Here is a 57,093-nt window from a genome sequence, read left to right as displayed (position 1 = left end):
CGGCAAGGGCTACATCGAGGACCGCCGTCCGAACGCGAACGTGGACCCGTACACGGTGACCCGCCTCATGGTGGACACCTGCTGCGAGGCCCTGGAGCGGGCCGGTCAGGTCTGATCCGCCGCCATCCTCGAAAAGGGGCGTCCGCCGTTCGTACGGTGGGCGCCCCTTCCGGTATGTGGGAAGCACATGTGGGCAGCGCGACACGGGTTTTGGCCGACCGAGGGCTGCCCACCACACTTCCCTCCTGGTTTAATAGGGATATGGCCAGCATCGAGAACGACACCGCGAAAGGTCGCCACGACCTTGAGCCGTTCTGGCCTTCCCGTCAGCACCATGACTTCGACCGGTGCTGTCGACGCGTGAGGAACGCGTCGGCCCTCTAAAGCCCCCGACCGGTAGGTCCGGTCCTCCGGCCTTCGGCCGACGCGCATGACGTACGACGCCTGTCCGTCCGTAACTCGCGCGAAAGAGTTGAGCTTTCATGGCCATTTCCCAGGCTGCCGCCACCCTCACCCCGCTCCATCCCCGCGCCGACCGGCACCGACTCCGGTCCGTCGCCCCCGACGAGGTCGCCGGTCTCGCGCAGGTCGCCGACTTCCTGCCGCCGGGCGCCACGCTCCTTCCGGCGCCCCAGCACACCCTGCCGACGCTGCCCGGCCGGCCGCCGATGGTCGGCTATCTGGTGCTGCTCCCCGCCGACCAGCAGCCGCCCGCCCCGGTGGCGGCGGAGCCGGCCGGCGAGCAGGGGCCCGTGGCCATCGACGGCGTCCAGCGGGTCGCCGTCGTGGACGGCCGGGCGCTGGACCTGACGTATCTGGAGTTCGAACTGCTCGCCCACCTCGTGGCCCACCCGCACCGGGTGCACACCCGCGACCAGCTGGTCACCACGGTGTGGGGGTACGGGCACGTCGGCGACGGCCGGACCGTCGACGTCCATGTGGCCCGGCTGCGCCGCAAGCTGGGCGCCGAGCACCGCCACACGATCCAGACCGTGCGGCGGGTCGGCTACAAGTACACCCCCTGATCAGGGAGTCGTGGCGGGGTTCCGGCGCCGGAGCCTCGTCACGAGTCCGGCCGTCGCGTCGACGGCCACGAACAGCAGCAGGCTGAGCCCGAGCAGCGGCACGAACCAGGCCACCAGGGCCGTCCCCGCGAGCAGCGGCAGCAGCATCGTCGGCGGCACCTTGCGCCAGGCGCCGCGGGCGACCGGGCGGCCCGGGCGGCGCAGCCACCACATGCGGTAGCCCCACAGGACCAGCAGGACGAGCGCGAGTCCGAGGGCGGCGAGCGCCAGTTGGTTGAACAGGCCCAGGAAGACACCCATGTGGGCGTCGATGCCGATCCGGGTGAGCTGGGCGAGCAGCGGGTAGTCGGCGAAGCGGAGCTCGTCGAGGACGGTGCCGTCGGCCGGGTTCACGGCCACCGAGTCCAGCTCGACCGGGAACTGCTTGTCGGTCTCCTTGACCACGTATCCGGCGCCCTCCGCCGGGAGCACGACGGAGATCTCGGGACTGTCGATGCCGGCCGCGCGGGCCGCGGCGACCGCCTTGTCGATGCCGATGTCCGTGCCCTTGGGCGCGGCGGGTGCCGGGTGGTGGCCGGCGCCGTGGCCCGCGTGCTCCCCCGCTCCGGCCGCGCCGCCGGGCGTGACGGCGGCGGAGAGGGCCGGGGTCGCGCCGCCGAGCCGGTCCTGGACGGAGCCGATGTTCTCGCCCGCGTACCGCGACCAGGTCAGACCGGTGGCGGAGAGCGCCACCAGACCGGCCACCGTCCACAGGCCGACCGTGCCGTGCCAGGAGAGCGTGCGGCGGCGGGACTTCGGACCGCGCTCGGGCAGGAAGAGCGCCCGCCGGTTCTTGCGGCGGCGGCCGATCCACAGCAGCAGGCCGCCGAGCGCGACCACCCACAGCCAGCTGGCGGCCAGCTCGCTGTAGTTGCGGCCGAGTTCGCCGAGGTGCAGGTCGACGTGGAGCCCGGAGATCCAGGTGCGCAGCGGGAGCGCGCCGGAGCTGCCGTAGCTGGGCAGCTGTCCGCGTATCTCGCCGGTGTACGGGTCGACGAAGACGCCCATGGAGGTGCCCTCGGGGGCCTCCGGGTCGGCCATCAGGACCCGGGTGGTGGCGCCGGGCTCGGCGCCGGGCCAGACGGCGGTGACGGTGCCGTCGGGGTTGGCCGCGCGGGCCAGCTCGACCTGGCGGGAGAGCGGCAGAGCGGTGGCGTCGGCGGGGACCGGGACCTCCAGCTCGTGCGCGTACACCAGCTTCTCGGCCGGTACGGAGAGCGCGTAGAGCACGCCGCTGACGGCGGCGACGAGGAGGAACGGGGCGACGAGGACGCCCGCGTAGAAGTGCAGGCGCAGCACGAGCGGGCGCAGGGCCGCCCAGCCGCTCGGCCGGGCGGGGGGTTCGGGGGTGCGCGGCTCGGCGGATTCCGGGCGCGCGAGGTCGTCGATGGTCATGACGGTCCTAGGAGTGTGTGTCGGCAGGGGGATGCGACCCCCGGGCCGATTCACGTCAGACGTGTGCTCCGAGGGCCGTGGCGCGGGGTACGGCCCGGCCGGGCGGGCCGCGCCGGGAGACCGCGTGCGCGAGGACGACACCGCGCAGCCTGCGGGTGTACGGGGCGGTGCGCGCGGGACGGAGGGCCGGAGGTACGGGGGCGAGGACGCGTACGGCGGCGAGCGCGAGGCGCAGCGGCGTGAACGCGGTCGCGGCGACGGCCCGGGCCAGCACGAACAGCGCGGCCTCGCCCCGGGCGAGCCAGAGCCCACAGGCCAGGGCGGCGAGCAGGTGCGCGAGGAGCATGCCGGTGGCGGAGCCGGGGGCGGCGCCCATGGTCATGGTGTGGGCGGTGTGGGCGGTGGCCGCCATGGAGGCCATGGGGTCCATGGCGGACATGGCGGACATGGGGTCGGTCGTGCCCATGTGGTGCAGGGCGGCCATGGCGGCCATGGGGTCGGTGGAGCCCATGTGGTCCATGGCAGCCATGGGGGCGGTGGAGCCCTTCCCACCCATGGCGCCCATCGCGCCCATGGAGCCCTGTTCCCCCGCCCCGAAGATCAGGTGGAGCGCCCCCTGCACGGCGGTCAGGCCGGTCGCGATGGCGAGGGGGCCGCGGCGGTGGCCTGCGGCGGTCCAGGCGAGGGTGGCCGTCGCGGCGAAGGCCAGGAGGAGCGAGTGCCACGGGATGGCGTGGGCAGACATGGACGAATGCCCCACCGCGGCCAAAGTGACGCACACCGCCGCGAAAAGTGCGGCCCGGAGGGCGCGCAGCGGCGACCTGGGGTGCGTCATGGTGCGGCCATGCTGTCATCCCCGCGCCCGGCGCGGCAGACCGCCCCCGACGCCCATCGGCTACGGTGAGCGGGGAACTGCTTTTGTACCGGTTTCGTAGGAGTCGACGTATGCCCGCCATCCCCGCCTCCACCGTCGCCAACCTCCGCGGCCTCGGCACCATCCCGCTGGGCGGGGGCCGCAGTGTCCGCGAGGGCCTGGTCTTCCGTTCCGGGCAGCTCGACCGGCTCGATCCGGCCGACCCGGTGGTGGCCGCGCTCGGCATCCGTACCGTCGTCGACTTCCGCACCGCCGCCGAGCGGGCCGAGCGGCCCGACCACCTGCCGCCGGGCGGGCGGCTGCTCGTCGCGGACGTGCTCGCGGACTTCCTGGCGACCAGCGGGCTGCCGCCGGCCGCCCGGCTGAAGACCCTGCTCTCCGATCCGGCGCTCGCCGAGGAGCATCTGGGCGGGGGCCGGGCGCGGGCCGCGTTCCAGCGGACGTACCGGGCCTTCGTGAACACCGAGTCGGCGCGCGCCTCGTACCGGGCCTTCCTCACCGAGCTGGGCGATCCGTACGCCGGGCCGCTGATCTTCCACTGCACGGCCGGCAAGGACCGTACGGGCTGGGCGACGGCGGTCGTGCTCTCGCTGCTCGGCGCGGACGAGGAGACGGTCATGACGGAGTTCCTCGCGGTCAACCCGGCGGTCCGGCAGGCCTTCGCGCCGCTCATCGAGGGCTTCACCGCCCAGGGCGGGGACCCCGAGCTGGCGCTCGCGCTGATCGGGGTCGTACCGGAGTACCTGGAGGCGGCGCTCGACGAGGTGGCGGTGCGGCACGGGTCGATGGAGAAGTACGTACGGGAGGGGCTCGGCGTCCCGGACGAGGTGACCGCGCTGATCCGGGAGCGGCTCACGGTGTACGCGGCCTGACCCGCGCCGGGCCGGGCCGTACGGGGGGCCTCCCTGACCCGTACGGGGGACCCGGCCGGGGTGACCATCGCAAGATTCGCTCGTTCTGCTGAACGTGAGCACCCAGGAACTCGCCCCCTCCGCAGGCCCCTCCCCCGACTCCCCCGGCCCCGTCGACGTGGAGCAGGCCGAGGCCGCGCTCGTCGAGCACTATCCGCGGCTCGTCCGGATCGCCTACCTCGTCCTCCCGCCGTCGCTGGGCCGCAACCGCCGGGGGCTGACCGCGCACGCGCTGGTGCAGCGCTCGCTGCCGCGCCGCAGGACCGCGGGCGCGGCGGTGCCGGGGGCGCGGCGGGCGGAGGACGCGGTCGATCCCGGGTACGCGTACGTGCGGGGCGAGGTGCTGCGGCAGGCGCTGGTGGCCGGGCTGCCGCTGCGGCGCCGGGCGCTGCCGCGACGGGCGCAGTTCCCGCCGCTGCTGCCGCAGGTGTGGGGGCTGCGGCTGTTCCCCCGGGCGGGCGGCGCCGACGAACTGGCCCTGGACCAGCGGCTCTCGGCGCTCTCCGGGCCGGGGCGTGCCGCGTACGTGCTGCGCGGCCTGGAGCGGCAGGGCGACCCGGAGGTGCTGCGGGTCCTGGCGGCGGCCGGGGCCGGGGACCCCGAGGCGGCGCTCGCGGAGGCGGACGGGGTGGAGACGCAGAGCGCGCTTCTGGAGTCGGCGGAGTTCGACCCCTGCTCGCTCCAGGCGCGGCCGCCGGACCTGATGCGGCGGCGCCAGCACGGCCGGGCGGCGCTGGCGGCGGCGGCCGCGGTGGTGGTGTGCGGGACGCTGCTCGGGCTGCCCGGGGACGGCTGGGGCAGGAACGGCGCCGCCGCCCCCTCGTACGCCCGCAATCCGGCGGCGGAGGCCGCGCTGGACCCGGGCGGCGTGAAGCGGGTCGAGCCGGCCGCCTGGCGGACGTCCTCGCGGACGGACTTCTCGGTGTGGCCGGCCAGGGGCGAGCTCACCGGCGACACGGCGCTGCTGCGGCGGGCGCTGGCGGTGTGGGCGCGGCCCGGTCCCGACGTGCACGCCTCGGCGACGCCGGGGACACCGGCGGGGCCGCCGATGGGGTCGCCGCAGTTGCTGTACGCGGGGCGGGTGGACGCGGTGCGCGTGGTGCTGTTCCACGACGGCCTGCGGGTGGTGCGGTACGCGGAGCCGGTCGGTGACACGAGCGGGGCGGCGCTGGACTTCGCGCGGACGGACGGGGCGGACGCGGTCGGCTCGGCGGCGCTCGTGGTGTCGCGGGCCGCGGGCAACGTGCGCTATCTGACGGCCCCTTGGGTGACGGGGACGGCGGTCGCCGACCTGCTGGCGCCCACGAAGGCGGCGTGGCCGCTGGCCCGGGACGCGTCCGGGGTGACCGAGCCGATGCCGAGTCCGGCGACGGCGCGGACCTGTGAGCGCTGGAACGCCCTCCAGGTGCGGGACGGCTCGGGTACGCGGCTCCTCGGCGACCTGGGCGAGCTGGCCCCGGCCCGGCTGACCTTCGGACCGCCGTCCGCGCCCGTGGACGCGACGGCGCCGGCGGCGCGGGACGCGTGGGCGCGGACGGCCTGCCAGCTCGGGGCGGTCCGCTCGCACGGGGTGCGGGCGGTCAACTCGTGGACGTACGCCGGGCAGGAGCTGCCGGAGGGCGGCGGTCGGGCCGAGTGGCTGTGCGCGCGGGCGGAGACCTGGCGGGGCACCGGGAGCCGGGCGCTCGCCCTGTTCCGCGCGCCGGGCGCGACCGGGACCGCCGCCCTCGCGGCCCGCTCCGAGGGCACCCCGGCGTGCGGGGCGCGCGAGCCCCGCGTGCTCGCGGGCGTGGTCTGGCAGGCCCCGAGCAGGCAGTGGTACGTGGTGGCGGCGGGCACCGGCGACTTCGCCTCGCTGACCGTGTCGGGCGGCGTGAAGGGGCGGACCGAGGGGCATCTGCTGGCGGTACGGGCGGCGCCGGGGAGCCGGGCGGACCTGACGGGGACGCTGGCGGACGGGACGCGGGTGAGCGCGCTGCGGTGAGGTCCCGGCCCGCCCCGCGAAAAGCCGTGCGCGACCCCTGGTCCTCTCGTCTACCCCTCAGTACATTGACGCCATGTCTAATACGCAGCCCGCACCGGTGGCGTCGGAGCACATCGAGCTCAAGGCACGCAAGGTCTCCTTCGACTGGGAGGAGACCCCGCTGCACTGGGTTCCCGGCGACCCGTTCACCACCCACACCATCAACGTGCTGCACCTGCTGCTCCCGGCCGGCGAACGCTGGTTCGTGCACGTCTACAAGCAGGTCCTCCCGTACATCACCGACGACCGGCTGCGTGCGGACGTCATCGGGTTCATAGGCCAGGAGGCCGTCCACTCCCAGGCCCATGACGACGTGCTGCCGCACCTCAAGCGGCTGGGGCTCGACCCCACCCCGTACACCGCGCAGGTCGACTGGTTCTTCGAGAAGCTGCTCGGCGACCGGACGCTGCCGCCGGGCCGACCGCGCCGCTGGTGGCTGATGGAGCGGGTCGCGCTCATCGCCGCCATCGAGCACTACACCGCCTTCCTCGGCAACTGGGTGCTCAACGCCGAGGAGCTCGACCGGGTCGGGGCCGACCCCGTCATGCTGGACCTGCTGCGCTGGCACGGCGCCGAGGAGGTCGAGCACCGCTCGGTCGCCTTCGAGCTCTTCCTGCACCTGGACGGCGGCTACCGGCGGCGCGCCCGCACCTGGGCGGCGGCCTTCTCCGCGCTCGCCTTCCTCTGGCAGCGCGGGGTCCGCTTCTTCATGGAGAACGACCCCAGCGTGCTCGACGCCAAGCCGAGCGTGGCCCAGTTCGTCCGCAAGGGCCGCGAGGGCGTGCTGCCCTCCACGCCCGCCATGCTGCGCTCCATACCCCGCTATCTGAGCCGGAGTTACCACCCCACCCAGGAGGGCAGCACCGCTCAGGCCGCCGCCTACCTGGCGAGCTCCCCCGGCGCCAACGGAGGCCGTCACTGATGCCCCGCCTGCGTACCGTCGTCCTGCTCGCCGGGGCCGCGCTGCTCGCCAAGCGGGCCCTGCGGCGCCGGATCGACGCCTCCCCGCTCTGGCCCATGCCCGCCCTCGACGAGCCGGTCTCCGGCCGGGGCCGCGGCTCCACCGTCACCCTGCGCGTGGTCGTCGCCGACCGCCGCGAGCCCGCCGCCGGGGTCGTCCAACTGCGCCTGGAGGGCACCGGACTGCCCGCCTGGCAGCCGGGCGCCCACATCGACCTCGTGCTGCCGTCAGGGGCCGTGCGCCAGTACTCGCTCTGCGGCGACCCGGAGGAGAAGGACGTCTACACGGTCGCCACCCGGCTCATCGGGGCCGAGCAGGGCGGCCGGGGCGGCTCCCGCGAGGTGCACGAGCAACTGCACGTGGGCACCGAGATCGAGATCCGCGGGCCGCGCAACCGCTTCCCGCTGGCCCCCGCCCCCTCGTACGTCTTCGTCGCGGGCGGCATCGGGATCACCCCGATCCTGCCGATGGTGCGCGCCGCCGAGGCGGCCGGGGCGGACTGGCGGCTGCTGTACTGCGGGCGCCACCGCGCCACCATGCCGTACGTGTACGAGGCGGAGAAGCTGGGGCGCGGCCGGACGACCGTGGTCACCGAGCACGAGAGCGGGCTCCCCGACCTCTCCTTCGTCGGCGGGCTGCCCGCCGAGACCGCGGTCTACTGCTGCGGGCCCGAGGGGCTGATGGAGGCGGTCGGGGCCGCGCTGCCGGAGGGCCGGACGCCATTCCTGGAGCGTTTCAGCGCCGCCCGGGCCACGGACGGCACGCCCTTCGAGATCGAACTGCGCCGGTCCGGGCGTACGGTGACGGTGGCGGGCGACCGGTCGGTGCTGTCGGCCGTGCGTGAGGCCGTGCCGGGGGTGCTCTACTCCTGCGAGCAGGGCTTCTGCGGGACCTGCCGGCAGACCGTCCTGGAAGGCGAGGTCGAGCACCGGGACGAGCTCCTCACCGACGAGGAGCGGACCGACTCGATGCTGATCTGTGTGTCGCGGTGCGCGGGCGAACGGCTGGTCCTGGACCTGTAGTCGGTCAGGGCAGGACCAGCCAGTCCAGGGCGAACGCCGTCAGCAGGCCGCCGGTGAGCAGCCAAGTGGCGAGCCGGGTGCGCCCGTTGCGGGAGAGTTCGATGACGACCCCGCACAGGATCATGGCGAGGCCGTACACGCCGACGACCAGGACGGAGGTGTGGTTCGCCAGGCGGACCACCAGCACCGCGGCCGTCACGACGAGCAGGACCGAGCCGGCGACGACCCGGAGCAGGCGTGCCTGCTTCGGGGTGAGGCCGCCTGCCTCGTCCAGCTCCGCCTCGGTGTCCGGGGTGTCCTGCTCAGAAGCGCTCATGTGCCGGGAGCGTAACGGACTCCCGTTAGGCTGTTCGCATGACGACCGGGGTACGCCGCAGGATGGGCGTCGAGGAGCGCAAACAGCAACTGATCGGGGTGGCCCTGGAGCTGTTCAGCCACCGCTCCCCCGACGACGTCTCCATCGACGAGATCGCCGCCGCCGCGGGCATCTCGCGGCCGCTGGTCTACCACTACTTCCCCGGCAAGCAGTCGCTGTACGAGGCGGCGCTGCGGCGGGCGGCCGACGACCTGGCCGGGCGGTTCGTGGAGCCGCCGCAGGGTCCGCTCGGGGCGCGGCTGCTGCGGGTGATGGGCCGCTTCTTCGACTTCGTCGAGGACCACGGCCCGGGTTTCGCCGCGCTCATGCGGGGCGGTCCCGCGGTCGGCTCCTCGACCGCCCACGCGATGATCGACGAGGTGCGGCAGGCCGCGTACGAGCAGATCCTGGCGCATCTGGACGTGACCGGGCCCTCCGCGCGGCTCGAACTGGTCGTGCGCTCCTGGGTGTCGCTCGCCGAGTCGACGGCGCTGCTGTGGCTGGACGGGCGCCGGGTGCCGCGCGCGGAGCTGGAGCGCCAGCTCGTGCACGACTTCGCGGCGCTCGCGGCGGTGAGCGCGGCCTACGACGAGGGGATGGCGGAGATCCTGGTCCGGATCCTCGCCGACGAGCCGGCGGACGGGCCGTTCGGTGAACTGGTGGGCCGGCTGATCGCGCTGGCGCCGCCGCAGCAGCAGGTGCCGGGGCAGCGCTCGACCTAGCAGGCACCTGCGGCCGGAGCGGCCACAGGTGCCTCCTGCGGGATCAGTCGGTGTAGTAACCCGTCACGTCGGCGATGAGGTCGACGGTGCCGGTGTGGTTGTAGAAGGTGATCTTGCCGTCCTTGACCGGGACGATCACTCCGTTGGGGACGGTCTGGCCCGCGACGAAGTTCAGGTTCGACGCCGACGAGCGGGGCGTCCCGTACGGGTACACGGAGACGAAGCCGGTCGCCGTCGGATTCGTGGCGGTGACGTTGAGGACGACCGCCTTGTACGTGGTGCCGACGGTGAGGCTCACCGTCCCGCCCGCGCCGACCTTGGCCTTGGCGACGCCGGTGCCGTCGCGGGTGTCCATCAGGCGCTTCGGCTGCATGCCGGTGAAGACCGCGCCGGTGCCCTCCTTGAAGTAACCGGCGACGTCGGCGATCACGTCGACCGATCCGGCCCGGTTGTAGAAGGTGATCTTGCCGTCCTTGACCGGCACGACGGCCATGTTCGGAACGGTCTGCCCGGCGCCGAAGTTGACGTTCGAGACGTTGGGGCGGGTGGTCCCGTACGGGTAGGCCGAGATGAAGCTCGCCGAGGTCGCGTTGGTCGCCGTCACGTTGAGGGCCACCGCGGTGACGCCCGGCTCGGTCACCGCGAGGGTCACCGTGCCGCCGCCCTGGATCTTCGCCTTCGGCACGCCGGTGCCGACGCGGGTGTCCATCAGGCGCTGCGGCGCGACCGGCTGGTACGTGGAGCCGGAGCCCGCGCCGTCGGTGTAGTAGCCGGCGACGTCGGCGATCAGGTCGGTGTTGCCGAGGTGGTTGTAGAAGCTGACCTCACCCGCGTTTACCGGGACGGTGACGAGGTTGGAAACCGTCTGGCCCGCCTTGAAGTTGAGGGTCGAGGCGCTGGTGCGCTTCGTCTCCCCCGGGAACACGGACACGAAGCCGCCCTTGGTCGGCTTCGTCGCGGTCACGTTGAGGACGACGGCGGTGACACCGGTCTTCGGCACACCGCCGAGACCGGCGACGCCCAGCGAGTAGGTCATGCCGGGGGTGAGCGTCACGCCGCCCTGCCCGACGCGGGTGTCCATGACCCGGGTGGGGGTCAGCGGGACGAACCTGGCGGGCGGCGTGGTGAGCGAGCTGCCCTGGACGGACAGGTTCTCCCCGGAGAACTCCGAGGTGGCGCCGGTGTCCTTCGCCCGGACCGTCAGCTTCCAGCGGTACGTGCCGGACTCGATGCCGCGGCCCTGGGCGTCCTTGCCGTCCCAGACGGGCCGCACGGCCGCACCGGCGGTGCCGCTGCCGTCGATCGTGCGGACGGGATGGCCGTTGGACGTCTCGATGCGCAGCTGCCAGGTGGAGGCCACCGGCTTGGAGAAGCGGAAGACGGGCGACCAGGAGGCGGCGGGCTCGACGCCCGCGCCGGGGAAGGTGACCGGTCCGACGGTGTGCGCGAGCTGGGTCAGGTCCTGGGTGGCCACGCCGGCCTTCTTGACGTGGAGGTTCTTCTCCGCGTCGACGAAGGCGACGCCGCCGCCGAACTTGTCCACGGTCCAGGTCGACCGGCGGCCCGAGCCCATCCCGGCGGGGAGGTCCGCCAGGTCGGTGGTCTGACCGGAGACCGCGTTCGTGAGCTTCAGCTTGTCGCCGTCGTGGCGGACCACGAAGCCGTCGCCGAGCAGGGCCTCTCCGGCCGGGACGGGCACGCTCTTCTTCGCGGTCCGGTCGTAGACACCGGCCTTGTCGGCCCCGCAGGCCCAGTAGAGCCAGCGCTCGACGGCCTGGAGCTCGGTGGGGGCGCAGCCGGAGCCCAGGTCGACCGGGGCCGAGGTGAGGCGCGCCTCCAGGTCGTACGCGACGACCTGGCCGGCGGTGGCGGCCGGCTTCCAGACCTTGGTGCCCCACAGCGCGGCGGCGGCGCCGGTCACGGTGTGCCGTACGTCCTGGGCGGTAGTGCCGTCGTTGTCCAGGTCGGCGACGTACAGGGTGGTGCCCCGCTGGGCCAGCGCGTAGCGCCCCGCGCCGTCGATCACCGTGGCGTCGGCGACCGGGAGGTCGGCGGTGCGGGCGGTGGCTCCGTCGGTGCGGGAGTAGAGGCGCTTGCCGTCGCTGTAGACAGACTCGCCGTCGCCGAGTGCCGTGAGACCGGGAGTGGTCGGCGCGACGATCTTGGCGCGCAGGCTCGGGGCGCCCGCGGTCGGCGGGGTGGTGGTCAGGTCGGTGTCGACGTCGTGCAGGCCCAGCGCGTCGATGCCCGACACGTCGTCGCTGAGGAAGTTCAGCCGGCCGCCGCCCAGGGCGAGGCCGCCGATACGGGCCGGGGCGACCGGGATCGCGGACACCTTGGTGAGCTTCGGCTCGCCGTCCTCGCCGGTCGTGACGCGGTGCACGGCCCAGTCGGCCGCGCCGGTCCCGCCGACGGCGAGGACGCTGCCGTCCGGGGCGGTGGCGAACTGGGCGGCGGCGTGCGGCAGCAGGTCGATGACGTCGTTGGTGCCGATGCGGATCGCCTTCAGGGCGTGTCCGACGTCGGTGGCCTCGGTGTTCTGCGAGGGCCGCTCGGTGACCAGGACCCATTCGCCGGTGATCGCCACCGCGGCTTCCCAGGTGTCCAGGAGCGAGGGCATCGGCGTCGCGTGGGTCTGCTTCGGGTTGTCGCGCGGGGCGGTCAGGACCCGGTTGTTGAAGGTGTCGTAGGACGCGACTCGGTCGGCGCCGAGCACCGTGTACACGCCCTCGCCGCCCAGCGCCGTCGGCTTGAGCGTCGCGGTCGCGTAGTCGAGGACGTAGTCGACGGGCGACTGGCCCGGCTCGCGGAAGAAGCGGAGCAGGGCGCCGCGCGCGTCCTGCTGGAGGACGTCCACCTCTGCGAAGGCCTCGGTGAGCGGCGTCACGGCGCGCTCGGTGGGCGTGCCGTCGACGACCTGGAGCAGTTGGAGCGCGTCGAGGTAGGTCCCGTCGGCGCGCGGGGTGGACGTCACCACGGTGTCGGCGGCGAAGGCGCCGGTGAACTTCCGGCCCTGCGGCAGCACCAGGTCCAGGCGCTCCTGCCCGGTGGCCACGTCCGTGACCTTGACGCGGTCGGCGGTGACCGCCGGGTCCGCCTCGACCGTCGCGGACAGGCCGGAGTGGCCCTTGGTGGCCTGGTCCTGGGTGATCTGGCGGTCGGTGCCGGTCCGGGTGTCGGTCCAGAGCCAGCCGTCGCCGCCGCCCTGCCGGTGGGCGTAGCCCTCGGGTCCGGCCTGGCCCAACTGCTCGCTGCGGGGCAGGAATCGGCCCGGGTTCGGGATGACGACCTCGTCGGCCGTGCCGGTGCCGGCGGCGAGGGCCGGGGTGGCGAGCGCGGTGCAGAGACCGGCGGAGACGGCCACCGCGGTGGCCAGCGCCAGTGCGTTGCGGGTACGTGCGTTGCGAGTACGTGCGTGCAAGGAATTCCCCTCCATGAGCCTGGCAGGCAGGGACGGGTGGCCCTTGGTGCGCGGTACTCGCCCGCGCCTCCCCCCTCAGGCGTCCCCCGTCCGAAAAGACGTGATCGTAAACAGGGGACGCCGAGCCTCAAGAGATGGTTCCGAACACGTTCAGGTGGATCAGCCCGTCGTGAAGACGGCCACCGTGCGGGCCGGGACGGTGAAGGTGCCCGAGCTCCGCTCGTACGCCGCGGACTTCACGCCCGCGTCGGAGCCGTTCGCCTGGACCGGGTGGAGGCGGTAGGCCTGGCCGGTCAGGGCGGTGACGGTCTGCCGCTGTTCCCTCGGGGTCGCGTTGAAGACGACGACCAGGCCGCCCAGGCGCATGGTGATCACGCCCGGGGTCTCGTCGCGGCCCGAGAGCGGGAAGGAGAGGGCGGACTGGACCTGGTCCGTCGAGGACAGGGAGAAGACCGGCTCGGTCGTGCGGATGCGCTGGAGGTCGCGGTAGGCGGCCGAGGCGCCGTCGATCTCGGCGCAGCCGGGGGTCAGGGTCGGGGCGGTCAGGAGCGGCTTCCCGTACGACCACTTGGACTTGTTGTCGGCGGCCGGCGGGAGGCCCCGCCCGAAGCCGTTGCCGTCGCGGCAGTCCCAGTGGATCGCGTTGAACCAGTCGCCGCTGTCGTACGAGTTGCGGTCCAGGGACTTGGAGCGCAGCAGGTCGCTGCCCGCCTGGGAGAGCGACGGGCCCTGCGAGAGGGTGGCCGTCGCCATGGCGAGGACCTGCATACGGGCCCGGTCGGCCGCGGAGGTGCCGGCCGGCAGCTTGAAGGCGAGGGCGTCGTACAGGGTCTCGTTGTCGTGGGCGTCGGCGTAGGCGAGGGCGTCGCCGGGGGCGGCGGCGTAGCCGGCCGGGGCGCCGTTGTAGTCGACCTCGGAGCCCTTGACCGTACGCCCGGAGGTGTCGGTGAAGCGGTAGGAGGCGAGGCTGCCGCTGAGGCCGACCTTGATCAGGTCCTGGTAGTGCAGGAGGCGGGCCTTCTGCTGCTCCGGAGTTACGTTGGCGGCCGCCGGGTTGGGGTCGGTGAAGAGGCCGCTGGCGAAGCCCTGGACGCCCGGGTCCTCGTCGAAGGGGCCGCCGCCGCGGACGGCGTCGCGGGCCCGGTCGGAGAAGGTCGCGACGCCCGTGCCCGCCATGTTCTTCTGGGTGGCCTGGACGAAGCGGGCGTCGTCGGCGATCTCGCCGAAGTTCCAGCCCTCGCCGTAGAGGACGATCGCCTTGCCGTCCACGCCGTCCTTGGCGACGGTCAGCTCGTCGAGGGCCTTGCGGACGGCGACGATGTTGGCCTTCGGGTGGTGGCCCATGAGGTCGAAGCGGAAGCCGTCGACCTTGTAGTCGCGCGCCCAGGTGACGACCGAGTCGACGACCAGCTTGCCCATCATCGCGTTCTCGGGCGCGGTGTTGGCGCAGCAGGTGGAGGTGGCGACGCTGCCGTCGGCCTGGAGGCGCTGGTAGTAGCCGGGCACGATGCGGTCGAGGACGGACTTGTCGGACTGCCCGGCGGCGACGGTGTGGTTGTAGACGACGTCCATGACGGTGCGCAGGCCCTCGCCGTTGAGCGCCTGGACCATCCGCCGGAACTCGACCGTGCGGCGGGTGCCTTCGGGGTCGGTGGCGTACGAGCCTTCCGGCACGGTGTAGTGCAGCGGGTCGTAGCCCCAGTTGTAGGCGTCCTTGGCCGCGGTGGCCGCGACGCAGGCCTGCTGCTCCTCGGAGTCGGGGGCGTAGACCTTCAGGTCGCAGGCGGGCGTGGTCTGCGCGGACTTCTTCTCGGGGATGGTGCCGATGTCGAAGGCCGGGAGGAGGTGGACGTAGGAGGTGCCGGAGGCGGCCAGCTCGCGCAGGTGCCGGGCGCCCTTGCTCCCGCTGTCGCCGAAGGCGAGGTAGGTGCCGCGGTGGGCGGCGGGCACGGTCGGGTCGGCGACGGAGTAGTCGCGGATGTGGAGTTCCTGGATCTGGGCGTCGCGCAGCGGCACGGCGGCCGGCTTCCTCAGGCTCTGCCAGCCCTTGGGCGCGAGGGCCGGGGCGGTGAGGTCGACGACGAGGCTGCGGGCGGAGTCGGCGGTGAGGGCGGTCGAGTAGGGGTCGGTGACCTTGTTCTCGACGAGCCGCTGGACGCTGGGGGCCCAGACCTTCACGACGTACCGGTACGGCTTGCCGGTCCAGGTCCTCGGGCCGGTGACGGACCAGACGCCGCTGGTGTCGTCGCGGCGCATGGGGACGGTCCTGCCGTCGAGTTCGAGGGCGACGGACTGGGCCGTGGGGGCCCAGACGGAGAGGGTGGGGCGGCCGGAGCGGAAGACCGGGCCGAGGGCGGCGCCGGTGGCCTTCGGCGCATACAGGTCGTCGAGGACGCCGGGCGTCTGGACGCCGGTGGCGGCGAGCAGGGCGCCGTTGGCGGCGCGCTGGGTGGCGATCAACTGGCCGCGCAGGGAGGCGCGGACGCGGTCGGCGTCGCGCGGGTCGACGGTAAAGGCCGGGTAGTCCTTGAGGTGCGGGAACTTCGCCTTCTGGGCGTCGGTGAGGCTGCCCGGGTTCAGGCGGAGCCACTGGCCCTCGGCGCTGAGGGCGCCGTCGGTGACGGTGAGGCCGCCCTCGGGCGCGTACACCAGCTGCTGGCTGGTGGCGTCGGTGGTCTTGACCTTCCAGACGACGGTGGTGCGGTCGATCCACTGCGCCTCGGCCTTGCCGACGTCGAGGGCCGGGGTGCCGCCGACGGTCGGCAGCAGGTACTTCGGCTGTCCGGCGAGCAGCCAGACCTCGTTGCCGTAGGTGCCGAGGTCGAGGGACTGGTCGGTGGGCAGGTCCTTCTGGTCACCCTTGTGGAGGATGTACGAGAGGGAGCTCGCGCCCGCGGTGAGCGGCACCTCGTAGACCGCGCCGTACGCGTCGAAGCGGGCCGGCATCAGCGGCCGGGACCAGTCGGTGGGCTGGGCGGCGCCGGTCCAGGTGTGCAGGCCCCAGCCGGTGTAGTCGCCGTCGGCCCGCTGGTAGTGGACGACGGCCTTCGCCTTGTCCTGCGGCGGGGCGGCGGGGGCGGTGTCGGACTGGGCGTCGGAGCCCTGCGTGATCCAGACCTCGCCGGTGCGGGCGAGGGTGATGCCGCGCTGCGGCCCGTCGGCCGTTCCGGCCTTCTCGACGGTGTACGGGATGGTGGCGGCGCCTTCGGGGACGCGGACCCAGGCGAAGGCGCCGTGGGCGTCGCGGCCGGTGAAGGCGGCCTCCTGTCCTGCGGCCTTCAGCGTCCAGCCGTCGTAGTCGGCTTCCTGGCGCTTGTAGTGCACGACGGCCCAGGTGCGCTCGACGGCGACGGGCTTCTCGGGCGCCGGGGCCTGTCCGGCCGTGGAGGCGGCCAGGGCGCTCGCGGTGCGGCCGGCGGAGTCGACGGCGACGGCCTTGTAGCGCAGGGCGGTGCCGGCGGGGGCGGTCACGTGCTGGGTGACCTTGTAGGGGGCGTGGTCGGCGGTGCCGAGGGTCTGCCAGCGCCCGTCGCCGACCTGGGCGGCGAAGACGACCCGGTTGAGGCCGCCGCCGGTGACGTCGGCGGTGAGCTCGACGGTGCCGGTGGCGCCGGTGGCGGGGGCCTTGAGCGTGACGGCCGGGGCGGTCGCCGGGGCGGGCAGCGGCCGGTCCGCCTTCAGGACGAGGGAGGACAGGGCCGGGACGGTGACGGTGACCGCGCCGTTCTCGGCGGTGACGGCGCCCTTCCCCCCGTACAGGAGGTGGAAGGCGGCGGAGTCGGCGGGGACGGTGACGGTCCTGGCGGTGGTGGCGCTGTTGGTGGCGACCAGGTACTCGGTCTTCTCCTGGGCGTCGGTGCGGGAGAAGGCGTAGACGGAGCCCTCGGCGTACCGCTCCCGCTGGACGCCGTCGCGCAGCGCGGGGTGCGCCTTGGTGAGCTTCGACAGGGCGGCTATCGAGCGGTAGACCGGGTGCCCGGTGTCGTACGCGTCGGAGGCGTGGGTGCGGTCGGTGCCGAGCTGGTCGTCGTCGAGGTAGTCGGCGGTCTTCGAGGCGAAGAGGGTCTGGCGGGCGTCCTTGTCGCCGCCTGCCCCGGTGAAGCCCTGCTCGTCGCCGTAGTAGATCACCGGGTTGCCCCGGCCGAGGAACATCAGCTCGTTGGCGAGGCGGGCCCGCTGGAGGAGTTCGGCGTCGGAGGCGTCGGGGTGGTCCTGCTTGAGGAAGGTCCCGATGCGGCCCATGTCGTGGTTGCCGAGGAAGGTGACCTGCTCGTAGGCGTTGGCCTTGTCGGTGGTGTAGCGGTAGTCCTCGGCGAAGACCTTGGCGAGCCGGTCGGCTCCGGCGCCCTGGGAGGCGTAGGCGCGGGCGGCGTCCTGGAAGGGGAAGTCGAGGGTGGCGTCGAGGCGTCCCCGGGTGACGTACGGGGAGGTGACGGTGGTGTCGGCGGAGTAGACCTCGCCGAACATGAAGAAGTCCTCGCGGCCGCGCTTCTTGGCGTAGGCGTCGAGCGCGGTGGCCCACTGGGTCCAGAAGTCGAGGTCGACGTGTTTGACGGTGTCGATGCGGAAGCCGTCGATGTCGAAGTCGCGGACCCACTTCTCGTAGATCTTCTTCATGCCCTCGACGACCTCGGGGCGTTCGGTCCACAGGTCGTCGAGGCCGACGAAGTCGCCGTACTCGGCGGACTCGCCGGCCCAGGTGGAGTCGCCCCGGTTGTGGTACATCGTGGGGTCGTTGAGCCAGGCGGGGACCTTGGCGTCCGGCTCCGCGACGGGGGTGTACGGGAAGGAGTCCGGGTCCACCTTGCCGATCGCGGTCCGGTCGTCGAAGGGGCGCCCCTGCTTGTCGAGGTAGGGGTAGGCGCCCTTGGGGCGGTAGCCGTACTTCTTCTCGGCGTAGTCGACGGTGTCGGCGGTGTGGTTGGTGATGACGTCGAAGAAGACCTTCATGCCCTTGGCGTGGGCGGCGGCGATGAGCCGCTTGAGGTCCTCGTTGGTGCCGAAGTGCGGGTCGACCTGGGTGAAGTCGGTGATCCAGTAGCCGTGGTAGCCGGCGCTCGCGTCCTTGCCGGTGCCCTGCACGGGGCGGTTCTTGAAGATGGGCGCCATCCAGATGGCGGTGGTGCCCAGGCCCTTGATGTAGTCGAGCCGCTCGGTGAGGCCCTTGAGGTCGCCGCCCTGGTAGAAGCCCTTGTCGGTGGGGTCGAAGCCGGTGCGGTCGCGGCTGCCGGTGAGACCGCCGCGGTCGTTGGAGGGGTCGCCGTTGGCGAAACGGTCCGGGAGCACGAAGTAGAACTGCTCGCGGGTCAGGTCGTGGCGCGCCGGGGTGGCGGCGAGCGCCCGGTCGGAGGGCGGCGCGGGCGGGCGCGGCGCGGCGGCCGCGGGCAGGGCGGGCACGAGGGCCGCGCACAGGGCGGCGGCCACGACGACCGCCGTTCTCTTGCGTGTCACGAGGGTGCTCCCAGGGGTACGGGAAAGTGGGGCCGCCCCGGTCGGGGCGGCCCTGGGTCGCGGGGACGCGGGGACGCGTCAGGGACGGAAGGTGTCGTTCAGGACGATCCGGCCGGAGGCGGGCACGGTCGCGGTGCGGTTGGCGCCGGACTCCCAGGTCACGTTCCCGGCGGCGTCCTTGCGGAGGTACTTGTACTCGAAGGCCGTCCCGGCGGGCAGATTGACGGCCAGCTTCCAGACGGGGTACGCGGCCGGGTCCAGCTTGAGGGCGGCGGCGGGGGCCCAGTTGCCGAGCTCGGCGCGGTTGCCGGTGACGTAGATGTTCTGGCCGGTGACGGTGGTGGCGTTGGCGTTGAAGTCGGCGCCGGCCGTGGCGGGCTGCGTCGTTCCGCAGGAGGTGGCGCCGGTGTGCAGGGCCAGCGCGGTGTTCGCGCCGAGGGTGGCGGTGAACTGGCCGGCGGAGTTGACGCTCACCGGGGTGTTGGACTGCACGTCGCAGTAGGAGCCGGCGGGCAGCGAGGTCTGGAAGGTGCGGGTGAGGGCCGTGGTCTCGTGGTTGATCGCCACATAGGCCTTGGTGCCCCGGCCGAACGCGATGGCGTTGTTGCCGTTGTCCCACCAGTCGGTGACGGCCTGGCCGCGCGCGGTGTTGCGGAAGCCGACCATGGAGGCTATCTCGCGCCAGGCGTGCTGGCACTTCCAGCCGTCGCTGTAACAGGCGTTGACCTGGTGCCCGTTGGGGGCGCCGGCGTCCTTGTCGGTCCACTCGTAGCCGGAGTGGACGTCCGGGGAGCCGTAGGGCCAGGCCAGCATGAAGACGGAGCCGAGGGTGTAGTCGGCGCCGTTCTTGTAGTTCAGGGTGTCGCCGCCGCGCTCGGTGTCGTGGTTGTCGACGAAGACGGCGGACTGACCGGAGGGCATATAGCCCCAGGCCTCGCCGAAGTTCTTGAGGTAGGCCAGCTTCTCGCCCTGGAGGACCCGCTTGAGGTCGCGGGCGTAGCGGAACTCCTGGACGTCGCCGTTGCCGAGGTACTCGCTGGGCTGGACGGCCTCGCCCGCGCCGTAGATGGCCTCCTGCTTCCAGTAGGCGGAAGGATTCGTCAGCCGGGACTTGATGTTGGCGAGGTCGGCGGCCGGCATGTGCTTGGCGGCGTCGATGCGGAAGCCGTCGACGCCGAGCGAGGGCAGGTCGTTGAGGTATCCGGCGATGCGGCCGCGGACGTACTCCTCGCTGGTGTCCAGGTCGGCGAGGTTGACCAGCTCGCAGTTCTGGACGTTCGCGCGGTCCTGGTAGTTCGAGATGGTGGCGCGGCAGTCGTCCATGTCGGCGCCGGAGTAGACGCCGGGGTAGTTGTACTTGCTGTAGGTGGATCCGCCGGTGCCGGTGTAGGTGGCGTTGGGGTCCGAGGGGCCTGCCATGTGGTTGATCACCGAGTCGGCGACGACCTTCACCCCGGCGGCGTGGCAGGTGTCGACCATGTTCTTGAAGGCGGTGCGGTCGCCGAGCGGGCCGGCGATCTTGTAGCTGACCGGCTGGTAGGCGGTCCACCAGGCGGAGCCCTGGATGCGTTCCTGGGGCGGGGAGACCTGCACGTAGCCGTAGCCCGCGGGGCCCAGCTGGGTGGTGCAGGCCTTGGCCACCGAGGCGAAGTTCCACTCGAACATCACCGCGGTGACGTCCTTGGTGCCCGGGGCCGAGGCCTGTGCGGCGGGGGTTCCCGTGACGGCCACAGCGGCTCCTGCCACAAGGGCGAGGGCAGCGGCCACGGTCTTTCTTGCCATGTTTCCTCCTGTACGACGTCCCTGTCACAGAAGCAGTGTTCGCAAGAAGTTGCCGAAACTGACAGCAACTGTTTTCAGCCGCGACCGTAGGGGCGTACAGGCGTGCGGTCAACCCTTCCGGCCACCGCAATGCAAGGGATTGCGCAAGGAGTTACGCGACCGGCTGCGGCGCCTGCGCGGTCGAGCCGCGCACGACGAGCTCCGGCTGGAACACGAACTCCGTGCGCTGGACCGGGTTTCCCTCGATCTCCTCCAGGAGCGCGCCGACCGCCGCCGTCGCCATCGCCTGCACCGGCTGGCGCACGGTGGTCAGCGGTGGGTCGGTGAACGCGATCAGCGGGGAGTCGTCGAAGCCCACCACGGAGACGTCACGGGGCACGTCGAGGCCCCGCGCGCGGGCCGCCCTGACCACCCCGAGGGCCATCAGGTCCGAGCCGCACACGATGCCCGTGCACCCCTCGGCGAGCAGCAGGTCGGCGGCGGCGTGCCCGCCCTCCACCCCGAACAGCGTGGGTCGTACGAAGCGTTCGGCCTCGGCCCGCTCGATGCCCAGCTGCTCGCGCAGCTCGGCCGCGAAGCCCTCCGCCTTGCGCCGCGAGGGCACGTAACGGGTCGGCCCGATGGCCAGCCCGATCCGCTCGTGGCCGAGTTCGACCAGGTGCCGTACGGCCATCCGGGCCGCGGCCCGGTCGTCGGGCGATACGAAGTTGGCGTCGATGTGCTCGTTGAAGCCGTTGATGAGGACGAACGGCACCCCCCGGGCGGCCAGCCGCGTGTAGCGGGCCGGGTCGGCGCTGGCGTCCGCGTGCAGCCCGGACAGGAAGACGATGCCCGCCACCCCGCGCTCCACCAGCTGCTCGACCAGCTCGTCCTCGGTGGCCCCGCCCGGCATCTGGGTGCAGAGCACCGGCGTGTAGCCGTGTCCGGCGAGGACCTGCTCCACGACCTGCGCGAACGCCGGGAAGATGGGGTTGGTCAGCTCGGGCACGACCAGGCCGATCAGGCCCGCGCTGCGCCGTCGGAGCCGTACCGGACGCTCGTAGCCCAGCACGTCGAGCGCGGCCAGCACCTTGTGCCGGGTCGCGCCGGCCACCCCCGCCTTGCCGTTGAGGACCCGGCTGACGGTGGCCTCGCTCACCCCCGACTGGGCCGCGATGTCCGCGAGCCGCGGGGCGCCGTTCCCGGCACCCCGCGGCGGGGGGATCGTCACACCGCCCACCAGACGGTGGTGTCGGCGGGCAGCTCCACCATGCCCTCGCCGTGCGCGACGGGCTCGTTGGAGAGGAGGAACCGGCCGGGCAGCGGGACGGAGATGGCCCGGCCGGTGGTGTTGGCGGTGCAGACGAACCCGTCGCGACGGAAGGCCAGGACGCCCTCGGGGGCCTCCAGCCACTCGATGGCGTTGTGGGGTTCGCCCGCGCCGAGTCCGGGCTGCGCGCGGCGCGCGGCGAGCGCGGTGCGGTACAGCTCCAGGGTGGAGGCGGGGTCGCCGGCCTGCGCCTCGACGCTGAGCCCGCCCCAGGTGGCGGGCTGCGGCAGCCAGGAGCCGCCGGCCCCGAAGCCGTACGAGGAGCCCTCGACGGTCCACGGGATCGGCACCCGGCAGCCGTCGCGGAAGCCGTCCTGGCCGGTGGCCCGGAAGAACGACGGGTCCTGGCGGACCTCGTCGGGCAGGTCGGTGACGTCCGGCAGGCCGAGCTCCTCGCCCTGGTAGACGTAGGCGGAGCCGGGCAGCGCCAGCATCAGCAGGGTCGCCGCGCGGGCCCGGCGCAGCCCGAGCTCGCGGTCGCCGGGGGTGCGCAGCTGGGTGCCGAGGCCCGGCGGGTTGGCGAAGCGGGTGGCGTGCCGGGTGACGTCGTGGTTGGACAGCACCCAGGTGGTGGGGGCGCCGACGGGCTCCATCGCGTCCAGCGAGGCGTCGATGACCTGGCGCAGCTCGGCCGCGTCCCAGGAGGTGCCCAGGTACTGGAAGTTGAAGGCCTGGTGCATCTCGTCGGGGCGCACGTAGTTCGCGGTGCGCTCGACGGTCGGGGTCCAGGCCTCGGCGACGAGGACGCGCTCCCCGTCGTACTCGGCGAGCACCGTGCGCCAGGAGCGGTAGATCTCGTGGACGCCGTCCTGGTCGAAGAAGGGCATGACGTCGTTGCCGAGCAGCTTCAGCTGGTCGTGGCTGCCGACGTCGGGCAGGCCGGGGGCCTTGACCAGGCCGTGGGCGACGTCCACGCGGAAGCCGTCGACGCCCATGTCGAGCCAGAAGCGCAGGATCGAGCGGAACTCGTCGCGGACGGCCGGGTGGTCCCAGTCGAAGTCGGGCTGCTCGGAGGCGAAGAGGTGGAGGTACCAGTCGCCAGGGGTGCCGTCGGGGTTCTCCGTACGGGTCCAGGCGGGGCCACCGAAGATGGACTCCCAGTCGTTGGGCGGCAGTTCGCCGTTCTCGCCCTTGCCGGGGCGGAAGTGGTAGCGCTCGCGCAGCGGGGAGCCGGGGCCCTCGCGCAGGGCGCGCTGGAACCACTCGTGCTGGTCGGAGGAGTGGTTGGGGACCAGGTCGACGATGATCCGCAGGCCCAGGTCGTGGGCCTCGCGGATGAGGGCGTCGGCGTCGTGCAGGGTGCCGAACATGGGGTCGATGGCCCGGTAGTCGGCGACGTCGTATCCGGCGTCGGCCTGCGGGGAGGCGTAGAACGGCGAGAGCCAGACGGCGTCGACGCCGAGCTCCTTCAGATACGGCAGCCGGCTGCGAACGCCCTCCAGGTCGCCCATGCCGTCGCCGTTGCCGTCGGCGAAGCTGCGCGGATAGACCTGGTAGATCACCGCGTCTCTCCACCAGCCCGAGTGCGTGCCGGTGGTCGGAGCGGCGGCGGCGGGAGTGGCGAGGTGCTGGGTCATGTCTTCCTTGAGTCGTAAGGAGATTACGGACACGGGTTCGGGCACGGGTGCGGGCCCCGGCGCGGGGTGCGGCGCCGGTGTGCGGCTCAGCCCTTGACGGCGCCGGCGGACATGCCGGTCACCAGGTGGCGCTGGGCGAAGAGGAACACCAGGGCGGCGGGGACGGCGATGAGCACGGAGGCCGCGGACATCGGGCCCCACTGGGCGCCGTACTGGTTGACGAACTTCTGGAGTCCGCCGGCGAGGGTCAGGTTCTCGTCGCCGACCATGAAAGCGGAGGCGTAGGCGACCTCGCTCCAGGCGGTGATGAAGGAGTAGAAGGCGGTGACCGCGATGCCCGGCTTGGCGAGCGGCAGGATCAGCCGCCAGAAGGTGCCGAAGGGGGTGAGGCCGTCGACGTATCCCGACTCGTCGATCTCGCGCGGGATGGTGTCGAAGAAGCCCTTCATCATCCAGGCGCAGAACGGCACGGCGATCGTCAGATACGTGATGACCAGGCCGGCCGGGCTGTTGAGCAGGCCCATGCCCGCCATGATGTTGTAGATCGGCACGATGAGGACGGCGACCGGGAACATCTGGGTGATCAGCAGCGTCCACATCAGCCCGCGCTTGCCGGGGAAGCGGAAGCGGCTGACGGCGTAGCCGGTGGTGGACGAGACGAAGACGCCGAGGACCGTGGTGAGGGCGGCGACGAGCAGCGAGTTGCCGAACCAGGTGAGGAACGGGGTGTCGCTCAGCAGGTTCGTGTAGTTCTCGAACGTCGTCTGCTTGAAGAAGTCGGTGGTGGTCGCGAACTTCGCGGGCTTGAGCGAGGTCAGCAGGACCCACAGCACCGGGAAGACGGCGATCACGGAGGCGACGATCAGGGTGAGGTGCAGCACCGTCGAGGTGAGCGGCGAACGGCGGCCGCGGCGGGGCGCGTTGGCGGGGGCCTGCACGGCGGGGGCGGGGGTGGTCGTGGTCACCAGACTTCTCCCTGCTTGCGGAGGACGCGCCGGTAGACCGCGGCGAAGACCATCAGGAGGATCAGGATCAGCACGCCCCACGTGGAGGACTGCGCGTAGTCGCGCGGGCTGATCTCGAAGGAGAACTTGTACGCCTGGGTCACCAGGATCTGGGTGGCCTCGCCGGGTCCGCCGCGGGTGAGCAGGAAGATCACCGGGAACATGTTGAAGGTCCAGATGGTGGAGAGCAGGATCACCGTCGTGGAGACCGAGCGCAGGCCGGGCAGGGTGATGTGCCGGAAGCGCTGGAAGGCGCCCGCGCCGTCCATCTCGGCGGCCTCGTAGAGCTCGCCGGGGATGGACTGGAGCCCGCCGAGCAGGGCGACCATCATGAAGGGGACGCCGAGCCAGACGTTGACGGCGATGACCGAGAACTTGGCCCAGCTGGGGTCGTTCAGCCACGGCACGGCGTCGATGCCGCCGCCGGCGAGCAGCTTGTTGAGCAGACCGTTGTCCTCGTTGTAGAGGAAGCGCCAGGCGAAGACGGAGACGAAGCCGGGCACGGCCCAGGGCAGGATCAGCAGCATCCGGTAGGCGGAGCGGCCGGCGATCCTGCGGTTGAGGAGGTTGGCGAGACCGAGGCCGAGGCTAAAGGTCACGGCGACGCAGGACACCGTCCACACCAGGGTCCAGCCCAGGGTGGCGAGGAACTGGCTCCCGGTGAGCGCGTCGACGTAGTTGTCCACGCCCACGAACTCGTACGTCGCGGGGATGTGGTTGACGCCGATGGAGCGCTCGACGTTGCGCTCGTTGGCGTCCGTGAGCGACAGCCAGATGCCGCGGACCAGCGGATAGCCGATGATCACGCCGATCACGATCACCACCGGGGCGACCATCGCCCAGGCGTACCAGTGGGTGGAGAGAGAGCGCTTGACCGCTCCCTGCCGGTTGCCAGTTCCGCGGCTCCGGCCGCGGGCGACGTTCTCGCCCGCGGCCTTCGCCACCGACTGGCTGCTGGTGTCCACAGCCATCAGCCGGTCTGCCTTCCTTCCCGCTTCCTTGTTACTTCCAGTCCTTCAGCAGCTTGCGGTAGGACTCGCCCGCCGTCTTGGCTCCCTGCTCCGGGGTGGTCTGGTTGGTGAGGACCTTGGTGTACTCGGTGACGAGCGGGGCGAAGAGGCTGCCGGTCTCCGGGATCCAGGGGCGCTCGACGGCCTTGTCGACGACCGGCTTGAAGAACTTGATCTGCTCGTTCATCGCCACCTCGGACTTGCCGTAGACCGAGGAGCGGGTCGGGAGCAGGCTGAGCTCCTTGGCGACCTGGGTCTGCACCTCGGGCGAGCTCATGTACTCGACGAAGGCGTAGGAGGCGTCCATGTTCTTGGAGCCCGCGTAGACGGCGAGGTTGTGGCCGCCCTGCGGGGCGCCCTGACCGGCGGAGCCGGCCGGGACCGGGGCGATGCCCAGGTTGGCCTTGTCGGCGAACTCCTTGCCGGCGTAGGTGTCGGCGACGGCCCACGGGCCGTTGATCATCATGGCGACCTTGCCGTCCTTGAAGGCCGTCTGCATGTTGTTCCAGCCGTCGGTGGCGTCCGTCTTGGCGGCGCCCGACTCGACCAGGTCCTTGACCGTCTTGAAGGCCTTGACGCCGGCCGGCTGGTCGATGGTGACGGTCTTGGTGTCGGCGTTGACCAGGTCGCCGCCCTCGCCGTACAGGAAGGAGAGGAACCAGTAGGCGTCGTCGCCGCGCAGGTAGAGGCCGGTCTTGCCGGTCTTCTGCTTGATCTTGGCGGAGACGGCCTTCAGCTCGTCGACGGTCTTGGGGACCTCGACACCGGCGTCCTTGAAGATCTTCTTGTTGTAGAAGATGCCCATGGAGTCGATGACCTGCGGCACGGCGTAGGTCTTGCCGTTGTACTTGGTGGACGCGGCGGCCTGCTTGAGGAAGTCGTCCTGGTCCTTCAGGGCCGGGGTGCCGTCCAGCGCGGCGAGGTAGCCGAGGTTGGCGAAGTCCGGGGTCCAGGCGACCTCGGAGCGGATCACGTCGGGGGCGCCGGAGCCGGACTGTGCGGCGTTCTTGAACTTGTTCTGGGCGTCGCCGAAGGGCACGTTCACGTACTTGACGGTGACCTTGGGGTGCTTCTTCGTGAAGTCCTCGGCGATCTTCTTGAAGACCTTGTCCTCGGAACCGACGGTGGAGGTGTCCCACCAGGTGACGGTGCCGGACAGCTCACCCGAGCTCTTCGAGCCGCCGGTGGAACCGTCGCCGCTTCCGCACGCCGCCAGGGACACACCCAGGGCCGCGACCAGCGCGGTGGCCGCTATGCCACGCCGCATGTGAACTCCTTCAACTGATCCCGGATTGGACGAGGGTGTCGAACAGCTTCCTCATGCGACCGCTCCCTCGCGGCGCCCCGGGTTGCCAGGAACGTAACAGGGATGAAAACGAGCCGAAAGACCTTGCGGGAACTTTCTGCAAGACCCGGCGATCGTTACATCCGCGTGTCCTGAAGGTTGCGAACGGGCCGCTTGACAGCCCCGACAGGCCCTCCCGGGCCGTCCGCGGCTTGCAAGAACTTGCGAAAGACGAGCACCAGAACCGCGGTGGCGGCCGGAACCCGTGTTCGGTGGGCAATCCGACGGGCGACCGGTACAGTCCACTCCCATGACCGCGCGGCTCGCCGACATCGCAGCCCAGGCGGGGGTCAGTGAAGCCACAGTCAGCCGCGTGCTCAACGGCAAGCCCGGTGTGGCCGCGGCCACCCGTGAATCCGTGCTCGCCGCACTCGACGTGCTGGGCTACGAGCGTCCCGTACGCCTGCGCCAGCGCAGTGCCGGGCTCGTCGGTCTCATAACCCCCGAACTGGACAACCCGATCTTCCCCGCGCTCGCGCAGGTGATCGGGCAGGCCCTCACCCGGCAGGGGTACACCCCGGTGCTCGCCACCCAGACCCCCGGCGGGTCCACGGAGGACGAGCTCACCGACATGCTGGTGGAGCGCGGGGTGTCCGGCATCATCTTCGTCTCCGGGCTGCACGCCGACACCACGGCCGACACCACCCGCTACGACCAGCTGCGTGGCAAGGGCGTCCCGTACGTCCTGATCAACGGCTTCTCGCCCAAGGTGCAGGCCCCCTTCGTCTCCCCCGACGACCGGGCCGCGATGGTCCTCGCCGTGACGCATCTGGCCGCGCTCGGGCACACCCGGATCGGGCTCGCCGTCGGGCCCAAGCGGTTCGTGCCGGTGCTGCGCAAGATCGAGGGCTTCCGCAAGGGCATGCAGGAGCGGTTCGGGCTGACCCCCGAGGAGTCCGAGGAGCTGATCCAGCACTCGCTCTACACCCTGGAGGGCGGCCAGGCCGCGGCCTCCGCGCTGATCGCCAAGGGGTGCACCGCCGTCGTCTGCGCCAGCGACATGATGGCGCTCGGTGCCATCCGGGCCGCGCGGCAGCAGGGGCTCCAGGTCCCCAAGGACGTGTCGGTGGTCGGCTTCGACGACTCCCCGCTCATAGCGTTCACCGATCCGCCGCTGACCACCATCCGCCAGCCCGTGCAGGCGATGGGGCAGGCGGCGGTCCGGGCCCTCCTGGAGGAGGTCGGCGGTACGCCGGCCCCGCACAGCGAGTTCGTCTTCATGCCCGAACTGGTCGTTCGCGGTTCAACCGCCTCCGCACCCCTACGGGCCGCGACTCCCTCCTGAGTCGGAGCGGGTGCGCCCTGTCTCCGACCGAGGGATGATCGGTCGGAGGAATGGGATCTGGCAGACTCTCCTCCTATGGGTGAAACGACCGTGAAGAGTTTGGAAAACCGGACGACCCCGTCGTCACCCATCGTGACCGGCGGCGGATTCGCGCGCCTGCGGTCCCGGATGCCCCGGCGCCCGACGATCTGGTTCGAGATCGCGCTCATCGCGATCAGCTACTGGACCTACTCCCTCATCCGCAACGCGGTGCCGGAGCAGAAGGCCCAGGCGCTGAAGAACGCGGACTGGATCTGGCAGGCCGAGCACTCCCTCGGACTCGCCTTCGAGCACACCGTCAACCACGCCGTGAACTCGGTGACCTGGCTGATCGTGTCGATGAACTACTACTACGCCACCCTGCACTTCGTCGTGACCATCGGTGTGCTGGTGTGGCTGTACCGCTGGCAGCCGGGCCGTTACGCGGCGTTCCGCACGGTCCTGTTCGCCACCACCGGTGTGGCGCTCGTCGGTTACTACCTGTACCCGCTCGCGCCGCCGCGGCTGATGAACGGCCAGAACTTCATCGACACCGTGCTCGTGCACCACACCTGGGGCTCGATGGCCTCCGGCAACCTCAAGCACATGTCGAACCAGTACGCGGCGATGCCGTCGATGCACATCGGCTGGTCGCTGTGGTGCGGCGTCACCATCTTCCTGCTCGCCAAGGCGCCCTGGGCGCGCATCCTCGGCCTGCTCTACCCGACGGCGACCCTGGTCGTCATCGTGGCCACCGCCAACCACTTCTGGATGGACGCGGTGGGCGGCATGATCTGCCTGGCCTTCGGCTTCGGCGTCTCGTACCTCTGGTACGGCTCCCGCCCCCACAAGCTGCCCCGCCTGGTGGAACCGGCCGCCCCGGTCGCCCAGGGCGGCCCGCCGGCGGCCGAGACGGCGGACGTCGCCGCCGAGGAGCGCAAGGTCGGCTCCGGACAGCGGATGGGGTAGCTTCTCCCCCCTGAAGATCCGGAGCTCGTGGGGGGCCAATGAACCGTAGATCGTTGCTGAAGGGTGCCGCCGCCGCAGTCGTCGGCGCACCGCTCGCGTCCCTGGCGCTGCCGACCAGCGCGCAGGCTGTCGGGGGCTCGTACGACGTGGCCGTCTGCGAGCAGGCGGCCAACCAGATTCTCATCCATCCGGCCAACACGGACTGGACGCCGGCGAGCCGCAAGTGGGCCTGGACACCGCCGACCGTGGTCGTGAACGAATACAAGCCCTGGACCAATCTGTCCGAGGTCAGGTTCCGGGAAACCCCCACGCAGGGCTGGGTGGCCCTGGTCGCGGCGTCCTACGGCAAGGTCGGCGCGGTCAACATCGGCGACGGTGACACGCTGCTCTGGTCCGCCAGGCCCTACGGCAACCCGCACGCGATCGAACGCATCCCCGGGGTCGGTGCCGTCGTGGTCGCGTCCTCGCAGCAGGACACGGGGTTCGGTGGCCCTGGCAACCACCCCGCGGTGACCACCACGGAGGGCGGCAAGCAGGTGACCCGGCAGGGTTTCCTCACCGTCTACGCCCCCAAGTACGGGCAGGCCGACGACATCGCGAGCCTCAGCAAGGTCGACGAGTTCGAGTTCAACGGAGCGCACGGTCTCTGGTACGACGGCACCTACCTGTGGGTGCTCGGTACCGAGCTGCTCGTCCGGTACGCGTGCACCGGCACCGGCGTGAACTTCAGGCTCGCGGACAGCGGCGTGCGGATCCCCGTCTCCAACGGCCACGGCCTCGACCCCGACTACAGCGACCCCGGACACCTGCTCTTCACCGAGGGCGGCAGGGTGAAGCGACTGGACAAGTCGGGCACGACCCCGCAGCTGTGGACTCCCACCGGGGTCGGCGTGAAGTCCTACTCCAGGGCCGCCTCCGGCGAGTCGTTCTGGCTCCAGGCGATCAACGTCACGGATCCCGTGCACCACCCGGACCCGAACGAGGGCTACTGGAACACGTACGTGCAGTTCTTCGACAGCGCCGGAAGCGCGTCCTTCACGCGTTCCCTGACGGGGTACGGGTACGAGGCCAAGTTCTACAAGGCCCGGGTGTCCAGCGTCGCCTTCGGCTGAGGCCGGCTCCGGACCTCGCTCCGGACCCCGCTCCGGACCCCGCGTACTACCCCACCTCCCCGGCCCGGAACGTGATCCTTCCGCCGGCGATCGTGAGCCGGATCGGGGCCTCGGCCGTCTCGTCGGCCGGGGCCTTCGCCGGATCCACGGCGAAGGCGGTGAGGTCCGCGCGGAAGCCGGGCGCGATCCGGCCCGCCAGGCGCTCCTCGCCCGCCGCGCGCGCCGCGTGGCTGGTCATGCCCTCCAGGGCCATCGCGCCGGTCAGGCCGTGCCGGGCCGAGGCCGCGCCCTTGGGGGCCTGCGCGGTGGCGAGGACCTGCCGGGCGTCGTAGTGGGCGATGGGCCAGTCCGAACCGAGGGCCAGCTCCGCGCCGGCGTCCCTGAGGTCACGGCAGCGCCAGGCGCGGTCGGCGCGCTCGTCGCCGAGCCGCTTGGACCACTCGTCGCTGTGGTCGGCGCGGGTGTACGCGGTGTGCGGGGGCTGCATCGAGGCGACGACGCCGAGCGCGGCGAAGCGGGCCAGCTGGTCGTCGGGGACGGTCTCGATGTGCTCGATCCGGTGGCGAGGGCCGGTCCCGGCGCCGAGGGACTCGACGGTGTCCAGGACGTGCCGGACGGCCGCGTCGCCGATCGCGTGGGTGGCGGTGCCGACGCCGGCCCGGTGCAGGTGCCGTACGGCGGCGGAGTACGCGGCCGGGTCGGGCCAGAAGGCGTCGGTGCCCTGGCCGTGGCAGTCGGCGTGCTCCAGCCAGGCGGTGCCGCCCTCGACGGTGCCGTCCATGAAGAACTTGACGCCGCCGATCCGCCACAGCCGCCCGGCCAGGCCCTGGAGCCGGACCAGCTCGTCCAGTTCCTCGGTGGTGGCGCCGGGCATGCACCAGGGGGCGAGGCGCAGCCGCAGCGGCAGGTCGCCCGCGGCCTCGACGGCGGCGAGCAGGCCGGGCACGTCGTGGCCGCCGAGGTCCATGACGTGGGCGCCGGTGAGTCCGGTGGCGGCCATGGCCGTGAGCAGCTCGACGAGCCGGTCGCGGCGCTCGGCGGAGGGCCGGGCGGGCAGGACCGGGGTCATCAGGTCCATGGCGGCGTGCTCGTTCAGGTGCCCGGTGGGGCGGCCCTCGGCGTCGCAGACGATCTCGGAGCGCTGGGTGAAGGCGCGCGGCCCCTCGATGCCGGCGGCCTTGAGGGCGGCGGCGCTGGCGAGGGCTGAGTGCCCGTCGTAGAGGCGCAGGAAGGCGGGGGCGCCGTCGAGGGCGTCCTCGATCAGGTCGCGGTGGAGGGGGCGTCCGCCGAAGACGTTGTGGTCGAGGCCGTAGCCGACCACCCAGCCCTCGCGGCGCTCGGCGGCCCGCAGCGCGGCCCGTAGTCCTTCGAGGTCGGTGACGGCCGACAGGTCGGTGCCGTCGGACATCTCCAGGCCCCAGACGGGGTGGCTGTGGGCGTCGGTGAGCCCGGGGGTGAGGGTGGCGCCGCCGAGGTCGACGAGCTCGGTGCGGGGGCCGCGCCAGGCGCGGGCGTCGGTGTCGTCGCCGACGGCGGTGATCAGTCCGTCGCGGACGGCGACAGCGGTGTGGCGGGAGTCGGCGGGGGTACGGAGGCGGGCGTCGACGAGGACGAGGTCGGGCGCTGCGGGCTCTGCGGACATGAGGGGTCTCCGGTTTCCAGGGGCTCGGTGGGCGGTTCTTCGGCGAAGTGGGCGTAGACCTCGGGGCGGGTGCGGCGGAGCCGGTACGCGAGGAGGAGCCCGAGGAGGAAGACGGCGGGGACGACGGCGACGAGGACGGCGTCCACGGTGGCGGAGGCGCCGGTGAAGAGCTGGACCTTGGAGGCGACCAGGTAGAGCGCGACGGCCAGCAGGACGGCGGCGGTGCCGGGGGCGACGAGGGTGCGCAGGGCGCCCTCCCGGTGCGGGACGCGGCGGAAGTAGCGCACGACGGCGAGCGCGGCGAGCAGCATCAGCGCCATCAGGCCCAGCATGCCGGGGGTGTTGACCCAGAGCAGCAGCTGGGCGTACGGGTCGGCGCCCGCGGCGGCGAAGCCGAGGACGACGACCGCGCCGAGGACGGTCTGGACGACGCCGGCGACGTACGGGGAGCGGTGGCGGGGGTGGATCCGGCCGAGCGCGGCGGGCAGGACGCCCTCCTCGGCGAGGGCGAGGCCGTAGCGGTTGATCGCGTTGTGGAAGGCGAGCAGCGAGGCGAGGATGCTGGTGACGATGAAGACGTGCATCAGGTCGGCGGCCCAGGGTCCGACGTACGTGGTGATGGCGGCGAAGAAGAGGCCGCCGGGGTCGTCGGACGCGGCGGCGACGACCCGGTCGTCGCCGAAGGCCTGGATGACGGTCCAGACGACGAAGGCGTAGAAGAGGCCGAGGAAGGCGACCGCGATGTAGGTGGCGCGGGGGATGGTGCGGTCGGGGTCGCGGGCCTCGCGGCGGTAGATGACGGTGGACTCGAAGCCGGTGAAGGCCGAGAAGGCGAAGGCGAGCACGGCGGCGGTGCCGGGGACGAGCACGTGGCCCGGGGCGAAGGAGCCGAGGGAGAGTCCGTCCGCGCCGCCCTCGATCAGGACGCCGCCGGCCAGGAGCAGGAGTATGCCGGTCTCGGCGACGAGGAGGACGCCGAGGACCTTGGCGCCGAAGTCGATGGAGCGGTAGCCGCCGTACCAGATGAGCAGCAGTCCGGCGAGGGCGATCGGCAGCCAGGGCAGGTCGACGCCCCACAGGGCGTGGGCGGTGTCGGCGGTGGCGGAGCCGAGGAGTCCGTAGACGCCGATCTCCATGCCGTTGTAGCCGACCATGGCGATGAGCGCGGCGGCGATGCCGACGGGTTTGCCGAGTCCCTGGGCGATGTACGCGTAGAAGGCGCCGCCGCTGCGGACATGGCGGCTCATGGTGGTGAAGCCGACGGCGAAGACGGCCAGGGTGATGCCGGCCAGGAGGTAGCCGGCGGGGGCGCCGATGCCGCCGAGGACGAGGGCGATGGGGGCGACGCCGGCCATCACGGTGAGCGGGGCGGCGGCGGAGACGACGAAGAAGGAGATGTCGGCGGTGGTGAGGCTGCCGGTGCGGAGACCGGGTGGCTTGTCGGAGGCGCTGGACGACATGGGGTGGGGAGGCCCTTCTGCGGCAGGAGCAGGAAACCTAAAGCCTTTCGGTTGGCGCAATGTAGCCTCGTGTCCAACGATTCGGGAAGACCTGAACAGGGGGAAGACCTTCATGGGCCGGCCGCGCACACCCCTCCTCGACCGGGAGCGCATCACCACCACGGCGCTCGAACTCGTCGACGAGCAGGGCGACTTCAGCGTGCCGCAGATCGCCCGGCGGCTCGGCGCGCAGACGGCCTCGGTGTACCACCATGTGGACGGCCGGGACGGCATAGTCGAGCTGCTGCGGGAGCGGGTCTGCGACGCGATCGACGGCGGCGCGCTCGACCGGGAGCCCTGGGACGCGGCCATGGCGGCCTGGGCCCGCTCCTACCGCGCCGCCTTCGCGGCCCACCCGCGCGCGATCCCGCTCCTCACCACCTCACCGGTCCGCGCGCCCAAGGTCCTCCTCCAGTACGAGAAGGCCGTCGTCCGGCTCCTGGACGCGGGCTTCCCGCTCGCGGACGTGATGCCGGTGATCATCGCCCTGGAGAACCTGGTCCTCGGCTCGGCCCTCGACATGGCCGCCCCCGAGGCGATGTGGGAACTGACCGACGAGACGGCCACCCCTCAACTGGCCCGCGCACTGGGCGAGATGACCGAGGGCCGCACGGACGCGGCCTTCGAACTGGCCCTCGCGGGGTACCTGGAACACTGCCGAAGGCGGCTCGCCGCTGCCGCACCCTGACGAAGGATGCCCACAACGGGGCGGGGTGCAGCCGGACCCACTATGCACTCCACGTATACACCCTGCGTATAGTCGCGCCCATGATCACCGTCTACCGGCCCCTCAAGGCCCTGTTCGTCTCCTCGCTCGCCGTTGCCGCCTCGCATCTGATCCTGTCCGACACCCTCTATCTGGGGTTCGCCGGGCAGGCCGCCTCGACGCTCGGGGCCGGTGGGCCGGCCTACTCCGCCGATCAGGCGTTCACCACCGCGCTCATGAACACGGCGCTGGTGATGCCGCTGGTGCTGTGGATCGGGTTGCGGATCTCCGGGGAGCGGGGGGTGTGGCTGACGGTGTTGACCGGGACGGGGGCCTGGGTCGTCACCGTGTGGAACGGGATCGGGGTGCTCGACGACGGGCCCGGCGCCATACTGCCGCTGCGGTCGATGCTGCTCGTGGTGGGTCTGGCGGCGGTCGCGTCGCTGGTGCCGGTGCGGGCTACGCGCCGTAGAAGCGCTCCTCCACCACCGCCCGCGCCCGGCGCGTGATCCGGCGGTAGTCGTCGACCATCTCACCGACATGGCCCGGGGCGTAGCCCAAGTAGCGCCCGACGGCGGCCAGTTCGCGCGGCTCGGAGGGGAAGGTGTCGCCGGGGCGGCCGCGGACCAGCATCACCGCGTTGCGCACGCGGGTCGCGAGGACCCAGGCCTCGTCCAGGATCTGGGCCTCGTCCGTGGCGAGCAGGCCCGCCGCGTGGGCGGCGGCCAGGGCCTCGCGGGTCCGGGTGGTGCGCAGGCCGGGCTCGGCCCAGCCGTTCCGCATCTGGATCAGCTGCACCGTCCACTCGACGTCGCTCAGACCGCCCCGGCCCAGCTTGGCGTGGAGGGTCGGGTCGGCGCCGCGCGGCAGCCGCTCGGTCTCCATCCGGGCCTTGAGCCGCCGGATCTCGCGCACCGCGTCCTCGCCGAGCCCCTCCGTGGGATAGCGCAGGGGGTCGGCAAGGTCGATGAAGCGCGCGCCCAACTCGGCGTCGCCCGCCATCGGTTCGGCGCGCAACAGGGCCTGGCTCTCCCAGACCAGCGACCAGCGCCGGTAGTAGGCCTCGTAGGACTTGAGGGTACGGACCAGGGGGCCGCTCTTGCCCTCCGGGCGCAGGTCCGCGTCGATGAGCAACGGCGGGTCCGCCGTGGGGAGTTGGAGGAGTCGGCGCATCTCGGAGACGACTCGGTTGGCGGCTCGGGCGGCCTCCTGTTCGTCGACGCCCTCGCGCGGCTCGTGCACGAACAGGACGTCCGCGTCGGAGCCGTAGCCGAGTTCGTGGCCGCCGAAGCGGCCCATGCCGATCACGGCGAAGCGGGTCGGCAGCTCGTCGCCCCACTCGGCCCGCACGGCCGCCCGCAGCGCGCCCGCGAGGGTGGCCGCGTTGAGGTCGGTGACCGCCTGGCCGACCCGGTCCACGAGGGCGCCGGGGTCGGGCTCACGGGGGCTGTCCTCCGTACCGTACGAGCGGATGAGGTCGGCGGCGGCGGTACGGAACAGCTCGCGGCGGCGTACTCCGCGGGCCGCCGCCACCGCCTGCTCGGCGCCGTCCGCGCGGCCGACGGCGGCGAGGACCTCCTGCTCCAGGTGGTCCCGGCCACGCGGCTTGAGCCCCTCCGGGTCGCCGAGGATCGCGACCGCCTCGGGGGCGCGCAGCAGCAGGTCGGGGGCGAGGCGGCCGGCCGACAGGACCCGGGCCAGGTTCTCGGCCGCCGCGCCCTCGTCGCGCAGCAGCCGCAGGTACCAGGGGGTCTTGCCGAGCGCGTCCGAGACCTTGCGGAAGCCGAGGAGGCCCGCGTCCGGGTCGGCGGAGTCGGCGAACCAGCCGAGCAGCACCGGGAGCAGCGTGCGCTGGATGGCGGCCTTGCGGGAGACCCCGGAGGACAGCGCCTCCAGGTGGCGCAGGGCGGCCGACGGGTCGGCGTACCCGAGCGCTTCGAGGCGCTGGCCTGCCGCCTTGGGGCTGAGCCGGATCTCGCCGGGGGCGAGCTGCGCGACGGCGTCCAGGAGCGGCCGGTAGAACAGCTTCTCGTGCAGGCGGCGCACCACGGCCGCGTGCCGCTTCCACTCCTTGTTGAGCGCGGCGACCGGGTCGGTGCGCAGCCCGAGGGAGCGCCCGAGGCGGCGCAGGTCCGCCTCCCCCTCCGGGACGAGGTGGGTGCGGCGCAGCCGGTAGAGCTGGATGCGGTGCTCCATGGCCCGCAGGAAGCGGTAGGCGTCGTCGAGCTGGGCGGCGTCGGCGCGGCCCACGTAACCGCCAGCGGCGAGGGCGGCGAGCGCGTCGAGGGTGGTGCCGCTGTGCAGGGTGGCGTCGCTGCGGCCGTGCACGAGCTGGAGGAGCTGCACGGCGAACTCGACGTCCCGCAGGCCGCCGGGGCCCAGCTTCAGCTCGCGTTCGACCTGGGCGGCGGGGATGTTGTCGACCACCCGGCGGCGCATCTTCTGCACGTCGGGGACGAAGTTGTCGCGCTCGGCGGCCTGCCAGACGAGCGGCGAGACGGCGTCGATGTAGGCGGCGCCGAGCTCCGGGTCGCCGGCCACCGCGCGCGCCTTCAACAGGGCCTGGAACTCCCAGGTCTTGGCCCAGCGCTGGTAGTAGGCGAGGTGGGAGGAGAGGGTGCGGACGAGCGGGCCGTTGCGGCCCTCGGGGCGCAGGTTGGCGTCGACCGGCCAGATGGTGCCCTCGACGGTGGTCTCGGAGCAGATCCGCATGAGGTGGGAGGCGAGCCGGGTCGCGGCCTGGATCGCCTTGCCCTCGTCGGCGCCCTCGGCGGGCTCGCCGACGAAGATGACGTCGACGTCGGAGACGTAGTTGAGCTCGTGGCCGCCGCACTTGCCCATGGCGATCACGGCGAGCCGGCACTGGGCGGCGTCCTCGGGCGCGGCGGCCGAGGCCAGTGCGAGCGCGGCGCGCAGGGTGGCGGTGGCGAGGTCGGCGAGCTCGGCGGCGGTCTGGGCGACATGGGTGGTGCCGCAGACGTCGCGGGCGGCGATGGCCAGCAGGCAGCGGCGGTAGGCGACCCGCAGCGAGACCGGGTCGGTCGCCTCGGCGAGCCCGCGCTCGAAGTCGGCGACGCCCGGGTGCAGATCGGCCGCCTCGTACGTGACGAGGGCCTGCCAGTCGTGGGGGTGGCGGGCCAGGTGGTCGGCGAGCGCCTCGGAGGCGCCGAGGACGCCGAGCAGCCGGTCGCGGAAGGGCTTGGCGGAGAGCAGCGTGGTGGTGAGCGCCGGGCGCTCGGCCTCGGGCTGCGCCTCGACGAGCCGGACCAGGCCGCGCAGGGCGAGGTCGGGGTCGGCGGTGCCGCCGAGGGCGTCGAGGAGCACCGGGTCGCCGCGCAGGGCGGCCAGCTCCTCCAGGTCGAGCAGGCGTTCGGCGGCGGACGGATCGGTGAACCCGTGCCGCAGCAGCCTGCTGAACGTGCTGCTCCTGCGTCCCGGCACCGTCATGCCGCCGCTCCCTCCACCGGTCGGTCCAGCCCCCGGACGAGCCTATCCGGCGCGGGGCCCGGTTGGCGTTTCGAGGTGCGCGCCGGACGCTTTCTTTGCGAGGGTGGCGGGGCTGTCATCACACGATACGAGGAGTCTCGAACGTGAACTGGACCCTGGAAGTCGTCCCCGTCCCCGTCACCGACCTGGACCGGGCCAAGGAGTTCTACGCCGACAAGTGCGGCTTCAAGGTGGACCTGGACCAGGAGGTCGCGCCGGGCATGCGGATCGTCCAGATCACCCCGCCGGGCTCCCGCTGTTCGCTCACCCTGATCGAGGGCATGCCCCCGTTCCCGGGCAGCAAGGACATGGCCCCCGGCACGCTGCACGGCCTCCAGCTGTGCGTCACCGACATCGAGGGGGCCCGGAACCAGCTCGTCGAGGCGGGCGTGGACGTGTCGCCGGTGATGCACGTAGGTGCGACGGGCTGGGTGGAGGGCAAGGGCGAGACCTGGAACTCCTTCCTCACCTTCGAGGACCCGGACGGCAACGGCTGGGTGGTCCAGGAGGCGCCGACGGAGCTGTCGGAGCGCTAGGGCGTGGCCGCGCGGGGGAACACGATGCGGTAGTTGCGTACGGTCTCGTCCTCCCCCTCGTACGCCATCCCCGCCCGCTCCATCACCCGCTGCGAGGCGACGTTGTCGAGGTTCGCGTCGCCCCGCACGGCCGTGGCCCCGGCCTCGCGGGCGCGGCCGATGAGCCCGTGCAGGGACTCGGTGGCGTACCCCTGCCCCCGGAACGCGGGCACCAGCCCGTATCCGATGGTGACGACACCGTCGGGGCCGGGCGGCCGGTGGAAGCCGATGCCGCCGATGACGAGGTCCTCGGCGCGCAGGCGTATCGCGTACGGGCGGTAGATCCCGGGGTCGCCGCGCTCGGCGATCCCGGCGAGGAAGGCCCGCGCGCTGGCGGTGTCGCCGATCCCGGGATACTCCGCGGCCCACCGCTCCCCGGCCGCGGGCCGGGCGTCGACGATCCGCTGGGCGTCGCCGAAGGAGAGGGGGTGCAGGACCAGCCGGTCCGTCTCGATGATCTTCGTTTCAGTCATTGGCGGCAGTCTCGGGGAGCGCGGGGGCGGGCGCAACGGATTTCGGCCCGGGCGCGGGCCCGGCTCACCGGCGACGGCGCCGACCGGCCACCCATCGCCGCAGGCGGGCCTCGTTCTCCCGCTTGCGGTCGTCAGCACTGGCCGGCTCCCCCGACGCGCGGACGAGGGCCAGCACCGGGGTCCACCGGCGCCGGCCGCCCCGATCGATCCAGCGCACCGCGGGGAAGTCGGTGAGCCCGGTGATCCGGCCCCGCTCGATCCGCCGCGACCACACCAAACCGCGCACCACCAGGTGCCCCTGCTCGCACCGCACCCCCATCCGCCAGCCCCGCACCGCGAGCGGCAGGCACGCCAGGGCGGCGGCGAGGGCCCAGCCGGCCTCCGACGCCTGGAGCACGAAGGCGACGGACGGCACCACGCCCAGGGACGCGTTCGCGATCCGGTTCGGGACGGTCGGGAGAAGGTCCACGGCCCCCAAGCCCTCGCCCCCTACAGAACCGGCAGGTTCTTCCGCAGCTCGAAGGCGGTGACCTCGCTGCGGTACTCCTCCCACTCCTGCTTCTTGTTGCGCAGGAAGAAGTCGAAGACGTGCTCGCCGAGGGTCTCCGCGACCAGTTCGCTGCGCTCCATCAGGGCGATGGCCTCGCCCAGGTTCTGCGGGAGGGGCTCGATGCCCATCGCGCGGCGCTCGGCGTCGCTGAGGGCCCAGACGTCGTCGTCGGCGCCGGCGGGGAGCTCGTACCCCTCCTCGATGCCCTTGAGGCCCGCCGCGAGGAGGACGGCGTAGGTCAGGTACGGGTTGGCGCCCGAGTCGATGGAGCGGACCTCGACGCGGGAGGAGCCCATCTTGCCGGGCTTGTACATCGGGACGCGGATCAGCGCGGAGCGGTTGTTGTGGCCCCAGCAGATGTACGCGGGGGCCTCGCCGCCGGAGCCGGCGGTGCGGCCCGAGCCGCCCCAGATGCGCTTGTAGGAGTTGACCCACTGGTTGGTGACGGCCGAGATCTCGCCCGCGTGCTTCAGCAGGCCCGCGATGAAGGAGCGGCCGACCTTCGAGAGCTGGTACTCGGAGCCCGACTCGTAGAACGCGTTGCGGTCGCCCTCGAAGAGGGAGAGGTGGGTGTGCATGCCCGAGCCCGGGTAGTCCGAGAACGGCTTCGGCATGAACGTGGCCTGGACGCCCTGCTCCAGGGCGACCTGCTTCATGACCAGGCGGAAGGTCATGATGTTGTCGGCCGTGGAGAGCGCGTCCGCGTAGCGCAGGTCGATCTCCTGCTGGCCCGGCGCGCCCTCGTGGTGGGAGAACTCGACCGAGATGCCCATCGATTCGAGCATGGTGATGGCCTGGCGGCGGAAGTCCATGCCCACGTTCTGCGGGGTGTGGTCGAAGTAGCCCGAGTTGTCGGCGGGGGTGGGGCGGGTGCCGTCGAGGGGCTTGTCCTTCAGGAGGAAGAACTCGATCTCGGGGTGGGTGTAGAAGGTGAAGCCCAGGTCCGAGGTCTTGGCGAGGGCGCGCTTCAGGACATAGCGCGGGTCCGCGAAGGACGGCGAGCCGTCGGGCATCAGGATGTCGCAGAACATCCGGGCCGTGCCGGGGGCCTCCGCGCGCCAGGGCAGGATCTGGAAGGTGCCCGGGTCCGGCTTGGCGATCATGTCCGACTCGTATACGCGGGCGAAGCCCTCGATCGCGGAGCCGTCGAAGCCGATCCCCTCGTCGAAGGCCTGCTCCAGCTCGGCGGGAGCCACGGCCACCGACTTCAGGAAGCCCAGCACGTCGGTGAACCACAGACGCACGAAGCGGATGTCGCGCTCCTCGAGCGTACGGAGCACAAATTCCTGCTGCTTGTCCATTTCCACACCCATCCTCGCTGGTCAGGCCGCCTGCTCCCACCGCCTCGGGCACATCGGGGGGCACCTGAGCATCCCACCACATGGTTTCGTGCACGTTGCACACCCATAGTGCCTGCTCCGCTGTGACGGAGGTAACGGGAAAGCGGCCGGAAAGCGGCGCCGGTCAGGCATCTTTCCGGTACCCAGTGGTCCCCCGTTCGGCCCAAGGATCCCTTTCAACCACTACGATCGGCGCCCATGGGAGCCTCCCGGCTCATCGGCCCGCCGCGACACGCGCGTCCCCTGGCACTGGCGAGTGCCGTGGCGACGCTCCTCGGCGCGCTCTTCCTCTGTCTGGGCGTCGCCGACCCGGCCGCCGCCGAACAGGGCCCGGGCGGCCACACTCGGGCCGCGGGCCACCACACCTCCGTCGTCGACGAGTACGTCTGCCCGTACGACCCCGGGGGCTGCTCCCTCTTCCCGTCCCTCTCCCCCGCGGTGCTCAGCGCCCCGCCGCTGGACGCGCCGCTGCACCTGGAGGGACGGGCCCCGCGCCCCGCCGCACCGCACCACTCCGGTCCGGCACCCCGCCCCGGCGCGCAGCCCCGCGCGCCGGACCTGCACGTCCTTCAAGTCCTGCGGACGTGAGCGGCCGGGTTCTCCCCTCACGTTCGTTCGCACTTTTCTTATCTACTTCCGAACTTCCGAGAAGGACGACACCACCATGGCCGCGAACCGCTCCACCACCGCCGACCGCCGCGCCAAGATAGAGCAGGCGCGCCGCGCCGAGCAGGCCCGTGAGCGCCGCAACCGCCTCCTGACGATCGGTCTCTCCTCCGTCGTCGTGCTCAGCCTGGTCGGCTTCGGCGGCTGGGTCATCACCAAGGAGAACAAGGAGAAGGACCAGCAGGCGGCGGCCGCCAAGGCCCCCATCAAGGGCGAGAAGGACTGGGACGCCAAGAAGCTGGGCCGCAACCACGTCACCACGCCGGTGAAGTACGACATGAAGCCGCCGGTCGGCGGGGACCACAACCCGGTCTGGCAGAACTGCAACGGCGACGTCTACGACAAGGCCGTGAACGACACCAACGCGGTGCACTCCCTGGAGCACGGCGCCGTCTGGGTGACGTACAACAAGAAGGCCGCCCCCGGTGACGTGGAGAAGCTGAGCGCGAAGGTCAAGAAGACCCCGTACTCCCTGATGAGCCCGGTCGACGACCAGTCCGGCGCCATCATGCTGAGCGCCTGGGGCAAGCAGGTGACCGTGGACGGGGCGAGCGACCCGCGGGTCGACGCCTTCTTCAGCAAGTACGTCAGCGGCCCGCAGACCCCCGAGCCGGGTGCCGCCTGCACCGGCGGGGTCGGCGCGGACGGTCAGGGCGGCGCCGGGATGGGCCAGTGAAGCTGAACCGGACGCAGTGGGCGTCCGTCACCGCCGTGGTCCTGGCCCTGCTGTTCGCCGGGGGCGCCGTCACCGTCGCCTCCGCGGACCGCGACAACGGTCCCGCCACGCCCACGACGGAGTCGGCGGACGCGGGCTTCGCCCGTGACATGGCCGTCCACCACCAGCAGGCCGTCGAGATGTCCTTCATCGTCCGCGACCGCACCCAGGACGAGGCGGTGCGCCGCCTCGCGTACGACATCGCCAACACCCAGGCGAACCAGCGCGGCATGATGCTGGGCTGGCTCGACATGTGGGGGCTGCCGAAGGTGCAGTCCGGGGTGGAGCCGATGACCTGGATGGGCATGGGTGACATGGCCATGGGCGGCGAGGACGGCGCGCTCATGCCGGGCATGGCGACCCGGGCCGACCTGGACCGGCTGCGCAAGGCCTCCGGCAAGGACGCCGAGGTGCTGTACCTGAAGCTGATGACCGAGCACCACAAGGGCGGCATCCACATGGCCCAGGGCTGTGTGGAGCGCTGTGTGCCCGGCGTCGAGCGGGACCTCGCGCAGGGCATGGTCGACGCCCAGCAGTCCGAGATCAAGCTGATGGCGGACATGCTCAAGGAGCGCGGCGCGTAGACCGTGTCCGCGCCGCCGCGACGGCCCCCGTGACCCCTGCGGTCGCGGGGGCCGCGTCGTGCCCGGACAATTGAGGGTGGCTCGGGACCGGACCTCCGCACGGCGCACGGCGCACGGACGGCGTCGTGCGAAGTTCTACGAAAGGTACGCACCCCATGACCACGGCGAAGGACATCATGCACGCGGGGGCCCAGTGGATCCCCGCACACGAGACGCTCGACCGTGCCGCCCAGTTGATGCGTGACCTGAACGTGGGCGCGCTGCCCATCGCCGACCAGCAGGAACGGCTGTGCGGCATCCTCACGGACCGCGACATCGTCGTCGGCTGTGTGGCCATGGGCCACGACCCCGCCAAGATCACCTGCGGTGACATGGCGAAGGGCACCCCGCGCTGGATCGACGCGGGCGCCGACGTGGGCGCGGTCCTTGAGGAGATGCAGAGCCACCAGATCCGGCGGCTGCCGGTCGTCGAGAACAAGAAGCTGGTCGGCATGATCAGCGAGGCGGACCTGGCCAAGGGCCTGACGGACGAGCAGCTGAAGGCGTTCTGCGAGAGCGTCTACGCGCCTTCCTGACCCGGGCTCAGCCGCCGTCGGCCGCCGCTGCCCAGCACGGCCCGGGCCACGGCGTCCGGGCGGTCCAGCATGACCAGATGGCCCGACGGCTCGGCCGCCTCGTAGCGGGCGCCGAGCCGCCGGGCCAGCGCGCGTTGGCGCCGCTCCCAGCGGGCGGAGCCGTCGGGCGCGGCGAGCACGGTGACGGGCAGGCCCGGCGGCAGCGGGACGCGGTCGCGCAGGGCGAGGAGTTCGGCGGCGACGGCGCCGTAGCGGGCGTTCTCGTCGAGGGTGCCGCGCAGCACGCGCGAGGTGCGGTAGACGCGGCGGACGAGGGCGGGCGGCGCGGGGTCGTGCCGTACGGACAGCGCGCGGGCGGCCGGCCCGAGCGCGGCCGGGACGCCGAGGGCGGACAGCAGCGCGCCGGTCAACCGGGCGCGGGCGGGCGCCGTACGGGAGACGCGGGGCCGCTCCTCCACGGAGGAGTCGACGAGGACGAGCGCGGCGGTACGGGCGGGGTGCAGCCGCGCGAAAGCCTCGGCGTGGAACCCGGCGAGCGAGTGGCCGACGACGGTGACGGGCCCGGCCAGGCGCAGCGCGTCGAGCACACCGGCGATCCGGTCCGCCTCGCCCGCGGCGGTGGACGGCCCGGCGGCCGGCGCGGAGAGTCCGTGCCCCGGGCGGTCGAACCGGACGACGGTGCGGTGCGGCGCGAGCAGCGGGACGACCGGATCCCAGTCGAACCAGCTCATACCGAGCCCGGCGGACAGCACACAGACGGGCCCCGATCCGTCGACGACGACGTGGTGGGGGACGCCGCCGATCCGGACGAAGAGGGGGGTGAGGGACGCGGAGCCTGCGGGGGTCATGGGCGCCGTCCCCTGGACCGTACGGCCCCCTGCTCCCGGTACAAGGACACCGCCAGCACCCCCACCCACACCGCCACCAGCAGCACCTGGAGGCGTTGCCCGGCGCCCAGGGACCACAGGCCCTTGCCCGCCTCGAAGGCGGCTACCGCGGCGAGGGTCCAGGCGGTGGCGGCGAGTTCCAGGGCTACCAGGGCGGGGCCGGTGCGGGCCAGGGGGCGCCAGAGGCCGTAGCGGCGGGCGGCGATGGTGAGGGCGACGATCGCGGTGAGGGCGCCGGCCATGGCGAGGCTGGAGCTGACGGCGTGGGCGGTGTGGGTGGCGGGCACGAGCCCGGCGGTCTCGCGGGCGGCGCACTCGGGGTCGGCGGTGGGGGTACAGCTGAGCGGGAGGCGGGAGTCGACGGCGGTGGCGGCCCCGAAGAGCGCGAGGGCGAGCCAGCCGACGAGCAGCCAGGGGCGGCGCGGGCCGGGTTCACGCCGGGCCCAGGAGGTCCCCGCGAGGTCGGCCCTGCCGTGCCATCCGGTCGCCGCGAGGCCGGTCAGCGCGCCCGCGAGGACGAGCAGCCCGGCCGTGAGGTCCGTCGCGCGGAACAGGCCGCCGAGCGGCTGGTCGGCGGCGGCGAGCTCGGAGACGTAGGTCCGGACCGGGTCGAGCCCGGTCCGGACGACGACTTCGAGCACCCAGGCGGTGTACGCGAGCGCGCCGAGCGCGAGGAGGACGGCGGCGGTGCGCGTGGCGTTCCTGGACACACTGGTCCTACGTCAGGGCGTGGCGGAAGGTTCCCGGTGGTCCGGGTGGATCCAGCCCGGCTTGCGGTATTTGAGCAGGGCCGCGGGGATCGCGAGGCCGAGCACGAGCAGTCCGCCGCCGACGATCAGGAGGTAGCGCCACAGCGGCTGGCCGCCGAACTGGTCGGGCGGTACGAAGCCGATGACGAGGGCCAGGACGGAGGAGACGAAGCCGATGCCGGCGACCCAGGCGACGGCGGGGACGCGGAAGCCGCGCTGGACGTCGGGCTGGGTCCTGCGCAGCTTGACGACGGCAACGAACATCAGCAGGTAGGCGATGAGGTAGATCTGCACGGTGATCACGGAGAACATCCAGTACGCGCTGGAGACGTTGTCGCTGAAGGCGTAGAGGATGCCGATCAGGGTGGTGACGACGCCCTGCGCGACCATGATGTTCATGGGGGCGCCGGCCTTGTTGAACTTCTGGAACACGGGCGGCAGGTAGCCCTCCTGCCGGGAGAGCAGGACGAGGCCCTTGGCGGGTCCGGAGAGCCAGGTGAGCATGCCGCCGAGGGCGGCGCAGACCAGCATGACGCCGACGACCCTGGTCATCCAGCCGATCGAGAAGTGGTCGAAGAAGGCCTGGAAGGCCTGCATGAGACCGGCGGTCAGGCTGAGCTGCTCGGAGGGCATCACCCAGGCGATGGCCAGGGCCGGAAGGATGAAGATCAGCAGGACCAGGCCGGTGGCCAGGAACATCGACTTCGGGTACTCGCGCTTGGGCTCGCGCAGCGAGGAGACGTGGACGCCGTTCATCTCCATGCCCGCGTAGGAGAGGAAGTTGTTGACGATGAGGACCAGGCTGGCGAGGCCGGTCCACGGCGGCAGCCAGTGGTCGGCGCTCATGGGCTGCGCGGAGGGGTTGCCCTGGCCGAGGAAGACCATGCCGAGGACGACGAGCAGGACGCCGGGGATGAGGGTGCCGACGATCAGGCCGAAGGAGGACAGGCCGGCGATCGTCTTCGTACCGCGCGAGGAGATCCAGACCCCGGACCAGTAGACGACGACGATGACGATGGCGACGTAGAGGCCGTTCTCCGCGAGGGAGGGGTCGATGACGTACGCGAAGGTCGAGGCCACGTACGCGAGCAGGCTCGGGTAGTAGGCGATCGTCATGGCGAACTGGCACCAGACGGCGAGGAAGCCGAGCGGTTTGCCGAGCGCCTCGCTGACCCAGCGGTAGATGCCGCCCTCCCAGCCGGAGGCGAGCTCGGCGCCGACCAGGGCGGTGGGCAGCAGGAACACGAGGGCGGGCAGCAGGTAGAGGAAGATCGCCGCGAGTCCGTAGATGGCCATGGACGGCGAGGGACGCAGCGAGGCCACGGACGCGGTGGTCATGAAGGCGAGCGTCAGCCAGGAGATGAACTGCCGCTTGGTGCCGTCGTCCTGGCGGAGCCCCGCGTCGGCGGCGGAGGCCGCCGCGGTGTTCCCCGCCGACTCCGCCGAATCGTCAGTGGTCGTCATGGGCTCATGATCAGCGGACCCGACCGGCTTCGCATGTCGGCGGAAAAGGTAACGAAACGACCGCTTTACCCCCTCCGTCGATCACGAACACATCTCGTTCATCAATCAAGTGGTCTCTTTACTTTCCCTTGACATACGGTCGTGGCCTCAGGGGTGGGGCGGTCCCGCCATGCCCCGAACCGCTCCCGAAGGACACCGCATGACCATGCCCACCCACTCCCCCGACCAGCAGCCCTACGGCGCGCCCGGGATGCAGCCCCCGGCCCAGCCCCGCAACGGGCTCGGCGTCACGGCACTGGTGCTCGGCATCGTGGGCCTGCTCTTCGCGATCATCCCGTTCCTCTTCTGGCTCGGCGGGATCCTGGGCCTGCTGGCCCTGATCTTCGGCATCATCGGCTCCTCCCGCGCCGGCAAGGGCCTGGCGACCAACAAGGGCATGGCCGTCACCGGCCTGGTCCTGGGCGCCGTCTCGATCCTCGCCGCCATCGCCTGGACGATCGTGCTCGCCACCGCGGTGAAGGAGTACTCCGAGGAGATCGACAAGGAGCTCGGCAAGGGCACCGCCGCCTCCTCCGCCGCCCCCGGCGCGGACGCCTCCACCGAGGCCCCGGCCGACCCCGCCGCCCAGACCCCCGAGTCGCTGAAGTTCGGCGAGACCTTCGTGTACGAGGACGGCGTCAAGGTCACCGTCTCCAAGCCGCGCGCCCACAAGCCCGACGCCTTCGCCGCCGGCTTCACCAAGGGCAACAAGGCCTTCCAGGTGACCATCACCATCGAGAACGGCGGCAAGAAGGCCCTCGACGTCACCACCGCCCTGCCGAACGCGAGCGACGCCAACGGCAAGGCCGCCGAGATGGTCTTCGACGGCAGCAACGCCACCAAGCCCTTCGAGGGCAAGGTGCTCCCCGGCAAGCAGGCCAAGGCCGACTTCACCTTCGGCATGGCGCCCGACGCCGCCGGCGAGCTCCAGGTCGAGCTCTCCCCGACGGTCCTGGAGCACGACTCCGCCGTCTGGTCCGGTCCGACGAAGTAACGGCACAGGCGGGCACCGACCATTCCCCAGGACATAGCGTCGAATTGACGATTAGACTGGGGAGGTGCCTCAACTACGCCTCGCCCTGAATCAGATCGACTCGACGGTCGGCGATCTCGCCGGCAACGCCGAGGCCGTCGTCCAGTGGACCCGGCACGCCGCCGAACAGGGGGCGCACCTCGTCGCGTTCCCCGAGATGGTGCTGACCGGCTATCCCGTCGAGGACCTGGCGCTGCGCCCCTCGTTCGTCGAGGCCTCCCGGACCGCCCTGCGGGCGCTCGGGCGGCGCCTCGCGGACGAGGGCTTCGGCGAGCTGCCGGTCGTCGTCGGCTACCTCGACCGGTCAGAACGCGACCGGCCCCGGCTCGGCCGCCCCGCCGGCTCCCCCGAGAACGCCGCCGCCGTGCTGTACCGGGGCGAGGTGGTGCTGCGCTTCGCCAAGCACCATCTGCCCAACTACGGCGTCTTCGACGAGTACCGCTACTTCGTCCAGGGCGACACCCTGCCCGTCCTGCGCGTCCACGGCGTCGACATCGCCCTCGCGATCTGCGAGGACCTGTGGCAGGAGGGCGGCCGGGTCCCGGCGGCCCGCAGCGCGCGGGCCGGACTGCTGCTCTCGGTCAACGCCTCCCCGTACGAGCGGAACAAGGACGACACCCGGCTCGAACTGGTCCGCACCCGCGCCCGGGAGGCCGGCTGCGTCACCGCGTACCTCGCGACCACCGGCGGCCAGGACGAGCTGGTCTTCGACGGCGACTCGATCGTCGTCGACGCCGACGGCGAGGTCGTCGCGCGCGCCCCGCAGTTCGCCGAGGGCAGCGTGATCCTGGACCTGGAGCTCCCGGCCGCCGTGCCGGACGCCCCCACCGGCATCGTGGACGACGGGCTGCGGATCGACCGGGTGGTGCTCTCCGAGGAGCCGCTGCCCGCGTACGAGCCGGAGGTGACCGGCGGCTACGCGGAGCGGCTCGACGACGACGAGGAGGTCTACTCGGCGTTGGTCGTCGGCCTGCGGGCGTACGTCGCCAAGAACGGCTTCCGGTCCGTCCTGGTCGGCCTGTCCGGCGGCATCGACTCCGCCCTGGTCGCCGCCATCGCCTGCGACGCGGTCGGCGCCGCGCACGTGCACGGCGTGTCGATGCCCTCGAAGTACTCCTCGGACCACTCGCGCGGCGACGCCGCCGAGCTGGCCCGCCGCACCGGCCTCGGCTTCCGCACCGTCTCCATCGAGCCGATGTTCGACGCCTACATGGGCTCGCTCGGCCTGACCGGGCTCGCCGAGGAGAACCTCCAGTCCCGGCTGCGCGGCACGCTGCTCATGGCGCTCTCCAACCAGGAGGGCCACCTCGTCCTCGCCCCGGGCAACAAGTCCGAGCTGGCGGTGGGCTATTCGACCCTGTACGGCGACTCCGTCGGCGCGTACGGCCCCATCAAGGACGTCTACAAGTCGGACGTCTTCCGGCTCGCCCGCTGGCGCAACCGGGCCGCCGAGGAGCGCGGTCAGCTCCCGCCGATCCCGGAGAACTCGATCAGCAAGCCGCCGAGCGCCGAACTCCGCCCGGGCCAGGTCGACACGGACTCGCTGCCGGACTACGCGGTCCTGGACCGGATCCTGGAGCTCTACGTCGACCGCGACCGGGGCAAGGACGAGATCGTCGCCGCCGGCTTCGACGAGGAACTGGTCGCCCGCACGCTGCGGATGGTGGACACGGCGGAGTACAAGCGCCGCCAGTACCCGCCGGGCACCAAGATCTCCGCGAAGGGCTTCGGCAAGGACCGGCGCCTGCCGATCACCAACCGCTGGCGGGAGACACGCTCCTGACGGAGCCTCCGGCGTCCGGCTCAGAGCCGGACGCGGGCCGCGACCGGCAGGTGGTCGCTCTTCGTCTCCGGGAGGGTCCAGGAGGCGAGCGGCTCCACTCCCTTGACCATGATCTGGTCGATGCGGGCCATCGGGAAGGACGCCGGCCAGCTGAAGCCGAAGCCGTCACCGGCCGCGCCCTGCGTGGAACGCAGCTGCGAGGTCACGGCGTTGAGCGAGCGGTCGTTCATGGTGCCGTTGAGGTCGCCGAGCAGCACGATCCGCCGGTGCGGGTCGTGGGAGATGGCCTCGCCGAGGGCGATGGCGCTGTCGTCGCGCTGGTTGGCGGTGAAGCCGGCGTTCAGCTTGACCCGTACGGAGGGGAGGTGGGCCACGTAGACCGCCACCTCTCCGGCCGGGGCGACGACGGTGGCGCGCATGGCGCGGGTCCAGCCCATCCGGATGTCCACCGGCTTGGGGTCGCGCAGCGGGTACTTGCTCCACAGGCCGACCGTGCCCTGGACCGAGTGGTAGCGGTACGTGTCGGCGAGGACCCGCTCGTAGCTGGGCACCATGTCGCCCTTGAGCTCCTCCAGGGCCACCACGTCCGCGCCGGAGGCGGCGATCTGACGGGCCGTGCCCTCCGGGTCCGGGTTGTCGGCGTTCACGTTGTGGCTCACCACCGTGAGGCCCTCGCCGGGCTCCGACTTGTCCACCATGAGGCCGCCGAAGAGGTTGAGCCAGACGACGGCCGGGAGCAGCAGGGCGACCATCGCGGTCGCGGAGCGGCGCAGCAGGGCGAGGACGAACAGCAGCGGCACGAAGAGGCCGAGCCAGGGCAGGAAGGTCTCGGTCAGGCTGCCGAGGTTGCCGATCCGGTTGGGGATGTCCGAGTGGAACACCATCAGGAGCGTCAGCAGCACCGCGCACAGGGCGAGAAGGATGCCGCGGCGCCAGATGCCCCGGTCGCCGCGCAGGGCCCGCAGGCGGTGGGCGAGCCGGGAGGCGGGGCCCTTGTCGCGCGGCGCGCCGCCGCTCTCGGTCTCCGTCATGTCCACCCGCGTCATCGCTGCCGTCCTCACTGCCTTGCTCTGCGACCCGGACTCGACCCTAGGCGATTCCGGTTCGGTCGTACTCCCCGAGGGACGACAGAGCCGCGTGGCGGGTTCCTGCAGGTGGCGCGGGGCGTACTGCTGTGACAGAACGCGCACATTCGTACGACTCCTCCCGCCGGGTCAGTCGCGCGGGCGTACGCCGTCCAGAACGGCGTCGACGACCCGCTCGGCGAGGTCCGGCTCCAGGGGGGCGTCGGGGCGGATGACGGTGCGCAGCAGCAGCGGGCCGGTGACGAGGTCGTTGACGAGTTCGGCGTCGAGGTCGGCGCGGATCTCGCCGAGCGCCATCCCGCGCCGTACGACTTCCAGGCACATGCGGCGGCGGGGGTCGATGACGGTCTGGTGGTACGCGTCCCACAGCTTGGGGTAGCTCTGCATCTGCGAGAACACGTTGTGCAGCAGCGCCGAGTTCCGTTTGGCGAGTCCTCGCCGCCGGATGGACTCCATGAGCGCGACGAGGTCGTCCCGGACCGAGGCGCCGGGCAGCACCGGGTCCGGGGCCTCGAAGGACCGCAGGAGGTCGACGAAGAGCTCCTCCTTGCCGGGCCAGCGGCGGTAGATGGTGGCCTTGCCGACCCCGGCGGTGCGGGCGATCTTCTCGATGGACAGCTCGGTCAGCGAGGTGCCGCCCTCCAGGAGCCCGATCGCCGCGTCGAAGATCGCCTGCTCGGCGGCCTCGCTGCGGGGCCGCCCGCGCCGGGCGGCCCCGGCGCAGTCCTCGGCGGGGGCCGTCGTCGGCGCCGCGGCGGGCGCCGTCGTCGGTGCCGGGCCGCGCCGCCCGGTCCCCGGGCCCGTCGCCCGCGCCCCGCCGTTCTCCTGCGTCACGTCCGCTCCACCTCTCCGTCCGGACCCCTCGGCCACCGCCGCCTCCGCCGTTACCTCGTCACCGATTCTCCCGCCTTCTCGCGGCCGCCGGGAACGGCGGAGCGCTCCATGGGCGGCGCCGGGGTGCGCCCGGGCAGGAACAGGGCCACGACGAGGGCGCCCACGAGGGCGACGGCGGCGGAGCAGACGGCGGTGATGTGCATGGCGTCGAGGAAGGCGTCGTACGCGGGGGCGACCAGGCCGCGCCCGGCGGGGCCCAGCTTCTCGGCGACCGCCAGAGTGGCCTCGATGGACTCGCCGGCCGCGTCGCGCAGCCCGGGCGGGACCACGCCGAGGTGGTCCTCGATGCCGCCCCGGTAGGTGGAGGACAGGACGGAGCCGAGCACGGCCACGCCCAGCGCCCCGCCGACCTGGCGGAAGGTGTTGTTGATCGCCGAACCGGAGCCGGCCTTCTCGCGGGGCAGCGCCTGCATGACGGCGACGGTGACCGGCGGCATGATGTGCGCCATGCCGGCGCCCTGCACGAAGAAGACGATCTCCATGACCCAGATCGGGGTGCCGGCGTCGAAGAAGGCGAAGGCGCCCAGGCCGACGGCGACGGCGAGCATGCCGGCCGTGCAGACGGCCTTGGCGCCGAAGCGCTCGACGACGAAGCGGGCCCGGGGCGAGAAGATCATCTGGGCGATGGCCAGCGGCAGGATCAGCAGCCCGGACTCCAGGGCGCTGTAGCCGCGCACGCTCTGCAGATAGAAGGCGGAGAAGAAGGTCACGCCGAGCAGGGCGAAGAAGACCAGCGCGATGGCGGCGACGGCGGCCGAGAACGCGGGCTTGCGGAAGTACGAGATGTCGAGCGCCGGGTGGTCGCTGCGCTTCTCGTACAGGACGAAGGCGGCCAGGACCGCGAGACCGCCCAGCGCGGGCAGCAGCACGGTGATGTCGGCGACGGTGGCCAGCTCGCCGCCGCGGATGATGCCGTACACCAGCAGGACCAGGCCGAGGACGGAGAGCAGTACGCCGGGCAGGTCGATCCGGCCGGGCTTCGGGTCCTTGGAGTCGGGCACGAGCCAGGTCATGAGGACCAGCGCGAGGAGCACGACGGGCACGTTGACCAGGAAGATCGAGCCCCACCAGAAGTGCTCCAGGAGGATGCCGCCGGTGATGGGGCCGATGGCGATGGCGAGGCCGACGCTGCCGGCCCAGATGCCGATGGCCTTGGGCTGCTCGTCGCGCTCGAAGACGTTCATGAGGACGGCGAGGGTGGCCGGCATGACGAAGGCGGCGCCGAGGCCCATGAGCGCCCGGTAGGCGATGAGCTCGCCCGGGGAGCCGGAGAGCGCGGCGAGCGCGGAGGCGACGCCGAAGACCGTGATGCCGAAAAGAAGGACCTTCTTGCGGCCGAGGCGGTCGCCGAGCAGTCCCGAGGTGAAGAGGAGCCCGGCGAAGACGAGCGTGTAGGAGTTGATGGCCCACTCCAGCTCGCTCTGGGTGGCGCCGATGCCGGTGGGCGCGGGGCTGGCGATCGTCTTGACCGCGACGTTCAGGATCGAGTTGTCGAGGACGACGATCAGCAGGCTGAGCATGAGGACGCCGAGGATCGCCCAGCGGCGCCGGTGCACGGCCTCGGGTATGCGGGACGGGGTGACTTCAGGGGACGGCTGAGACATGCCCCCACCCTAGACCTATTTCGATACGGGACCGTCTCGTATCGAAAAAGCTGAGGAATTCTTTACGTTGCGGCGGTGTGAACAGCGCCACTCCGCCCCACTTCCCCGGCCCCCCGGCGAAGTGCCACCATGGACATGGTCCGGGGACGCCACAGGGCGCCTCGAGATGACAAAAGGAGCCGTTCACCATGACGCTTCAGGCTGCCCAGAAACCGCCCGCCGACAGCAGCAAGGCGCTGTACGGAGGGAAGGGCACCCGCCGCATCACCGTCCACGACATCGCCGCCGCCAAGACCCGCGGCGAGAAGTGGCCCATGCTCACCGCCTACGACGCCATGACCGCGTCCGTCTTCGACGAGGCCGGCATCCCGGTGGTCCTCGTCGGCGACTCGATGGGCAACTGTCACCTCGGCTACGAGGACACCGTGCCCGTCACCATGGACGAGATGACGCTGCTCTCCGCCGCCGTCGTACGGGGCACCAAGCGCGCCCTCGTCGTCGGCGACCTCCCCTTCGGCTCGTACCAGGAGGGCCCCGTCCAGGCCCTGCGCAACGCCACCCGGCTGGTCAAGGACGCGGGCGTGGGCGCGGTCAAGCTGGAGGGCGGCGAGCGCTCCCTCCCGCAGACCGAGCTGCTCGTCCAGGCCGGCATCCCCGTCATGTCCCACCTGGGCCTGACCCCCCAGTCCGTGAACACCATGGGCTACCGGGTGCAGGGCCGCTCCGACGAGGCCGCCCACCGGCTGCTCGGCGACGCCAAGGCGGCGCAGGACGCGGGCGCCTTCGCCGTGGTCCTGGAGCTCGTCCCGGCCGAGCTGGCCGCCGAGGTCACCCGCTCGCTGCACATCCCCACCATCGGCATCGGCGCGGGCCCCGACACGGACGCGCAGGTCCTCGTCTGGACCGACATGGCCGGCCTGACCGGCGGCAAGGTGCCGCGCTTCACCAAGCAGTACGCCAACCTGCGCGCGACCCTCGGCGACGCCGCCCGCGCCTTCGCCGAGGACGTCACGGGCGGGGCGTTCCCCGCCGAGGAGCACACCTTCCACTAGACCGCCTCCGGTAACGACGACAGCCCGCCGACCGTCCCCCGTCGGCGGGCTGTCGGTCGCCTGTCGGTGCGCTGTCGGTGGCGCCGTGTTCCATGGGGGACATGACGCGATCACACACCAACGCCGTCGAGGTCCGGGGCCTCGTGAAGCACTTCGGCGAGACGAAGGCCCTCGACGGGGTCGACCTGGACGTCCGCGAGGGCACCGTCCTCGGGGTCCTCGGCCCCAACGGCGCCGGCAAGACCACCCTCGTCCGCTGTCTGTCCACCCTCATCGTCCCGGACGCCGGCACCGCCGTCGTGGCCGGCTACGACGTGGTGCGCCAGCCCCGCCAGCTGCGCCGCACCATAGGCCTCACCGGCCAGTACGCCTCGGTCGACGAGAAGCTGTCCGGCTGGGAGAACCTGTACATGATCGGGCGGCTGCTCGACCTCTCCCGCAAGGACGCCCGCGCCCGCGCCGACGAGCTCCTGGAGCGCTTCTCCCTCACCGAAGCGGCCAAGCGCCCCGCGATGAACTACTCCGGCGGCATGCGGCGCCGCCTCGACCTGGCCGCCTCGATGATCGGCCGGCCGGCCGTGCTCTACCTGGACGAGCCGACCACCGGCCTCGACCCCCGTACCCGCAACGAGGTCTGGGACGAGGTCCAGCGGATGGTCGCCGAGGGCGCCACCGTCCTGCTGACCACCCAGTACATGGAGGAGGCGGAGCAGCTCGCGAACGAGCTGACCGTCATCGACCGCGGCCGGGTCATCGCCCAGGGCGGCGTCGACGAGCTGAAGGCCCGGGTCGGCGGACGCACCCTCACGGTCCGCCCGGCCGACCCGGCCGACCTGTCCGCCATGGCCGCCGCGCTCCACGAGTCCGGCCTCGACGGGATCGCCGGCGCCACCGTCGTACCGGACGAGGGCGCGCTGTACGTGCCGATCCTCAGCGACGAACAACTGACCGCGGTCGTGGGCCTGTTCGCCGCCCGCGGCTACGGCATCGCGCACATCGGCACCCACCTGCCCAGCCTCGACGAGGTGTTCCTCGCCATCACGGGCGAGAAGACCGCATCCGACGCGATCACCCAGGAGGTCGCCGCATGAGCACCACCACCCTGCCCCAGTCCCCCGTGGACACCCCCGGCACCACGCCCTCCCGACGGGCCGCGCCCGGCGCCGCCGACGGCCGGATCGGCCTGCGGGCCAACCTGCGCCACATCGCCGCCCTGGCCCGCCGCAACGCCCTCCAGATCAAGCAGGACCCGGAGTCGATGTTCGACGCCGTCCTGATGCCGATCATCTTCATCCTGCTGTTCACGTACGTCTTCGGCGGCGCGATGGCCGGCAAGGGCAACCAGCAGGAGTACGTGAACTACCTGGTGCCCGGCCTGATGGCGATGATGGGCATGAACATCGCGATGGGCGTCGGCACCGGCATCAACGACGACTTCAAGAAGGGCGTCATGGACCGGTTCCGGACCATGCCGATCGCCCGCTCCTCGGTCCTCATCGCGAAGATCGTCGTCGAGATCGGCCGCATGCTGATCGCCACCACGATCCTCCTCGGCATGGGCTTCCTGCTCGGCCTGGAGATCCAGTCGGTCCTCGGACTGCTCGCCGCGATCGGCCTGTCGATGGTCTTCGGCGCCGCCCTGATGTGGATCTTCATCCTGCTCGGCCTCACCATGAAGACGGCCCAGGCCGTCCAGGGGATGGCGATGATCGTGCTGATGCCCCTCCAGTTCGGCTCGTCGATCTTCGCCAACCCGACCACGATGCCCGGCTGGCTCCAGACCTTCACCGACTACAACCCGCTGTCCAACCTCGCCGACGCGGCCCGCGGCCTGATGAACGGCGGCCCGGTCGCCCACTCGGCGTGGATGACCCTCGCCTGGGCGGCCGGCATCACGGCGGTCATGGCCCCGCTCGCGGTCTCCAAGTTCCGCAAGAAGACCTGAGCCGGGGGCTTCAGGACTCGGCGCGCCCGTTGATCGCGTCGGCGCGCACGAGCAGGGCGGCGGCCTCCTCAAGGGAGAGGCCGCCGCCTTCGGCGTAGGCGGCCTCGAACTCCGCCTCACCGAGCACGGCAAGCGCCAGCTCGGCACCTACCCTCCGGTTCTCCCGCTCCATCGGCGGCGGCAGATACCCCTCCGGCAACAGCCCCTCGTACGCCCCCAGCAGCACACCCGCCGTACGGGCCCCCGGCCCACCCAGCCCGGCCAACGCCCAGGCGGCGGTGAGCAGATGGATCGCCGGCATCTGAGGCGCGACGATCATCGACAGCGCCCCCATCGAGCGCTCATAAGCCCGCCGGGCAAGCGCGAACCCGGAGGCGTACCGCCCGTCCAAGTTGTCCACCCACCCCAGACTGCCAAGAGTGAAGCCCTCGAAAATAGAAAACGTCTCCGAGCTGAAGTCATCGAGCAGCGCCTGCAAGTGCGTCCGGGCCTCGGCGGTACGCCCGGTCCGACCGAGCAGCATCGCCAGGAAGATCCGCGCCGCGAGCATGGGCTCATGCCCCCGCCCATGCGCACCATCAACGACCTCGCGCAGAATCTTCTCCGCCTCCCCCTGCCGCCCGGTCTCGATCAACATGTCGGCATACCGGGCCCGCAACAGCGCCATCTGGGACTGCGCCCCGATCCGCCGGGCGTACTCGATGGCGGCCGCGAAGTCCTCGGCGGCCCCCTCGAACTCCAGCCGCCGCTCCCGCGCCTCGGCCCGCGAGGACAGCGCCTCGGCGGCCCCCCAGGCGTCGTCGAGCCGCACGAAGATCTCCAGACTCTCCTCGGCGTCGGCGGTGGCCCGCTCGGCGAGATCGGCCCGGTTGGCAAGCAGATTGGCCCGCAGTTGCAGGGCGTTGCCCAACTCCCAGTCGTACCCATAACGCCGACAAGCGGCCACATGCGCGTCCAAGGCCTCCCCCATACGCCCAGGATCGGCGATGAGCAACACAGCGAAAACACTGAACGAACCGGGCAGCCGACAGGTCTGCGGCAGCCCCGGCGGGTACATCGCATTGATCCGCCGTAGCCGCTCGATCCCTTCGGGGGTGGTCCACCGCCCCGTCTCGTGATCCATGTTGAGCAGCTCGATCAGCCGCACCCCGCGCCGCGCCTCCCACAGCTGCTCCTCGGTCAGCGGCGGGGGCCCGGCGGCGACCGGCTCGTGCAGCGGTACGACGGGGGCGGCGCCCGGCCCGAAGGGGTCGGGCCCGAGCGCGGCGACGGCCTCGGCCCAGTGCAGGGCGTCGGCGCGCAGGTCGCGCATGGTCCAGTACCAGAGCAGGGCGTGGACGAGGACGAGCGCCTCGTGCTCGTCCCGCGAGGCGACCGCCCGACGCAGCGCGGTGCGGAGGTTCCCGTACTCGACCCCGAAGCGGGCGACGGCGGCGACCTGCCGCCCCGTGCGGAGCAGCGGATCGGTGTTCCGCGCGAGCTCCCGGTAGTACACGAGATGCCGCCGCTCTACACTCTCCCGCTCCCCGGCCTCGTCAAGCCGCTCCCCCGCATACTCACCCACCGTCTCCAACAACCGATACCGCATACCCCCCTCCCCCTCATAGACCACCACCAGCGACTTGTCGACAAGAGCCCCCAACACACCCAACACATCCGCCACATCACCAGAGGCGGCGCTGCACACCCCCTCCGCGGCCTCCAGATCACACCCACCCGTAAAAACGGACAACCGCCGCAACACAGCCCGCTCGGCCCCGTCCAACAACTCCCACGACCAGTCGACAACCGCCCGCAAGGTCTGCTGCCGCGGCAACACCGTCCGCGCCCCCGACGTCAACAACCGAAACCGATCGTCCAACCGCTCCGCGATCTGCCCCGCCGTCAACATCCGCAACCGAGCAGCAGCCAACTCCACCGCCAACGGCAGACCGTCCAACCGCCGAACAATCTCCTCAGCAGCCCCCGCAACCTCCTCCACCCGAAAACCAGGCCGCACCGCAGCCCCCCGCTCACCGAACAACCGCACCCCCGCCCCCACCGACAACGGCCCCAACACCCGCACCACCTCCCCCGGCACCCCCAACGACTCCCGACTCGTCGCCAGCACCGTCACCCCCGCACACCGCGCCAACAA

Annotated in this window: 46 protein-coding genes (1 of these 46 only partly in view); 22 read left to right on the top strand and 24 right to left on the bottom strand. The window is 72.1% G+C overall.

The genetic code is table 11. From position 1 onward, the window contains the following. Positions 1-115: the end of a glutamine synthetase gene (gene glnII, locus ABTZ54_RS09870; RefSeq protein WP_351659326.1), read on the top strand. 917 nt of this gene lie to the left of the window's left edge; only the last 115 of its 1,032 coding nucleotides appear in the window; its start codon lies beyond the left edge, outside the window; it ends in the stop codon at positions 113-115. 367 nt (positions 116-482) lie between these two features. Continuing rightward, positions 483-1,025 (top strand): winged helix-turn-helix domain-containing protein, encoded by a 543-nt coding sequence (locus tag ABTZ54_RS09865; protein ID WP_351659323.1) that lies wholly within the window; start codon positions 483-485, stop codon positions 1,023-1,025. Here ABTZ54_RS09865 and ABTZ54_RS09860 read toward each other — a convergent pair whose 3' ends face one another. Continuing rightward, positions 1,026-2,459 carry a PepSY-associated TM helix domain-containing protein gene (locus ABTZ54_RS09860; protein WP_351659321.1) on the bottom strand — a complete coding sequence of 478 codons (1,434 nt, stop codon included), beginning with the start codon at positions 2,457-2,459 and terminating at the stop codon, positions 1,026-1,028. A 55-nt stretch (positions 2,460-2,514) separates the two neighbouring features. Then, positions 2,515-3,204, bottom strand: coding sequence for a hypothetical protein (locus ABTZ54_RS09855; RefSeq protein WP_351659318.1), 690 nt, complete (start codon positions 3,202-3,204; stop codon positions 2,515-2,517). A 200-nt stretch (positions 3,205-3,404) separates the two neighbouring features. On the opposite strand from ABTZ54_RS09855, the gene ABTZ54_RS09850 reads away from it, so the two are divergent. From ABTZ54_RS09850 to ABTZ54_RS09835, 4 genes are all read left to right on the top strand, one after another. Continuing rightward, entirely contained in the window at positions 3,405-4,205 is an 801-nt protein-coding gene (locus ABTZ54_RS09850) for a tyrosine-protein phosphatase (RefSeq protein ID WP_351659315.1), read from the top strand. A gap of 94 nt (positions 4,206-4,299) precedes the next feature. Beyond that, the gene (locus ABTZ54_RS09845; protein ID WP_351659312.1) at positions 4,300-6,228 is read left to right on the top strand and encodes a hypothetical protein; all 1,929 of its coding nucleotides are present in this window, start codon (positions 4,300-4,302) and stop codon (positions 6,226-6,228) included. A gap of 73 nt (positions 6,229-6,301) precedes the next feature. After that, positions 6,302-7,189, top strand: a complete 888-nt coding sequence (locus ABTZ54_RS09840; RefSeq protein ID WP_351659309.1) for a metal-dependent hydrolase — start codon at positions 6,302-6,304, stop codon at positions 7,187-7,189. Beyond that, positions 7,189-8,250, top strand: a complete 1,062-nt coding sequence (locus tag ABTZ54_RS09835; RefSeq protein WP_351659306.1) for a PDR/VanB family oxidoreductase — start codon at positions 7,189-7,191, stop codon at positions 8,248-8,250. Before ABTZ54_RS09840 ends, ABTZ54_RS09835 begins: the two co-directional genes overlap by 1 nt. Before the next feature lie 4 nt (positions 8,251-8,254). Here ABTZ54_RS09835 and ABTZ54_RS09830 read toward each other — a convergent pair whose 3' ends face one another. Beyond that, entirely contained in the window at positions 8,255-8,566 is a 312-nt protein-coding gene (locus ABTZ54_RS09830; protein ID WP_351659303.1) for a hypothetical protein, read from the bottom strand. 38 nt (positions 8,567-8,604) lie between these two features. On the opposite strand from ABTZ54_RS09830, the gene ABTZ54_RS09825 reads away from it, so the two are divergent. Next, positions 8,605-9,327, top strand: a complete 723-nt coding sequence (locus ABTZ54_RS09825) for a TetR/AcrR family transcriptional regulator (RefSeq protein WP_351659300.1) — start codon at positions 8,605-8,607, stop codon at positions 9,325-9,327. Between the two features lie 43 nt (positions 9,328-9,370). On the opposite strand, the gene ABTZ54_RS09820 is transcribed toward ABTZ54_RS09825, so the two are convergent. The 8 genes from ABTZ54_RS09820 to ABTZ54_RS09785 all read right to left on the bottom strand — a co-directional run bounded on the left by ABTZ54_RS09820 (position 9,371) and on the right by ABTZ54_RS09785 (position 26,148). Then, positions 9,371-12,748: a FlgD immunoglobulin-like domain containing protein gene (locus tag ABTZ54_RS09820; RefSeq protein WP_351659297.1), complete on the bottom strand. Its 3,378-nt coding sequence runs from the start codon at positions 12,746-12,748 to the stop codon at positions 9,371-9,373. Positions 12,749-12,907: 159 nt separating this feature from the next. Beyond that, on the bottom strand, positions 12,908-18,199 hold the full coding sequence (gene pulA / locus ABTZ54_RS09815; RefSeq protein ID WP_351659294.1) for a pullulanase-type alpha-1,6-glucosidase: 5,292 nt from the start codon (positions 18,197-18,199) through the stop codon (positions 12,908-12,910). A gap of 78 nt (positions 18,200-18,277) precedes the next feature. Continuing rightward, entirely contained in the window at positions 18,278-19,981 is a 1,704-nt protein-coding gene (locus ABTZ54_RS09810) for a carbohydrate-binding module family 20 domain-containing protein (protein WP_351659291.1), read from the bottom strand. A gap of 151 nt (positions 19,982-20,132) precedes the next feature. Next, complete coding sequence (locus tag ABTZ54_RS09805; protein ID WP_351659288.1) at positions 20,133-21,200, bottom strand: LacI family DNA-binding transcriptional regulator; 1,068 nt, start codon at positions 21,198-21,200, stop codon at positions 20,133-20,135. Then, positions 21,188-22,867, bottom strand: a complete 1,680-nt coding sequence (locus ABTZ54_RS09800) for a glycoside hydrolase family 13 protein (protein WP_351659285.1) — start codon at positions 22,865-22,867, stop codon at positions 21,188-21,190. The genes ABTZ54_RS09805 and ABTZ54_RS09800 overlap by 13 nt, the downstream gene beginning before the upstream one ends. Before the next feature lie 86 nt (positions 22,868-22,953). Next, positions 22,954-23,835, bottom strand: a complete 882-nt coding sequence (locus ABTZ54_RS09795) for a sugar ABC transporter permease (RefSeq protein WP_502997223.1) — start codon at positions 23,833-23,835, stop codon at positions 22,954-22,956. Next, entirely contained in the window at positions 23,829-24,842 is a 1,014-nt protein-coding gene (locus ABTZ54_RS09790) for a carbohydrate ABC transporter permease (RefSeq protein ID WP_351659279.1), read from the bottom strand. The genes ABTZ54_RS09795 and ABTZ54_RS09790 overlap by 7 nt, the downstream gene beginning before the upstream one ends. A 31-nt stretch (positions 24,843-24,873) precedes the next feature. Next, positions 24,874-26,148 (bottom strand): extracellular solute-binding protein, encoded by a 1,275-nt coding sequence (locus tag ABTZ54_RS09785; RefSeq protein WP_351659276.1) that lies wholly within the window; start codon positions 26,146-26,148, stop codon positions 24,874-24,876. A 328-nt stretch (positions 26,149-26,476) separates the two neighbouring features. Here ABTZ54_RS09785 and ABTZ54_RS09780 point away from each other — a divergent pair, with 328 nt between their 5' ends. The 3 genes from ABTZ54_RS09780 (at position 26,477) to ABTZ54_RS09770 (ending at position 29,610) form a co-directional block, all read left to right on the top strand. Beyond that, positions 26,477-27,511: a LacI family DNA-binding transcriptional regulator gene (locus tag ABTZ54_RS09780; protein WP_351659273.1), complete on the top strand. Its 1,035-nt coding sequence runs from the start codon at positions 26,477-26,479 to the stop codon at positions 27,509-27,511. A gap of 75 nt (positions 27,512-27,586) precedes the next feature. Then, positions 27,587-28,498, top strand: coding sequence for a phosphatase PAP2 family protein (locus ABTZ54_RS09775; RefSeq protein WP_351659271.1), 912 nt, complete (start codon positions 27,587-27,589; stop codon positions 28,496-28,498). A 53-nt stretch (positions 28,499-28,551) separates the two neighbouring features. Continuing rightward, on the top strand, positions 28,552-29,610 hold the full coding sequence (locus ABTZ54_RS09770; protein ID WP_351659268.1) for a hypothetical protein: 1,059 nt from the start codon (positions 28,552-28,554) through the stop codon (positions 29,608-29,610). 46 nt (positions 29,611-29,656) lie between these two features. Here the strand turns inward: ABTZ54_RS09770 and ABTZ54_RS09765 are convergent, their stop codons facing one another. Both ABTZ54_RS09765 and ABTZ54_RS09760 read right to left on the bottom strand, forming a co-directional pair. After that, a complete protein-coding gene (locus tag ABTZ54_RS09765; RefSeq protein WP_351659265.1) occupies positions 29,657-31,252 on the bottom strand; it encodes an amidohydrolase in 1,596 nt (531 codons plus the stop codon). After that, positions 31,150-32,712, bottom strand: coding sequence for an APC family permease (locus tag ABTZ54_RS09760; RefSeq protein WP_351659262.1), 1,563 nt, complete (start codon positions 32,710-32,712; stop codon positions 31,150-31,152). Before ABTZ54_RS09760 ends, ABTZ54_RS09765 begins: the two co-directional genes overlap by 103 nt. A 112-nt stretch (positions 32,713-32,824) precedes the next feature. Between ABTZ54_RS09760 and ABTZ54_RS09755 the strand changes: the two genes are divergently transcribed. Both ABTZ54_RS09755 and ABTZ54_RS09750 read left to right on the top strand, forming a co-directional pair. After that, entirely contained in the window at positions 32,825-33,439 is a 615-nt protein-coding gene (locus ABTZ54_RS09755) for a TetR/AcrR family transcriptional regulator (protein WP_351659259.1), read from the top strand. An 80-nt stretch (positions 33,440-33,519) separates the two neighbouring features. Then, complete coding sequence (locus ABTZ54_RS09750) at positions 33,520-33,966, top strand: hypothetical protein (RefSeq protein WP_351659256.1); 447 nt, start codon at positions 33,520-33,522, stop codon at positions 33,964-33,966. On the opposite strand, the gene ABTZ54_RS09745 is transcribed toward ABTZ54_RS09750, so the two are convergent. After that, positions 33,917-36,904, bottom strand: a complete 2,988-nt coding sequence (locus ABTZ54_RS09745) for a bifunctional [glutamine synthetase] adenylyltransferase/[glutamine synthetase]-adenylyl-L-tyrosine phosphorylase (protein WP_351659253.1) — start codon at positions 36,902-36,904, stop codon at positions 33,917-33,919. The genes ABTZ54_RS09750 and ABTZ54_RS09745 overlap by 50 nt on opposite strands. A gap of 143 nt (positions 36,905-37,047) precedes the next feature. Here ABTZ54_RS09745 and ABTZ54_RS09740 point away from each other — a divergent pair, with 143 nt between their 5' ends. Continuing rightward, positions 37,048-37,479 (top strand): VOC family protein, encoded by a 432-nt coding sequence (locus ABTZ54_RS09740; RefSeq protein WP_351659250.1) that lies wholly within the window; start codon positions 37,048-37,050, stop codon positions 37,477-37,479. On the opposite strand, the gene ABTZ54_RS09735 is transcribed toward ABTZ54_RS09740, so the two are convergent. The 3 genes from ABTZ54_RS09735 to glnA2 form a co-directional block, all read right to left on the bottom strand. Next, positions 37,476-37,991: a GNAT family N-acetyltransferase gene (locus ABTZ54_RS09735; protein WP_351659247.1), complete on the bottom strand. Its 516-nt coding sequence runs from the start codon at positions 37,989-37,991 to the stop codon at positions 37,476-37,478. The two genes, ABTZ54_RS09740 and ABTZ54_RS09735, sit on opposite strands and share 4 nt — an antisense overlap. A 64-nt stretch (positions 37,992-38,055) precedes the next feature. Further along, the gene (locus ABTZ54_RS09730; protein ID WP_351659244.1) at positions 38,056-38,460 is read right to left on the bottom strand and encodes a hypothetical protein; all 405 of its coding nucleotides are present in this window, start codon (positions 38,458-38,460) and stop codon (positions 38,056-38,058) included. A 20-nt stretch (positions 38,461-38,480) separates the two neighbouring features. Beyond that, positions 38,481-39,842, bottom strand: a complete 1,362-nt coding sequence (gene glnA2, locus ABTZ54_RS09725) for a gamma-glutamylpolyamine synthetase GlnA2 (protein WP_132915727.1) — start codon at positions 39,840-39,842, stop codon at positions 38,481-38,483. A gap of 237 nt (positions 39,843-40,079) precedes the next feature. On the opposite strand from glnA2, the gene ABTZ54_RS09720 reads away from it, so the two are divergent. The 4 genes from ABTZ54_RS09720 (at position 40,080) to ABTZ54_RS09705 (ending at position 42,421) form a co-directional block, all read left to right on the top strand. Then, positions 40,080-40,469, top strand: coding sequence for a hypothetical protein (locus ABTZ54_RS09720; protein ID WP_351659241.1), 390 nt, complete (start codon positions 40,080-40,082; stop codon positions 40,467-40,469). A gap of 76 nt (positions 40,470-40,545) precedes the next feature. After that, positions 40,546-41,223, top strand: a complete 678-nt coding sequence (locus ABTZ54_RS09715; RefSeq protein ID WP_351659238.1) for a thioredoxin-like domain-containing protein — start codon at positions 40,546-40,548, stop codon at positions 41,221-41,223. Beyond that, positions 41,220-41,846, top strand: a complete 627-nt coding sequence (locus tag ABTZ54_RS09710; RefSeq protein WP_351659235.1) for a DUF305 domain-containing protein — start codon at positions 41,220-41,222, stop codon at positions 41,844-41,846. The genes ABTZ54_RS09715 and ABTZ54_RS09710 overlap by 4 nt, the downstream gene beginning before the upstream one ends. Before the next feature lie 155 nt (positions 41,847-42,001). Next, positions 42,002-42,421: a CBS domain-containing protein gene (locus ABTZ54_RS09705; protein WP_351659232.1), complete on the top strand. Its 420-nt coding sequence runs from the start codon at positions 42,002-42,004 to the stop codon at positions 42,419-42,421. On the opposite strand, the gene ABTZ54_RS09700 is transcribed toward ABTZ54_RS09705, so the two are convergent. From ABTZ54_RS09700 to gadC, 3 genes are read right to left on the bottom strand one after another with little or no spacing between them, the layout of a single operon-like run. After that, complete coding sequence (locus tag ABTZ54_RS09700; RefSeq protein ID WP_351659229.1) at positions 42,406-43,269, bottom strand: alpha/beta fold hydrolase; 864 nt, start codon at positions 43,267-43,269, stop codon at positions 42,406-42,408. The genes ABTZ54_RS09705 and ABTZ54_RS09700 overlap by 16 nt on opposite strands. Further along, on the bottom strand, positions 43,266-44,018 hold the full coding sequence (locus ABTZ54_RS09695) for a DUF998 domain-containing protein (protein ID WP_351659226.1): 753 nt from the start codon (positions 44,016-44,018) through the stop codon (positions 43,266-43,268). The genes ABTZ54_RS09700 and ABTZ54_RS09695 overlap by 4 nt, the downstream gene beginning before the upstream one ends. Before the next feature lie 12 nt (positions 44,019-44,030). Continuing rightward, on the bottom strand, positions 44,031-45,521 hold the full coding sequence (gene gadC, locus ABTZ54_RS09690; RefSeq protein WP_351659223.1) for a glutamate/gamma-aminobutyrate antiporter GadC: 1,491 nt from the start codon (positions 45,519-45,521) through the stop codon (positions 44,031-44,033). A 199-nt stretch (positions 45,522-45,720) separates the two neighbouring features. On the opposite strand from gadC, the gene ABTZ54_RS09685 reads away from it, so the two are divergent. Then, positions 45,721-46,554, top strand: a complete 834-nt coding sequence (locus ABTZ54_RS09685; protein ID WP_351659220.1) for a DUF4190 domain-containing protein — start codon at positions 45,721-45,723, stop codon at positions 46,552-46,554. A gap of 64 nt (positions 46,555-46,618) precedes the next feature. Next, positions 46,619-48,376 carry an NAD+ synthase gene (locus tag ABTZ54_RS09680; RefSeq protein ID WP_351659217.1) on the top strand — a complete coding sequence of 586 codons (1,758 nt, stop codon included), beginning with the start codon at positions 46,619-46,621 and terminating at the stop codon, positions 48,374-48,376. 20 nt (positions 48,377-48,396) lie between these two features. On the opposite strand, the gene ABTZ54_RS09675 is transcribed toward ABTZ54_RS09680, so the two are convergent. The 3 genes from ABTZ54_RS09675 to ABTZ54_RS09665 all read right to left on the bottom strand — a co-directional run bounded on the left by ABTZ54_RS09675 (position 48,397) and on the right by ABTZ54_RS09665 (position 51,959). Continuing rightward, positions 48,397-49,422 (bottom strand): endonuclease/exonuclease/phosphatase family protein, encoded by a 1,026-nt coding sequence (locus ABTZ54_RS09675; protein WP_351659214.1) that lies wholly within the window; start codon positions 49,420-49,422, stop codon positions 48,397-48,399. Between the two features lie 168 nt (positions 49,423-49,590). Beyond that, a complete protein-coding gene (locus ABTZ54_RS09670) occupies positions 49,591-50,295 on the bottom strand; it encodes a TetR/AcrR family transcriptional regulator (protein WP_351659211.1) in 705 nt (234 codons plus the stop codon). 50 nt (positions 50,296-50,345) lie between these two features. Beyond that, on the bottom strand, positions 50,346-51,959 hold the full coding sequence (locus tag ABTZ54_RS09665) for an MFS transporter (protein ID WP_351659208.1): 1,614 nt from the start codon (positions 51,957-51,959) through the stop codon (positions 50,346-50,348). A 188-nt stretch (positions 51,960-52,147) separates the two neighbouring features. On the opposite strand from ABTZ54_RS09665, the gene panB reads away from it, so the two are divergent. The 3 genes from panB to ABTZ54_RS09650 all read left to right on the top strand — a co-directional run bounded on the left by panB (position 52,148) and on the right by ABTZ54_RS09650 (position 54,956). Next, positions 52,148-53,011, top strand: a complete 864-nt coding sequence (gene panB / locus ABTZ54_RS09660; protein WP_351659205.1) for a 3-methyl-2-oxobutanoate hydroxymethyltransferase — start codon at positions 52,148-52,150, stop codon at positions 53,009-53,011. Between the two features lie 92 nt (positions 53,012-53,103). Further along, positions 53,104-54,102: an ATP-binding cassette domain-containing protein gene (locus ABTZ54_RS09655; RefSeq protein WP_351659202.1), complete on the top strand. Its 999-nt coding sequence runs from the start codon at positions 53,104-53,106 to the stop codon at positions 54,100-54,102. Then, entirely contained in the window at positions 54,099-54,956 is an 858-nt protein-coding gene (locus ABTZ54_RS09650) for an ABC transporter permease (protein ID WP_351659199.1), read from the top strand. Before ABTZ54_RS09655 ends, ABTZ54_RS09650 begins: the two co-directional genes overlap by 4 nt. Positions 54,957-54,966: 10 nt before the next feature. Here ABTZ54_RS09650 and ABTZ54_RS09645 read toward each other — a convergent pair. Continuing rightward, the coding region (locus ABTZ54_RS09645; protein WP_502997217.1) for an ATP-binding protein at positions 54,967-57,093 on the bottom strand (2,127 nt) is incomplete at its 5' end.

It is taken from the genome of Streptomyces sp. NPDC094032, from assembly GCF_040303965.1.
Classification (GTDB): domain Bacteria; phylum Actinomycetota; class Actinomycetes; order Streptomycetales; family Streptomycetaceae; genus Streptomyces.
Note: the sequence above shows the minus strand (reverse complement) of the source record. Positions and strands in the feature narration are given on the sequence as shown.

What these genes read in the sequence shown, in the direction of transcription:
- ABTZ54_RS09785 (WP_351659276.1), bottom strand. Translation starts at nt 26,148, where the DNA reads ATGCGGCGTGGCATAGCGGCCACCGCGCTGGTCGCGGCCCTGGGTGTG.
- ABTZ54_RS09825 (WP_351659300.1), top strand. Translation starts at nt 8,605, where the DNA reads ATGACGACCGGGGTACGCCGCAGGATGGGCGTCGAGGAGCGCAAACAG.
- ABTZ54_RS09840 (WP_351659309.1), top strand. Translation starts at nt 6,302, where the DNA reads ATGTCTAATACGCAGCCCGCACCGGTGGCGTCGGAGCACATCGAGCTC.
- ABTZ54_RS09810 (WP_351659291.1), bottom strand. Translation starts at nt 19,981, where the DNA reads ATGGCAAGAAAGACCGTGGCCGCTGCCCTCGCCCTTGTGGCAGGAGCC.
- ABTZ54_RS09860 (WP_351659321.1), bottom strand. Translation starts at nt 2,459, where the DNA reads ATGACCATCGACGACCTCGCGCGCCCGGAATCCGCCGAGCCGCGCACC.
- ABTZ54_RS09855 (WP_351659318.1), bottom strand. Translation starts at nt 3,204, where the DNA reads ATGTCTGCCCACGCCATCCCGTGGCACTCGCTCCTCCTGGCCTTCGCC.
- ABTZ54_RS09830 (WP_351659303.1), bottom strand. Translation starts at nt 8,566, where the DNA reads ATGAGCGCTTCTGAGCAGGACACCCCGGACACCGAGGCGGAGCTGGAC.
- ABTZ54_RS09665 (WP_351659208.1), bottom strand. Translation starts at nt 51,959, where the DNA reads ATGTCTCAGCCGTCCCCTGAAGTCACCCCGTCCCGCATACCCGAGGCC.
- ABTZ54_RS09700 (WP_351659229.1), bottom strand. Translation starts at nt 43,269, where the DNA reads ATGACCCCCGCAGGCTCCGCGTCCCTCACCCCCCTCTTCGTCCGGATC.
- ABTZ54_RS09835 (WP_351659306.1), top strand. Translation starts at nt 7,189, where the DNA reads ATGCCCCGCCTGCGTACCGTCGTCCTGCTCGCCGGGGCCGCGCTGCTC.
- ABTZ54_RS09705 (WP_351659232.1), top strand. Translation starts at nt 42,002, where the DNA reads ATGACCACGGCGAAGGACATCATGCACGCGGGGGCCCAGTGGATCCCC.
- ABTZ54_RS09780 (WP_351659273.1), top strand. Translation starts at nt 26,477, where the DNA reads ATGACCGCGCGGCTCGCCGACATCGCAGCCCAGGCGGGGGTCAGTGAA.
- ABTZ54_RS09735 (WP_351659247.1), bottom strand. Translation starts at nt 37,991, where the DNA reads ATGACTGAAACGAAGATCATCGAGACGGACCGGCTGGTCCTGCACCCC.
- ABTZ54_RS09790 (WP_351659279.1), bottom strand. Translation starts at nt 24,842, where the DNA reads ATGGCTGTGGACACCAGCAGCCAGTCGGTGGCGAAGGCCGCGGGCGAG.
- ABTZ54_RS09765 (WP_351659265.1), bottom strand. Translation starts at nt 31,252, where the DNA reads ATGTCCGCAGAGCCCGCAGCGCCCGACCTCGTCCTCGTCGACGCCCGC.
- gadC (WP_351659223.1), bottom strand. Translation starts at nt 45,521, where the DNA reads ATGACGACCACTGACGATTCGGCGGAGTCGGCGGGGAACACCGCGGCG.
- ABTZ54_RS09685 (WP_351659220.1), top strand. Translation starts at nt 45,721, where the DNA reads ATGACCATGCCCACCCACTCCCCCGACCAGCAGCCCTACGGCGCGCCC.
- ABTZ54_RS09720 (WP_351659241.1), top strand. Translation starts at nt 40,080, where the DNA reads ATGGGAGCCTCCCGGCTCATCGGCCCGCCGCGACACGCGCGTCCCCTG.
- panB (WP_351659205.1), top strand. Translation starts at nt 52,148, where the DNA reads ATGACGCTTCAGGCTGCCCAGAAACCGCCCGCCGACAGCAGCAAGGCG.
- ABTZ54_RS09755 (WP_351659259.1), top strand. Translation starts at nt 32,825, where the DNA reads ATGGGCCGGCCGCGCACACCCCTCCTCGACCGGGAGCGCATCACCACC.
- ABTZ54_RS09800 (WP_351659285.1), bottom strand. Translation starts at nt 22,867, where the DNA reads ATGACCCAGCACCTCGCCACTCCCGCCGCCGCCGCTCCGACCACCGGC.
- ABTZ54_RS09760 (WP_351659262.1), bottom strand. Translation starts at nt 32,712, where the DNA reads ATGTCGTCCAGCGCCTCCGACAAGCCACCCGGTCTCCGCACCGGCAGC.
- ABTZ54_RS09865 (WP_351659323.1), top strand. Translation starts at nt 483, where the DNA reads ATGGCCATTTCCCAGGCTGCCGCCACCCTCACCCCGCTCCATCCCCGC.
- ABTZ54_RS09750 (WP_351659256.1), top strand. Translation starts at nt 33,520, where the DNA reads ATGATCACCGTCTACCGGCCCCTCAAGGCCCTGTTCGTCTCCTCGCTC.
- glnA2 (WP_132915727.1), bottom strand. Translation starts at nt 39,842, where the DNA reads ATGGACAAGCAGCAGGAATTTGTGCTCCGTACGCTCGAGGAGCGCGAC.
- ABTZ54_RS09775 (WP_351659271.1), top strand. Translation starts at nt 27,587, where the DNA reads ATGGGTGAAACGACCGTGAAGAGTTTGGAAAACCGGACGACCCCGTCG.
- ABTZ54_RS09675 (WP_351659214.1), bottom strand. Translation starts at nt 49,422, where the DNA reads ATGACGCGGGTGGACATGACGGAGACCGAGAGCGGCGGCGCGCCGCGC.
- ABTZ54_RS09655 (WP_351659202.1), top strand. Translation starts at nt 53,104, where the DNA reads ATGGGGGACATGACGCGATCACACACCAACGCCGTCGAGGTCCGGGGC.
- ABTZ54_RS09745 (WP_351659253.1), bottom strand. Translation starts at nt 36,904, where the DNA reads ATGACGGTGCCGGGACGCAGGAGCAGCACGTTCAGCAGGCTGCTGCGG.
- ABTZ54_RS09650 (WP_351659199.1), top strand. Translation starts at nt 54,099, where the DNA reads ATGAGCACCACCACCCTGCCCCAGTCCCCCGTGGACACCCCCGGCACC.
- ABTZ54_RS09850 (WP_351659315.1), top strand. Translation starts at nt 3,405, where the DNA reads ATGCCCGCCATCCCCGCCTCCACCGTCGCCAACCTCCGCGGCCTCGGC.
- ABTZ54_RS09715 (WP_351659238.1), top strand. Translation starts at nt 40,546, where the DNA reads ATGGCCGCGAACCGCTCCACCACCGCCGACCGCCGCGCCAAGATAGAG.